We start from the raw sequence: 57,671 nt of genomic DNA, 5'->3' as shown, positions 1-57,671 counted from the left end.
AAACTGAATTTCTGCTTCAAAAATTTGGCCGGCGAAGTACTCAGATTCTGCAACCACTGCTCATCCGAAGCTGCCTGCTCGGTCTCGACCGCTTTGCTCTGTCCCTTGCCCGGTGCCTTGTCCATTTTGATTTCGTCCGGTTTGACCTCGGGCGTATTCTGCTCAGCGCTTTCGGTGTCCTTCTGCAAGGCAATTGCCAGCGCCAGATTGGCCGTGGCTTCCGGGAATTGCGGCTGCAACTTCAACGCTTGCTGATACGCCGCGATGGCCTGGTCAAACTTGAAGCGGCGCACGTAAATATTGCCCAGATAGAAGTACGCCTGTGGGGTTTCCAGTCGCGCAAAACTGGCCAGCGCCAGGTCGAAATCGGCCGCGTTGTAAGCGGCGATGCCTTTCCAGTACGGGTCGACAAAATGCGCAGCGGCCTCGGGGAAGTGCTCGTGCTCGAAGGCCCAGCGACCTTGCTGGTCGGGGGTAAAAAACGCATCGGTCAATGCGTTGGCCTCGGCCGGTGCCGGATGGAATCCAATGCCCAGTGCCAGCAACAACCCGGCCATCCAGTTCAGGCTCCAGCCCTTGCGCACGCCAAGGAAGGCGAGCAGCAGCAACGGCCAGCACAACCAATACCCGGCGTCTTTCCAGTGCAATTCGCGCTGTTCATCGCTGGCACTCTGGAAATGCTGCTGGGCGTGCAATTCGACCCATTGCAGATCGTCGTCATTGAGGGTCAGGCTGCCCAGTGGCGCATCCACTGCTGAAGCAAGCTGCTTGAGCGCGGCCTGGTCGAAGCTGCCGAGCGCCGGGCGACCGTTGCTGTCGGTGCGCGGCTGGCCATTGGCGTCGCGGATGATCCCGCCGTCCTCGCTGCCGACGGCCAGTATCAGCACTTGTAGTGCGCTGTCGTCGAGTTGCTTGTCGAGTTCGGTGAGTTGTGAGGTGTCGGCGCCGTCGGTGATCAACAACAGCGTCCCTGGGGTTTTCTCGGCGACCAGCAGACGTTTGGCTTGTTCGATCACCGCACCGACGTTTTTCCCCTGCTTGGCGATCAGGTCGGTGCTCAACGCCTGGATGAAGGTGTCGAGCAGGGCCGGGTCGTCGGTCGGCGGCAACACCAGATGCGCGCTGCCGGCGTAGGCGATCAAGCCGCTGCGGGCACCGGCGCGGCGCTGGATCAGGTCGTGCAGTTTGTGTTTGGCCGCCTCTAGCCGACTCGGTGGCACGTCACTGGCGTCCATCGAAGGCGAGAGGTCGATGGCGATGATCAGCGGCGCACGGTTCTCCAGGAAGTCCGGGCGGTCCTGCTCCCAAGTCGGGCCGGCCGCCGCGAGGGCGCCCAGAATCAACATCGCGTACACCAGATGCACGGGCCGGAAGCGCTGTTGATCCTGCGGCGTGATCAGCAAATGCGGCAGCAGGTGCTCGGCGATATTGCTGCGCAAGCGCCGTTGCAGGTCGCGGCTGCGCCGCCAAAGCATCGGCAGCAACGCGGCGAAGGGCACCAGCAACAGCCACAGTGGACGCAGGAAATGGAAGTCACTGAGATTGATCTCCATCTCACGCCTCCTGCCGCTGACGCGCGAGTGTCAGGTGCGGACGGAGCAGGGCGCCCAAATGGTAGAGCGCAAGCACGCCGATTGCGGCCCCCAGCGGCCACCAGAACAGGTCCTTCTTTGGCTGATGGCTGAGGGTTTTCACCTGATGCGGGGTGAGTTTGTCGAGCGTGCTGTAGACCTGATCCAGCGCCGTACGGTCTTCAGCGCGGAAGAACTGGCCGCCGGTGGCTTCGGCGATCTGCTGCAAGCCCTGCAGGTTGACCTTGGCTTCACCCTCCGCAGTCGGGTCGCCGATACCGATGGTGTGAATCACCACGCCTTTGGCGGCGGCCATGGTCGCCGCGTGATCCGGGGTGATCGCGCTGCTGGTGTCATTGCCATCGGTGAGCAGGATCAGCACTTTTTCTTGCTCGTGGGCCTGATCGAGCAGCTTCAGGCTCAGGCCAATGGCATCGCCAATCGCCGTGTTGGGGCCGGCCATACCGATACCGGTGTCGTCGAGCAACAGCGAGAGACTGGCGTGATCCAGCGTCAGCGGCGCCTGGGGATACGCCCCGCTGCCAAACACGATCAGCCCCAGGCGATCTTCTTTGCGTTTGTCGATAAAGCCATGCACCACTTCCTTGACCGCCGCCAGACGATTGATCTTCTGGCCATTGGCGTCGGTGAAATCGGTGGTTTCCATGGATTGGGAAATGTCGATGGCCAGCATCAGGTCGCGCACCGGCTGCTGGCGTTCGATCGGTTTTTCGACGAATACCGGGCGCGCGGCGGCCAGCAGCACCAGCGCCCACACCAGCAGATTCAGCGCCAGTTGCCAGCGATTGCTTCGGGTCCCCGCCTGGCTTGGCGCCTGACCGACCGCGCGGCTCATGGCGCCGAAAAACGGCACACGCACGGCGCTGCGGGCTTCGCGGTAAGCGGGCAGGTAGCGGTAGCCCAACCACGGCAGCGGCAAAAAGATCAGCAGCCAGGGGTAATCAAGCTGCCACATGATGATGCTCCACCCAGTGTTTGCAGGTGTCGAACAGTTGCTGGCGTTTATCGCCGGGCAAGGCCAGCAATGCCGCATCGGGCGCATAGGCCAGTTGCGCCAGTTGCTGACTGAAATCAGCGGGCAATGGCTGTGAACTGTGCCGCACCAGAAACGCCTGCCAATCATCCCCCCCAAGCGCCGCTACCCCCTGTAGGAGCGTGGCTTGCCCGCGAAGAACGATAACGCGGTCTGTCTGTGGGACCGTGGCGTCCGGTTCGCGGGCAAGCCTCGCTCCTACAGGATTGGGGAGCGACAGGGCCACGCGTTTGAGCAATTCCGGGAGTTCTCGCAAAGCGCCAAGTTGATCGCTGCTGCTTTGCAATTCAGCCAACCGCACCAACGCCTCCCGCCGATACCGATCCCGCCGCCATTGCCAATACCGCCGTGCACCGACCAGCAAAACGGCAGTCACCAACACCCCAAGCAACACCCACCACCCCCACGTCTGCGGCGCATAACTGACCGGCGTCGGCAAACCGATCTCTTTAAGCTGCTCGATACTGGGGATGTTCGGGTTCATCGCCGACCTCTGCCGAGTTCGGTGCGCAATTGTTCCTGGGCATCGGTCGCGGTACTGAACATCATCAGCGGCACCTGACTGCGCCGCAGCAGGGTGGCGACATCCTTGAGCCGACCGCTGAGAAAATCCCCCAACGGCTGATGAACGCTGCGTTGCTCGACGGCCAGTTCCACCTGCAATTGGCCCTGGGTGATCAGCAAACGCCCGTTTTTCGGCAGGTTCAGCGCCAACGGGTCATACACCTGCATGGCGACCACATCGTTGTGCGCGGCCAATTGGCGCATCAACTGCAAGGTGCGCTCACCGGCGCCGGCAAAGTCGCTGATGATGCAAATCAGATGATCGTGCCCGGCCACGGCCAGGCAATGCTGCAGCACCTTATTGAGCTGGTCTTCGCCCTCAGCGTCCGGGTTGGCGGCGTTGAGCTGCTGGTTCTGCTCGGCAATCCGGCTGCACAACGCTTCAATGCGTTTACGGCTGCGCAGCGGGGCGATGCTGTCGATGCGTTGATCGTTGAACACCAGGCCGCCGACCCGATCCCCGGCGTTGAACACCATCCACGCCGCCAGCGCGCCAAGCTCTGCGGCGATGGCCGATTTGAAGCTGCGTTGCGAGCCGAAGAACATCGATATGCGCTGGTCCACCAGGATCAAGGCCGGGCGGTCGCGCTCTTCGGTAAACGTGCGCACCACCGGTTTGCCGGTGCGCAACGATGCGCGCCAGTCCAGGTGACGCAGATCGTCCCCCGGCTGATAACGACGCAGCTCATCAAAGTTCAAACCACGGCCGCGCAGGCGCGAAGCATGATTGCCAGCCAGAATGCTGCCCTGGGGCTGACGCGCCACAAAACTCAGGTCACGGGCCTTGAACTCCAGGGCCATCAACTGCGCCAGAGAGACATAGACCAGACCGTCGCCATTCATGCGGGAATCGCCACTTTATCGAGCAGGCGATCAAGCACCTGATCCGCCGTCACACCGTCCGCCACCGCGTCGTAACTCAGCTGCAAACGATGCCGCAGCACCGGATGCACCACGGCGCGGACGTTATCGGGCGAAACGAAATCCTGTCCCTGCAACCAGGCATCGGCCCGGGCGCAACGGTCCAGGCCGATGCCCCCCCGAGGACTGGCGCCAATGGCGATCCAGCGGCCCAGATCGGCGTCGTAGTCAGCGGGATGGCGGGTGGCATTGATCAGGTCGATCAGGTAACGGTCGATGGCCGGGGACACGTGAATGGCACTGACCTCTCGACGCGCCGCGAAGATCACGTCTTGAGACAGCGCGAAGCCCTGCACCGCAGCCGTCTTGGCGCCCAGCGCAAATTCTTCTTCGCGCAACAGCCGCAGCACCTGGCTCTCGTTTTCAGCACTCGGATAATCGAGCAACACCTTCATCAGAAAGCGGTCCATCTGCGCTTCCGGCAGCGGATAGGTGCCTTCCTGTTCAATCGGGTTTTGCGTCGCCACCACAATAAACAGCTCCGGCAGCACGTGGCTGTTGCCGGCCACAGTGATCTGCCGTTCTTCCATCGCCTCCAGCAATGCCGCCTGAACCTTGGCCGGGGCGCGGTTGATTTCATCCGCCAGAATCAGGTTGCCGAACAGCGGGCCGGGCTGGAACTGGATCTCGTTCTTGCCATCGATCTGGTGCAGAACCTCGGCACCGGTGATGTCTGACGGCAGCAAATCGGGGGTGAACTGGATACGGCTCATCTTCGCGTCCAGGTGTTTGGCCAGCGCCTTGACCGTGCGGGTCTTGGCCAGCCCCGGAAGGCTTTCGAGCAACAAGTGCCCATTAGCCAGCAAGCCGAGGAGGATCTGCCGGATTACTTGGTCCTGGCCGAGCACGGCTTCGGCGATGCTGGCTTGGAGGGCGTTGAGGTCTTGGAGTGCAGTCATGGGTGGAGTCCCTTTCTCAAAGGCATGTTCAAAATTTCTGGTACCTGGCTAAACCGTCACTCCTAGAAAAACGCCAACGTCAGGTTGATGGATACACCGTTGCCTTCGGGGCGGTTCTTGGTGTCGAACTCGGGCACCCAACGCGCGCTGACGCTGGCCTGGGCATCGTTGAACTTGCCGGCCCAGCCGATTACCGGGCCTGCGCCCACGGAGCGCCCGCGAAAGCCATTGAGCGAGTCAGCCGTCTGGCCTTTGTCGTCGGTGATCTGCTGGACATAGCCGCCGACCAGACCGGCGCTCCAGCCATTGCCGAAGCCATGCGTCCACATCGCATCGAGGGTGAAAATGTTGCCGTTGCGATAATCCGTGGCGTCGTTCTCGGTGTAGAACTCCAGGCCGCCCGACAGGGTGAATTCGCCGCCCTTGCCGTCCAGGTGGGTGAACGCCACGGTGGGCATGAAGGTGTACGTGTTCTGCCCGGGGTTGGCCAGGCGATCAACGTTGTAGGCGCCGGTCGGCACGTAGATCGGCAGGGAAAACGAGATATGGTTGACCTCGTCGAAGTGATAACCGGCGGCGATCGGGGTGATCAGCATGTCGGCGAACTGCGTGCCGGAATCGCCAGTGCCCAGCGTCCGCCCACGCGGCCCCGTAATCGAGATGTCGATGTCGGTGTATTGCACCGGCACGCCGATTGCCGAGGCATAGTTCCAGCGCCCCTTGCCGGTGTCCCATACATGGGTGAAGTTGGCCATGGTGTAGGAGACTTTCATGTCGAGGTCGGCACCGACCTCACCAACAATCGGCACACCCTTGCTGCCCTTGAGATCGCCGTCATACCAGATGCTGGTAAGGGACATGACCCAGCCCGGTGCCGGCGGCACGATCCCGGCGTTGGAAAACACCTGTTGCCCGGTGATAGGGCGCCCGACACCACCCTCGGCCGCGAAGCCCAAGGGGCTTGCACCGATCACGCACAGGGCCAGTAATGGACGCACTGCAAAAGACCTGACCATGACTGACTCCGCTTACTGTTTTTGTGAGTTAACGGGGGTCAGCAGCGGCATTTTCCACTGGCCGCTGGTGACTTCCGGTTTTGGCAGGTAGAGGCGCAAGACTCCATAGAACGGGCCGTCCGGTGCTGGCAGCCAGTTGCTTTGCAAGTCCTTGGCCGGTGCCTTGTTCTGGACGTAAAGGGTCAGGCCACCGTCGGCGTCGAGCTTGAGATCGGGCAGCATCCGCGAGTTGATCAGGTAGCGATTCAGCGGGTTGGCCACCAGCAGCTTGTTCTTGCCGTCGTACATCGTCAGCGACCAGAACGCATCGGCCGGGGGCAGGGCGCCTTTGGCGAAGTGCAGGGTGTAATCGTGTTTCGAGGCGTCGACCGGCTGACCGTCCTTGTCGACGAAATAGCCGATGTAATTCGCCTCTTCGGCCGAGTTGCCGAAAATCCCCATGTTGGCGCCAGCGTAGCGGTAGAGGTAATTGCCCTTCAGGTGATCGCGGGTGCCGAAGAAGTCGCCGCTGGTGATCTGGTGAGTATCGACTTTGTCTTTTTTGAACTGGGCAAATTCGGCCTTGGCATCGCTGATACCGTCTTCCAGGGCCTGGCGCTGTTCAGGCGTGAAGTCGTGCAGCTTGAAAGGCTTGCCGGCTTCGATGCCGATGGTCTTGAAGCGCGCGAGCAGGTCCTTTTCCGCGTCTTGGGCCGGGGCGAAGGCCAGCATGAAATTCAGGTAGCGAAACAGGTCAGGGGTATCGCTCATGGTCGGTGTGGGTTTCGGCCAGGCGATCTTCGGCGCCTTTGGCGGGGCCTTCTGTTTGACGTAGTGGCTCAGCGTCTCGACCTTGTAGCCTTTCTGGATTTTCTTGACCTTCGCCAGGTCCTTTTCATCGAATAGCTGCGTGCGATACAGGGCGTAGGCGATGTTGGTTTCACTGCGCAACAGGCGATCCATTTTTACGGGTTGCTGCCCCTGCCAGTTGGGGCCTGCGACCATGAAATGCCCGCCGTTGTTGCCCGTGCTGCGGGTGCCCAGGTACGCAAAATTCTGCGTGTAGGCGTCGATCAATTGCACGGAGTAGTAACGGTGCTCATCGATGGGCGGCAAGGTCAGCACCACCGGTTCGGCGCGCAGGTCCATCCAGACGAACGAGTAAGGCGTGTCGGCGTTCGGCGTGACGAACGCGGTGTCCTTGGCCGTGAAAGCCTTCGCGGTGTTGCCGATCCGGTTGAACGGCGCCTTGAAGTTCGCGCTCTTTTTGTCCACGGCCTGGGTATAGAGGGTTTTGTACATTTCCACCACGGGGAAGCCGTACAGGTAGGCCTCCTTGGCAATGCCTCGGGCTTCCTCGGGTGTGGCGGTGAAGTCGGCCCAGGCGCTGGTGCTCAGGGTGAGGGCGAGAACGGTGAGCAACAAGCGATTATTCATAGAACTTCCTTATTGAACCCTGGGCGTCATTCCACGGCCGTGATGTCGTCGAGTTTCCAGCTTTTGTCGAAATAGGCTTCGGTGGGCGCGTACAAGCGGAAATAACTGAACCAGTGCTTGCCCGGTACGGTTTGCACCCAGTTGTTCTCGAAGCCTGCGGGCGCGGTCGGGCCGAAGTACAAGTCCACCGAGCCGTCGGCGTTCTTCTTCAGGTCCTGACGGGACGACAGATCGGCCTTGCGCTGAGGGTTGTCGATCAGGCAACGGCTATCGATGTCGTAAACGGTCATCGACCAGAACTGCTTGGCCGGCGGATTGGCGCCGACGTGCAGGCGATAGTTTTTGCCGCCGTCGAGCCAGTTGCCCTTGGCGTCGGTATAGGCACCGAGGTAGGTCTGGCCCAGGCCCGGGGTTTTGGACACCATGCCTTTGGTGTTGGTGACCGCTTCGTAGAACCAGGCACTGCGTTCCCATAACTGGTCGTAGTAAGCGACGCGCTGGGACGGCTCGGCGATGTTCAGTACCGTGTCCCATTGCCGGTCCTTCCAGTACTGGGCGTCCGGGAAACGTTTGGCAAAGGTGTTGGCCTTGGCGATCAGCTCGCCGACTTGTGCGCCTTGCTCCAGAGCCTTGCGCTGGTTGTCGTTGGGGTTGAAGGGTTTGTCCTTCTCGATACCGAGGCTGGCGAGCATGGCCATGTAGAACCGATCACGTTCGTTGACCGGCTCTTTCTGGATGATCTGGTGCAAGCGCTCCCAATAGGCCAGGCCACGCGGCTGGGTACCGGACCAGGCTTTGCCGCCGGGGGAGAGCAGTCTGGTTTTGGCAGGCGTGGTGCGTTGGTCGTACGGGTACATCTTGAACTGCTCGACCAACGCCTTGCCTTTGGCCGGGTCCGGATCCAGTACACGAAAACCCACCAGCACGTTCATGGTTTCCGATTTGGCCAGGTAGTACTTGCCCGCATCGGCCGGAGGCTCGGCGCCGGGTGGCAGGACCAGGTATTTGCCACCCTTGCCCTTGTCGGGGCCGGTCTGGCCCATGTCGATAATTGCGCGCTGCCAGAAATCACCCACGCCGCCCGCAGTGGGGCCGGGCGGCAGTTCGATCACCAGCGGACCGGTTTCATTCAGGTCGACGAAGCCGAGGATGTACGGTGTGGTCGCATTGGCAGTGATCACGCCCAACTTGTCTTCGTAACTGTTGAGCACCATCAGGTCGCCGCTGTGGGCGCCGAGCTTGTCACGAAACTCTTCCTGCCACTGGGCGTAGGACACCAATGGCAAGGCCCACAGATAACTCTGGGTCGCTTGTTGGAAATCCAGTTCGGCATAGAGCTTGGGGATCGAATCATGGGCCGGCAGCTCGCCTTCCATCGCAATCTTGCCGATCCGCGTCTCAACGTCCTGTGCGCCAACGCCGCAACTGACGAACATGGTCATCAGGCTGTAGCCGGCTATGCGAATTGCACTGTGCATACGGAGTTCCTTATTTGCCGAACGTGACGTTGATCCCGGCGAACAGCGTGAACTGCGGCAGGCCATCGCCTTTGCGCTCCACGGTCCACTGCGGTTCGATAAAAGCGTTGAGGATATTGGACCCGGATTTCCAGACCTTGCCGCCACCCAATCCGAGTGGGATGTAATGGGTGTCGTTCTTCAGGTCGAAGGTCCAGGTACCGGTCGAGCGCAGGTACCAGCCCTTGTCCAGGTTATGCATGATGAAGGGCTGCAGCGTCGCGGTTTCGACGTGGGCACGGTCATGGTCGCCGGCGAAGGAACTTTGATACTGCACCAGTGCGCCGAGCAAACCCCGTGGCGATGCATCAATCGCGATGGCGGCCAGGCCAGCCTGCCATTTGCCGGTGCCCAGTTCGTCCTGATCGGCGGTGGGTGCAGTGATTTGCGGGCCGATGCCCAACTGCACACCCTCGGTCTTGAGCAAGAAAATATCGAAGACGTTCAGATCACCTTCGCCGGTGCTGTAGCCGCCATGCGGGTCGGGGCGCGTGCTGATCGGCACGGTGGCGCGCAGCAATTGCGGCACACCAATGAAGTCACCGGGGGCAATCGGCAGCGTGCCGCGCATCAAGAGATCGTTGGTGTGGGCACCGCTGCCGTAAAGCTTGGGCGTGTAGTAGTCCTGAAGGTTGGCACCGGGTGCCAGGTTCAGCGGGTTGTTACTTTTGTTGGCCGTATCGGCGTTGTCCGCCAGGGCACAAACGACAGGCGCAAACCATGCCGCCATCAACACGGCGTGTGTTCCTGTTCTTATCGACATGACTCCCCCGTTCCTTCGTGGCTCATTGGACGACTCGGCACTTGACGGCCGTTACTGCGTAAGCCCTTTCCTATCAAGCCTGTAGGACGCGTCTGTTGAAGTTAGCAGCTAACGTCGGGTTCGCCAGTCGGAAGGGGGATCCTTGGACTTTTGTACAAGTTTTAGATGTTTTTTTTGTGTACTAGAAAGTTAATACGAATCAGAGGTTTGGGGTATTTGCGGAAGAAAAGCTATCGCGGACATGCTTCACTTCTGTAGGTGCGAGGCTTGCCCGCGAAGAACGATAATGAGGTGGTTCTGGACGGTTACGTGCCTAAAATGTTCAGCGATTTTTCATCTGCTCGCGAAGTCGCTCTTCCTGCTCCCGCATTTCCGGAGTCAATAGCTCCGCAAAATCTTCCGCGCTGTAAATCGGGCGGATCTCGATCTCCGCGTCGTTGCCCGGCATCGGATTGGGACAGCGTTTGACCCATTCGATCGCTTCCTCTTTCGACTTCACTTCCCACAGCCAGAAACCGGCGATCAGCTCCTTGGTTTCGGCGAACGGGCCGTCGATGACTGTGCGTTTCTCACCGGAGAAACGCACCCGGGCGCCTTTGCTGCTGGGGTGCAGGCCGTCGCAGTCGATGAGGATGCCGGCCTTGATCAGTTCCTCGTTGTAATTGCCCATCGCAGCCATCAGTTCTTCGCTGGGCATCACGCCGGCCTCGGATTCCTGGCTGGCTTTTACAATGATCATGAATCGCATGGTCTTGTCTCCGCTGGATTGTGGGTGATTCACTGTCTAGTCGAATAACCATGGCCCGAATCGACAGGCGATGGGTGAAATGTAGTGGCGATGGCTGCCTTTCGTCATGAATGCCGGGTGGGGGCGGGAGAGGGCGGTACGCTGTATTTCGACTGTGTGACGAATTCGGTGATCGGTGGTGCATTAACAGAGGCGCTGCTGGTGAATGCGTATATGCGCCGGATCATCTAGGCGCGGCACCGCAATATGCTGCGATTGCTGGCCTGAACCCGACCCGTAGGAGCGAGGCTTGCCCGCGAAGGGAGCGCCTCGTTGCAACAAGCTGACCGCGTTACCGTTCTTCGCGGGCAAGCCTCGCTCCTACACCGGATTTGGTTTGTATCCAATGTGTGCGACGAGACATCACAATTTGTATCCGGGCATAGGTCGTCGGACCATTTCGTGGTTAACTTCGGCCTCTTCAAAATTCTCCACAACAACGTCAGAAGGACTCCGTTCATGGCTCAAGTCACTCTTAAAGGCTCCCCGGTTCAAGTCAACGGCCAACTGCCACAAGCCGGTTCCAAGGCGCCAGCCTTTTCCCTGGTTGCCGGCAATCTGTCCGACGTGACCCTGGCGAACTTCGCCGGCAAGCGCAAAGTGCTGAACATCTTCCCAAGCGTCGACACCCCGACCTGCGCCACTTCGGTACGCAAGTTCAACGCCCAGGCCAACGACATCGCCAACACTGTCGTGCTGTGCATCTCCGCTGACCTGCCGTTCGCTCAAGCACGCTTCTGCGGCGCTGAAGGCCTGGACAACGTACAGAACCTGTCGACCCTGCGCGGTGCCGAGTTCATCGAGAACTACGGCGTCGCCATCGCTGACGGTCCACTCAAAGGCCTGACTGCCCGTGCGGTCGTGGTGCTGGACGAAAACGACAACGTTCTGCACAGCGAACTGGTCAAGGAAATCGCAGAAGAACCGAACTACGAAGCGGCACTTGCCGTTCTGAAATAAGTAAAGCATTACAATTGTTAACGGCCTGAGGGGGCGTTCTCAGTTAATTTCCCCGCCGCGTTGTCGCCTTAAAGCGGGCCAGGCAAGGCGCAGGCCGCTGGGAATGGTTGTTCCCTTTCCAAGGCCTGCAACGCAGGCTGGCCCGCTTTAAGGCACAACCCTAAGGGCCGGGCCTGCTGTTGTGCAGGGCTGCGTTGCTCGAAGCTTATTTGGAATGACCAAACCACGCTTCTCGCGCCTTGCCCTGCACAACAGCAGACCCGGCGCGACGGGGCAATTAACTGAGAACGCCCCCTCTGTCCAGGCCGTTTTCATTTGTGCTTCAGTGTCTTAGATAAATCTCCTGTTACGTAAGCCGAAGGTAAATTGCCGGTAAAGGCGCTTTGCTTAATACCCACCAGTGCTTATCGTTCAGCCTCCTGTAGAAAGAAGCTCACGCGCCCAATGGTTGATCATTCCATGCAATCCTCCGCTTCCCGTAATCCTCGTCGCTGGCTGTTCGGCCTGCTTGTCCTGTTGGTCATCGCTGGCCTGTGCTGGAAATTCTGGCCCGCCGGCACTGCCCATAAGGACGGTGCTGCGCCCAAAGCCGTGGCCGGCCATACCGGCAAGTCAGGGGGGATGCGTCCAGGTTTCGGCGGTGCGACCGGGCCGATCCCGGTGCGCGTGGCGCCGGCGGTCAAGGGGGATTTCCCGCTGTACTACAAGGCGTTGGGCACGGTGACCGCGCTGAACACCATTAATGTGCGCAGCCGCGTTGGCGGCGAACTGATGAAGATCTCTTTCGAAGAAGGGCAGATGGTCAAGGCTGGCGACCTGCTGGCTGAAATCGACCCGCGCCCTTACCAGAACGCCTTGCTTCAGGCCGAAGGCACCTTGCTGCAGAACCAGGCACAGCTGAAAAACGCTCAGGTCGACGTCGAGCGTTATCGCGGCCTGTTCAAGGAAGACAGTATCGCCAAGCAAACCCTGGACACCGCCGAAGCACTGGTCGGTCAGTACCAGGGCACGGTCAAGACCAATCAGGCGGCGGTCAACGACGCCAAGCTCAATCTCGAATTCACCAAGATCCGCGCCCCGATTGCCGGGCGTGTGGGCCTGCGGCAGCTGGACGTCGGCAACCTGGTGGCGGCCAACGACACCACGGCGTTGGCGATCATTACCCAGACCCAGCCGATCAGCGTCGCTTTCACCTTGCCGGAAAACAGCCTCGACCTGGTGCTGGCCCGCTATCGCACCGGCGCCAAACTGCCCGCCGAAGCCTGGGACCGTGGCGACACCAAGTTGCAAGCCACCGGCGTGTTGCAGAGCCTGGACAACCAGATTGACGTGACCACCGGCACCCTGAAATTCAAGGCGCGCTACGAGAATCGTGATCAGGCGTTGTTCCCCAATCAGTTCGTCAACGTCCACTTGCTGGCCGACACCCTCAAGGATGTGGTGCTCGCACCTTCCGCAGCGATTCAGTTCGGCACCAACGGCACCTTCGTCTATGCCTTGGACGGCGACAAGAAAGTCGCGATCCGCCAGCTGAAAGTCGGCGCCAGTGACGGCGAAAACACCGTGATTACCGAAGGCCTGGCCCCCGGAGATCGCGTTGTCCTTGAAGGCACCGACCGCCTGAAGGAAGGCAGCGAAGTGGAAGTGGTCAATGACACCAAGGACGTACCGACCACCCCGACCGGCCACCTGCAAGGTAAATCGGCGGCCAGCTCGACTGAGCCGGCCGCCGCCGACAAGGCGAAAAAGGGCGGCGCATGAACATCTCGCGGCTGTTCATCCTCCGCCCGGTCGCCACCACGCTGAGCATGCTGGCCATTATCCTGGCCGGCGTGATCGCCTATCGGCTGCTGCCGGTGTCGGCATTGCCTCAGGTGGATTACCCGACCATCCGCGTCATGACGCTGTATCCCGGCGCCAGCCCGGATGTCATGACCAGCGCCGTGACTGCGCCGCTGGAGCGTCAGTTCGGGCAGATGCCCGGCCTGACCCAGATGGCGTCGACCAGCTCCGGCGGCGCTTCGGTGCTGACCCTGCGGTTCAGCCTCGACATCAACATGGACGTCGCCGAGCAGCAGGTGCAGGCCGCGATCAACGCCGCGACCAATCTGCTGCCCAAGGACCTGCCGGCGCCGCCGGTGTACAACAAGGTCAACCCGGCGGACACCCCGGTGCTGACCCTGGCCATCACTTCCAAGACCATGCTGTTGCCCAAGCTCAATGACCTGGTCGACACGCGCATGGCGCAGAAAATCGCCCAGATCAGCGGCGTCGGTATGGTTAGCATTGCTGGCGGCCAGCGTCAGGCGGTGCGGATCAAGGTCAATCCTGAAGCCCTGGCGGCCAATGGTTTGAACCTGTCGGACGTGCGCACCTTGATTGGCGCGTCGAACGTAAACCAGCCAAAGGGCAACTTCGACGGTCCGACCCGGGTGTCGATGCTCGATGCAAACGATCAACTGACCTCGCCCAAGGATTACGCCAACCTGATCCTGGCCTACGCCAACGGCGCGCCGTTGCGCCTCAAGGACGTGGCCGAGATTGTCGACGGCGCCGAGAACGAGCGGCTGGCAGCGTGGGCCAATGAAAACCAGGCGGTACTGCTGAACATCCAGCGTCAGCCCGGTGCCAACGTCATCGAAGTGGTCGACCGGATCAAGGCCTTGTTGCCAAGCATCACCGACAACCTGCCGGCCGGCCTCGACGTCACGGTCCTCACCGACCGCACCCAGACCATCCGCGCCTCGGTCACCGACGTGCAACACGAATTGCTGATCGCCATTGCCCTGGTGGTCATGGTGACGTTCCTGTTCCTGCGTAGGGCCAGCGCCACGATCATTCCGTCTGTGGCCGTGCCGCTGTCGCTGATCGGCACCTTCGGCGTGATGTACCTTGCCGGTTTCTCGGTCAATAACCTGACCTTGATGGCCCTGACCATCGCCACCGGTTTCGTGGTGGACGATGCGATCGTGATGCTGGAGAACATTTCCCGGTTTATCGAAGAAGGGGACAGTCCCCTTAATGCCGCGCTCAAGGGCGCCAAGCAGATCGGCTTCACGCTGATTTCCCTGACCCTGTCGCTGATTGCGGTACTGATTCCGCTGCTGTTCATGGCGGACGTGGTGGGGCGCCTGTTCCGCGAATTCGCCATCACCCTTGCGGTGGCGATCCTGATTTCCCTGGTCGTGTCCCTGACCCTGACACCGATGATGTGCGCACGGTTGCTCAAGCGTGAGCCCAAGGAAGAAGAGCAGGGCCGTTTCTATCGGGCCAGCGGCGCAACAATTGATTGGATGATCGCGGCTTACGGGCGCAAGTTAAAGTGGGTTCTCAAGCATCAACCGCTGACGTTGCTGGTGGCTATCGGCACGTTGGCGCTGACGGTGGTCCTTTACATGGTCGTGCCCAAGGGCTTCTTCCCGGTACAGGACACGGGCGTTATCCAGGGCATTTCCGAAGCACCGCAGTCGATTTCCTTTGCGGCGATGAGCGAGCGTCAGCAAGAACTGGCCAAGGTGATCCTGGCCGATCCGGCGGTGGAAAGCCTGTCGTCCTACATCGGCGTCGACGGCGACAACTCGACGCTGAACAGCGGTCGTCTGCTGATCAACCTCAAGTCCCACAGTAACCGTGACCTGAGCGCCACCGAGGTGATTGCGCGCCTGCAACCGGAACTGGACAAGCTGGTCGGCATTCGCCTGTTCATGCAGCCGGTGCAGGATCTGACCATCGAAGACCGGGTCAGCCGCACGCAATACCAGTTCAGCATGTCGTCGCCGGATTCCGAATTGCTCAGCCTGTGGAGCGGGCGTCTGGTGGAAGCCCTGGCGCAACGGCCGGAGTTGACCGACGTCGCCAGCGACCTGCAGGACAAAGGTTTGCAGGTCTATCTGGTGATCGACCGCGATGCTGCGTCGCGGGTCGGTGTGTCGGTGTCGAACATCACCGATGCGTTGTACGACGCCTTCGGCCAGCGGCAGATTTCAACCATTTACACCCAGGCCAGCCAGTACCGCGTGGTGCTGCAATCGCAGTCCGGCGAGAAGATCGGCCCCGATGCGTTGAACCAGATTCACGTAAAGACCACCGACGGCGGGCAAGTGCGACTGTCCAGCCTGGCGCACATCGAGGAACGCCAGGCGCAACTGGCGATCACCCACATCGGCCAGTTCCCGGCGGTGATGATGTCCTTCAACCTGGCCCCCGGCGTGGCGCTGGGGCATGCAGTGGAAATCATCGATCAGGTGCAGAAAGACATCGGTATGCCGATTGGCGTGCAGACTCAGTTCCAGGGCGCGGCGGAGGCGTTCCAGGCCTCGTTGTCGAGCACCTTGCTGCTGATTCTGGCGGCGGTGGTGACCATGTACATCGTGCTTGGCGTGCTCTACGAGAGTTACATCCATCCAATCACCATCCTCTCGACCTTGCCCTCGGCAGCGGTCGGTGCCTTGCTGGCGCTGCTGTTGAGCGGTAATGACCTGGGAATGATCGCCATCATTGGCATCATTTTGCTGATCGGCATCGTGAAAAAGAACGCGATCATGATGATCGACTTCGCCCTCGACGCTGAACGCAATCAGGGCATGGACCCGGAAACAGCAATCTATCAAGCGGCGTTGCTGCGTTTCCGACCGATTCTGATGACCACGCTGGCTGCCTTGTTTGGTGCGGTGCCGCTGATGCTGGCGACCGGTTCCGGCGCTGAATTGCGCCAGCCGTTGGGCCTGGTGATGGTCGGCGGTTTGCTGGTGAGTCAGGTGCTGACACTGTTCACCACGCCAGTGATCTATCTGTATTTCGACCGTCTCGGTCGGCGCTGGGGCCGCAAGTCTGAAGCCGCGGAAGCGGTCGAGCAGCCATGAACCTGTCCGGACCTTTCATCAAGCGCCCGGTCGCGACCATGTTGCTCAGTCTGGCGATCATGCTGCTCGGCGGCGTGAGCTTCGGCCTGTTGCCGGTGGCGCCGTTGCCGCAGATGGACTTCCCGGTGATCGTGGTGCAGGCCAGCCTGCCCGGCGCCAGCCCTGAAGTGATGGCCTCGACCGTCGCCACGCCGCTGGAGCGCTCCTTCGGCGCCATCGCTGGCGTCAACACCATGAGCAGCCGCTCCAGCCAGGGCTCGACCCGGGTGATTTTGCAGTTCGACCTGGACCGCGACATCAACGGCGCGGCGCGGGAAGTGCAAGCGGCGATCAACGCCTCGCGCAACTTGCTGCCGAGCGGGATGCGCAGCATGCCGACCTACAAGAAGGTCAACCCGTCCCAGGCGCCGATCATGGTGCTGTCGCTGACCTCCGACGTACTGGAAAAAGGCCAGCTCTATGATTTGGCCTCGACGATTCTGTCCCAGAGCCTGTCCCAGGTGCAGGGCGTGGGCGAAGTGCAGATTGGCGGCAGCTCCTTGCCGGCGGTGCGCATCGAGCTTGAACCCCAGGCGCTCAACCAGTACGGCGTGGCCCTGGACGATGTGCGCAACACCATTGCCAACGCCAACGTGCGCCGGCCGAAAGGCTCGGTCGAAGACGGCCAGCGGTTGTGGCAGGTGCAGGCCAACGATCAACTGGAAAAAGCCAAGGATTACGAGTCGCTGATCATTCACTACGCGGACGGCGCGGCGCTGCGCCTGAAGGATGTGGCCAAGGTCAGCGACGGGGTAGAGGACCGCTACAACAGCGGTTTCTTCAACAATGACGCGGCGGTGCTGCTGGTGATCAACCGCCAGGCCGGCGCCAACATCATCGAGACGGTCAACGAAATCAAGGCGCAGCTGCCGGCGTTACAGGCTGTGCTACCGGCCAGCGTCAAGCTGAACCTGGCGATGGACCGTTCGCCGGTGATCAAGGCGACGCTGCACGAAGCGGAAATGACCCTGCTGATCGCCGTGGCACTGGTGATTCTGGTGGTGTTCCTGTTTCTCGGTAACTTCCGCGCCTCGCTGATTCCGACCCTGGCGGTGCCGGTGTCGCTGGTCGGCACGTTTGCGGTGATGTACCTCTACGGCTTCTCCCTGAACAACCTGTCGTTGATGGCGTTGATTCTGGCTACCGGGCTAGTGGTGGACGACGCCATCGTGGTGCTGGAGAACATTTCCCGGCACATCGACAAAGGCGTGCCGCCGATGAAGGCCGCCTACCTCGGGGCTCAGGAAGTCGGCTTCACGTTGCTGTCGATGAACGTCTCGCTGGTGGCGGTGTTCCTGTCGATCCTGTTTATGGGTGGGATTGTCGAAAGCCTGTTTCGCGAGTTTTCCATCACGTTGGCGGCGTCCATCGTGGTCTCGCTGGTGGTTTCGCTGACGCTGACGCCGATGCTCTGCGCCCGCTGGCTCAAGCCGCACACACCGGGGCAGGAAAACCGTTTGCAGCGCTGGAGTCAGCGGGCCAACGAGTGGATGGTCGGCAAATACGCGACCAGCCTCGATTGGGTGTTGCGTCACCGCCGTTTGACCTTGCTCAGTCTGTTCGTGACGGTTGGCGTTAACATTGCATTGTATGTCGTTGTTCCTAAAACCTTTATGCCACAGCAGGACACCGGCCAGCTGATCGGTTTCGTGCGTGGCGACGACGGGCTGTCGTTCAGCGTCATGCAGCCGAAAATGGAAATCTTCCGCCGTGCCGTGCTCAAGGACGATGCGGTGCAAAGCGTCGCCGGTTTCATCGGCGGCACCAACGGCACCAATAACGCGTTCATGCTGGTGCGGTTGAAGCCGATCAAGGAACGCAATATTTCCGCGCAGAAAGTCATCGAACGGCTGCGCAAGGAAATGCCCAAAGTCCCTGGCGCTCAACTGATGCTGATGGCCGATCAGGACCTGCAATTCGGTGGCGGTCGCGAACAGACCACGTCGCAGTATTCCTACATCCTGCAAAGCGGCGACCTGGGTGATTTGCGCGAGTGGTACCCGAAAGTCGTCACCGCTCTGAAAGCGTTGCCGGAGCTGACGGCGATCGATGCTCGTGAAGGTCGGGGCGCGCAACAGGTGACCCTGATCGTCGACCGCGATCAAGCCAAGCGCCTGGGTGTCGATATGGACATGGTCACCTCGGTGTTGAACAACGCCTACAGCCAGCGGCAGATTTCGACGATTTACGACAGCCTCAACCAGTACCAGGTGGTGATGGAGGTCAATCCGAAATACGCCCAGGACCCGATCACGCTCAAGCAGGTTCAGGTAATTACCGCTGACGGCGCACGGATTCCGCTGTCGACCATTGCCCACTACGAAAACAGCCTGGAAGACGACCGGGTCAGCCATGAAGGCCAGTTCGCCTCGGAAAGCCTGTCTTTCGACATGGCCGACGGGGTGACGGTGGAGCAGGGCACGGCGGCGATCGAGCGGGCCATCGCCAAGGTCGGCCTGCCGGAAAGCGTGATTGCGAAAATGGCCGGCACTGCCGACGCATTCGCTGCCACCCAGAAGAGCCAGCCGTGGATGATTCTCGGCGCGCTGGTGGCGGTGTACCTGGTGTTGGGTGTGTTGTATGAAAGCTACATCCATCCGCTGACCATTTTGTCGACGTTGCCGTCGGCCGGGGTCGGCGCGCTGCTGTCGATCTATGCGTTGGGCGGTGAGTTCAGCCTGATTTCGTTGCTCGGGTTGTTCCTGCTGATCGGCGTGGTGAAGAAAAACGCCATTCTGATGATCGACTTGGCGCTGCAACTGGAGCGCCATCAGGGCCTGGAGCCGCTGGAGTCGATTCGCAGCGCCTGCCTGCAACGCCTGCGACCGATTCTGATGACCACCCTGGCGGCCATCCTCGGTGCCTTGCCGCTGCTGCTGAGCCGCGCCGAAGGTGCGGAAATGCGTCAGCCGTTGGGCCTGACCATCATCGGCGGGCTGATCTTCAGCCAGGTGCTGACCCTTTACACCACCCCGGTGGTTTACCTCTATCTCGATAAACTGCGCCATCGCTTCAACAAATGGCGTGGAGTGCGTACCGATGCTGCTCTGGAAACTCCGCTATGACTGACCGTTCGCTTATCAATCTGGCCACGCCGTTGGCGGCGGCCCGGGGCTCGCGTTTGCTGAGCCTGGCGCTGTGCGTGGCGATGCTCAGCGCCTGCGCTGTCGGCCCGGACTACCAGCGCCCGCAAGCCGCTGCGCCGATGCAATACAAGGAAGCGGCCGGCTGGCGTCAGGCCAGCCCGAGTGATGCCCTGGCCCGCGGCGCCTGGTGGGAGTTGTATGGCGATCAGCAGCTCAATGGCCTGATCGAAAAACTCAACAGCTCCAACCAGACCGTCGCCCAGTCCGAAGCCCAGTATCGTCAGGCTCAGGCCTTGGTGCGCAGCGCCCGGGGCGCGTTTTTTCCGACGGTGGACCTGACCGTCGGAAAAAACCGCTCCAGCCAAGGCACGGGCAGCAGCAGTTCGAGCCTTACCAGTTCCTCCAGCGGTATTCGCGACACCTACACCGCGCAGGCCGGTGTCAGTTGGGAAGCGGACATCTGGGGCAAGTTGCGTCGCGGCCTTGAAGCCGATACCGCCAACGCCGAGGCCAGCTTTGCCGATCTGGCAGCGATGCGCCTCAGCCAGCAATCGGAACTGGTACAGAACTACCTGCAACTGCGGGTGATCGATGAACAGAAACGCTTGCTGGAAGCGACTGTCGAGGCCTATCAGCGCTCGCTGAAAATGACCGAAAACCAATACCGCGCCGGTGTCTCGGGCAAGGATGCGGTGGCCCAGGCGCAGACCCAGCTCAAAAGCACCCAGGCGGACATGGTCGACCTGATCTGGCAACGCGCCCAGTTCGAGAATGCCATCGCCGTATTGATCGGTCTGCCGCCAGCCGAGTTCAGCCTGGCTGAATCCAAGAACATCCCGGCATTGCCCGAAATACCGCTGAGCCTGCCTTCGCAGCTGCTCGAGCGCCGCCCGGACATTGCGTCTGCTGAACGTTCGGTGATGGCGGCCAACGCCAACATCGGCGTGGCCAAGGCCGCTTACTACCCGGACCTGACCCTGAGCCTGAACGGTGGTTACAGCAGCAGCACCTATGCCAACTGGATCAGCGTGCCGAACCGCTTCTGGTCGGTGGGGCCACAACTGGCCATGACCCTGTTTGATGGCGGCCAGCGTTCTGCCGAGGTCGATCGCAGCGAAGCGGCCTACGACGAAACCGTCGCCAAGTACCGCCAGACCGTGCTCGATGGGTTCCGCGAGGTGGAAAACTATCTGGTACAGCTCAAGGTGCTGGAAGACGAAGCCGGTGTGCGCCAGGAAGCACTGGACGCGGCGCGTGAATCCCTTCGCCTGACGCAAAACCAATACAAGGCCGGGGTGATTGCTTACCTTGGCGTGGTGGTGGTCCAGGCCACCGCATTGAATAACGAACGCAGCGTGTTGAGCCTGTTGCAGAGCCGGTTGATCGCCAGTGTGCAGCTGATTGCGGCGCTGGGCGGGGGCTGGGACGGAGCGCTTCAGGTGAGCGAAAACAAATAGCGCGGCTGTTGTAGCAGCTGTCGAGCCCGCGAGGCTGCGTTCGGCGACGCAGTCGTCGTAAACCTGCGCACGCGGATCTCCTGAAACGCCGCGTCGCCTGATTTCACGACGACTTCGTCGCCGAACGCAGCCTCGCGCTGCTCGACAGCTGCTACGAGCGGATGCGTACACCATCGGGAAGTCAAACAAGCGTTTCATCGGGTTGATGGCCATCTGATTACTTTTGTCAGTGCGTTCTTTTGTGCAATCAGTACAATCGCCCGATTTGCCCTCCCGAGAACGGAAGCAGTACGGTGGGGCGATCGCGAGAAGTCACATGCTCATTGGTAGCTATTCACCCACGCTGGTTATCATTTCGCTCTGCGTAGCGATTCTCGCCTCCTATACCGCGCTTGACCTGACCGAACGCATTTCCACGGCCAAAGGCCGTGCCGTGTTTTTATGGACGGCGGGCGGTGCTTTTGCCATGGGCGTGGGCGTGTGGTCGATGCATTTCATCGGCATGCTCGCGTTCGCACTGCCGATCGATCTGGGTTACGACTTCACCCTCACGGCACTCTCGCTGCTGACCGCGATCCTGTCCTGCGGCTTTGCCCTGTGGCTGGTCAGCCAGCCACGGCTGCCGACCTGGCAACTGGCGTTCGGCGCGTTGATCATGGGGGCCGGGATCAGTGCCATGCACTACACCGGCATGGCCGCCATGCGCATGCAGCCGGGCATCGATTACGACCCGACGCTGTTCGGAGCGTCACTGCTCATCGCCGTTGGCGCTTCCGGCGCAGCGTTATGGATCGCCTTCCGTCTGCGTCAGCACACGCCGTATGTGGGCCTGTTTCGCGCCGGTGCTGCGGTGATCATGGGCCTCGCCATCGTCGGCATGCACTACACCGCCATGGCTGCGGCGCGATTCCCGGATGGCAGTTTCTGTGGCGCCGCCATCAGCGGTTTGAATGGCAAAGGCCTTGACAACCTGGTGCTGATCACCACGCTCGCGGTATTGAGCATCGCCTTGTTGACCTCGGTGCTCGATGCACGTCTTGAGGCGCGCACCGCTGACCTGGCGCGCTCGCTGACGGAAGCCAACCGCGAACTGACCCAACTGGCCCTGCACGACACCCTGACCGGTCTGCCCAATCGTATGCTGCTGGCGGACCGCATCGAACAGGCCATGTCCAAGGTTCAGGAGCAGGGCGGTTGTTTTGCGCTGATGTTCATCGACCTGGACGGTTTCAAACCGGTCAACGACGCCTTCGGTCACCACATGGGCGATCAGTTATTGCGTGAGGTCGGTTTGCGCCTGCGCGAGGACATGCGCAGTCAGGACACGTTGGCGCGAATCGGTGGCGATGAGTTCGTGTTGCTGGTGCGACTCAGCGAGCCAAACGACGCGTTGAGCCTGGCGGCACGTCAGGTCGGGCTGATCGGCAGTTCGTTCCGTGTCGCCGAACATGAGCTGCAGATATCCGCCAGCCTCGGCATCGCGCTGTACCCAGGCAACGGCCAGACTGCCCAGGAATTGCTGATGAACGCCGACGCAGCGATGTACCACGCCAAGGGCGCCGGGAAAAACGGCTACAGCTTCTTCGACGCCTCGATGAACAGCAACGCGCGCAAACAACTGCAATTGCTGCAGGACTTGCGCAACGCTCTCGATCAGCAGCAGTTCAGCCTCTATTACCAGCCCAAGTTCGACGCCGGCAATGGCCGCCCGGTGGGCGCCGAGGCGCTGCTGCGCTGGGAGCACCCGACCCAGGGCATGCTGCTGCCGGACAAGTTTATCGACCTTGCGGAAAGGACCGGGCTGATCATTCCCATTGGTGAATGGGTGCTGAACGAAGCCTGCCGCCAGATGCGCGAGTGGTACGTGCTCGGCTACACCGACTGGCGCATTGCGGTGAACCTATCGGCGTTGCAGTTCTGCCATGCGGGCCTGGTCAAGAGCGTCTCCAAAGCCTTGGCCACGCATCAGCTTCCGGCCAATAGCCTGACCCTGGAAATCACCGAAACCACCGCCATGAGCGATGCCGATGCGAGCATGACGGTGCTTCAGGAACTCTCTGAAATGGGCGTCGACTTGTCCATCGATGACTTCGGCACCGGCTATTCGAGCTTGATGTACCTCAAGCGTCTACCGGCCAACGAACTGAAAATCGACCGCGGTTTCGTCCGCGATCTGGAACACGACAGTGACGACGCGGCCATCGTGTCAGCCATCGTCGCCCTCGGCCAGGCGTTGGGCTTGCGCATCGTCGCCGAAGGCGTGGAGACCGGTGTCCAGCAAGACTTCCTGACCAAATTGGGCTGCGATTCATTGCAGGGCTACCTGCTCGGGCACCCGCTGCCGGCGGATCGCTTCATGGCCGACATTGTTCGGGGGCAACAATTGGAGGTCGGCGTTATGCCTGTAGCAGCTGTCGAGCCTGCAAGGCTGCGTCCGGCAGCGAAGCTGTCGTGAAATCAGGCGACGCGGTGTTTCAGTAAGATTTCATGCGCGAGTTTTACGACGACTGCGTCGCCGAACGCAGCCTCGCGGGCTCGACAGCTGCTACAGAAGATCGCAGCTAGCCTCTACAGGGAAGGCCAATGCACACAGCGTTGGCGGGATCTGTTGATGTGAGTCCATGCAAAAACCGGCAATGGCGGGTATTCTTGGCCCCGACTGCTTACGCGTGGAGGGGGAAAGTCAGCATGGACAAGGTCATTGTCATCACCGGCGGCGGCCGTGGCATCGGCGCTGCAACCGCGCTGTTGGCCGCAGGGCTTGGCTATCGGATCTGTATCAACTATCAGTCCGACGAGTCGGCTGCGCATAGCGTCCTGGCGCAAGTTCGCGAACTGGGCGCTCAAGCCATTGCAGTGCGCGCTGACGTCAGCATCGAAGACGAAGTGATCAGTCTGTTCCACCGTGTCGACACCGAACTGGGTCGGGTCACGGCGCTGGTGAACAACGCCGGCACCGTCGGACATAAATCCCGCGTCGATGAAATGTCCGAGTTCCGCATTCTCAAAACCCTCAAGACCAACGTCCTGGCACCGATCCTCTGCGCCAAGCACGCGATCATGCGCATGTCGCCCAAACACGGCGGGCAGGGCGGCAGCATCGTCAATGTCTCCTCGGTAGCCTCGCGCTTGGGCTCGCCCAATGAGTATGTGGACTACGCCGCCTCTAAAGGCGCGCTGGACAGCTTCACCATCGGCCTGTCCAAGGAAGTGGCGGGCGAGGGCATTCGCGTCAACGCGGTGCGGCCAGGATTCATCTACACCGACTTCCATGCACTGAGCGGTGATCCGGATCGGGTCAGCAAGCTGGAATCAGCGATTCCGATGGCCCGGGGTGGCCGGCCGGATGAAGTGGCGGAGGCGATTATCTGGTTGCTGTCGGACAAGGCTTCGTATGCGACGGGGACTTTTGTTGATCTGGGTGGTGGGCGCTAAGCCCCAAGATTCTTGTTGCCGGATCTGGCCTCATCGCGAGCAGGCTCGCTCCCACAGGGTGTGGTGGTGTTCACAAATAATGTGTTCACATCAATCCACTGTGGGAGCGAGCCTGCTCGCGATAGCAATCTCTCAAACGACAAAGCAGTGTCAGAACGACCGCACAATCCGCCCCAACGTCTCCATCGCCTTCTCCGAATCCTCATTCCACGGACTGCCGTAATTCAGCCGAATACAATTCCTGAACCGCTGTGTCGGTGAAAAGATCGGCCCCGGCGCGATGCTGATGCCTTGCGCCAATGCCATCTGGAACAACTTCAACGAATCCATCTGCGGTGGCAGTTCCAGCCATAGAAAGTAGCCCCCGGCCGGTTGGCTGACGCGTGTCTGCGCCGGGAAGTAGCGGGCGATGGCGGCGAGCATGGCGCTTTGCTGTTCTTCCAGGGCGTAGCGCAGTTTACGCAGGTGCCGGTCGTAGCCGCCGTGTTGCAGGTAGTCGGCGATGGCGGCCTGGGCCGGCATCGAGGCACACAGCGAGGTCATGAGTTTCAGGCGCTCGATCTTCTGCGCGTAACGCCCGGCGGCGACCCAGCCGATCCGGTAGCCCGGGGCCAGGCTCTTGGCGAAGGAACCGCAATGCATCACCAGCCCTTCGGTATCAAACGCCTTGGCCGGTTTCGGCGCCTGTTGGCCGTAGTAAAGTTCGGCGTAGACGTCGTCCTCGATCAGAGGCACCTGGTGGCTGCGCAATAATTCGACCAGCTCCTGTTTCTTCGCTTCGGGCATGGTGGCGCCCATCGGGTTCTGGAAACTGGTCATGCACCAGCAGGCCTTGATCGGGTGGCGTTCCAGGGTTTGCGCGAGCACGCCCAGGTCGATCCCGTCGCGCGGGTGCACCGGAATCTCAACGGCTTTGAGCTTCAGCCGTTCCAGTATTTGCAGGCAGGCATAGAACGCCGGCGCTTCGATGGCCACCAGGTCGCCGGGTTCGGTAACCGCTTGCAGGCACAGGTTCAGCGCTTCCAGCGCGCCGTTGGTGATCAGCAATTCTTCCATCGGCAGCATCAGCCCGCCGACCATGTAGCGCAGGGCAATCTGGCGACGCAGCTGTGGGTTGCCCGGCGACATGTCGGTGACGACCATGCGCGGGTCCATGTCCCGGGCGGCGCTGGCCAGGGAGCGGGACAGGCGCTGCAACGGGAACAGGGTCGGACTGGGGAAGGCTGAGCCGAAGGGCACGGTGGTCGGGTCCTTGATCGAGTCGAGGACTGAGAACACCAGTTCGCTGACGTCGACTTCGGTGGATTCGTTGACCTGGCTGCTGATCACCGGCTCTGAGAACGGGCTCGGCGCGTGCGCGTTGACGAAGTAGCCGGAGCGAGGCCGGGCGCGGATCAGGCCACGGCGTTCGAGAAGGTAATAGGCCTGGAACACGGTGGACGGGCTGACCCCGTACGTCTGGCTGGCGTAGCGCACCGACGGCACGCGCTGGCCGGGGCCGAGAACGCCGGAGCGGATCAGTTCAGCGATGTCGTCGGCGAATTTTTCGTAGCGTTTCATCTAAGTCCCGCAATCGAATGGGTTCAATTAGCTGTTGTGGCGAGGGGGCTTGCCCCCGTTGGGCTGCGCAGCGGCCCCAAAATTTTACGACTGCTGCGCAGCCGAACGGGGGCAAGCTCCCTCGCCACAGGCACCGCAGTCTAAGGGATCAACGGTTCATCGGCGCAACAAACCGGCTTTTGGCCACGCTGTAGATGTCCGGCTCGTCACTGTCGACAATCTTGAAACTGATCGTCTGCGAGCTGCTGCTCGGCCGGTCCGCCAGCATTGCCACCGACACCGGCACATCGACAATCTCGCCCGGCGCCAGGCTCAGTTCGGTCTTGCCTTGCAGCTGGAAGCCTTCGCCATCCACCAGGCTCAGCTGGTAATCCTGACGCAGCTGGGTCTTGTTGATGACCTTCAGGCTGTAGATGTTTTCGATCTGCCCCTGACTGTTCTCGCGGAACAGCCCACGGTCTTTGCTCACGTCCAGCGACACCATCGGCCGTTCGACCAGGGCGAGGGCGAGGGCACCGATCATCACCAGCAGCACCGCGGTGTAACCGATCAGCCGCGGCCGCAGCAGGTGGGTCTTGCCACCCTGCAACTCATGCTCCGAGGTATAGCTGATCAGGCCACGGGCATAGCCCATTTTGTCCATGATCGAATCGCAGGCGTCGATACACGCCGCGCAGCCGATGCACTCCATCTGCAAACCGTCGCGAATGTCGATCCCGGTCGGGCAGACCTGCACGCACACATGGCAATCGATGCAATCACCCAAACCGGCCTCGGCCGGTTTCACGTCACGTTTGCGCGGGCCACGGTTTTCACCACGGGCCACGTCGTAGGAAATGGTCAGGGTGTCCTTGTCGAACATCACGCTCTGGAACCGCGCATACGGGCACATGTGCATGCACACCGCTTCACGCAGCCAACCGGCGTTTATGTACGTCGCGCCGGTGAAGAACAGCACCCAGAACAGGCTGACACCGCCCATTTGCAAGGTCAGCAGTTCTTCGGCCAGCGGCCGGATCGGCGTGAAGTAACCGACAAAGGTCAGCCCGGTGAGCAGGCTGATGGCCAGCCACAGGGTGTGCTTCGCCGAGCGGCGGAACAGTTTGTTCAGGCCCCACGGCGCGGCTTGCAGCTTGATCCGCTGGTTGCGTTCGCCTTCGGTGATCTTCTCGCACCACATGAAGATCCAGGTCCAGGAGCTCTGCGGGCAGGTGTAACCGCACCAGACTCGACCGGCAAAAACGGTGATCGCAAAAAGGCCGAACGCGGCGATGATCAGCAGCGCCGAGAGCAGGATGAAGTCCTGTGGCCAGAAAGTCGCGCCGAAGATGTGGAATTTGCTTTCGGAAAGGTCCCAGAGCACCGCCTGACGGTCGCCCCAGTTGAGCCACACGGTGCCGAAGAACAGCAAAAACAGAAATCCCGCACCGCTCAATCGCAAGGTACGGAACAGGCCGGTGAAGCTGCGGGTGTGGATCAGGTTGTCGCTGGACTTGGCCTTTATCTTTGGACGTAAAGGCTCGCTTTTTATAAATGAGGCAGGTTCTACGATTCGGACGGGGATTCTTTCGCTCATGGTCTTTCGCTCATCAGCCTCCATCAGGCATGAGCACTATGACCAGCGATCTGTTTGCATAACAGACTCAGGTATTGCAATAAAAAGCGGATCAGATGGGGGCTGATCCGCTGCCTGCGACAACTTGATGCACCCCGTCACGGCTGGGCGCAGTCGCCTATATCAGGCGCCTGCTGGCGTTGTTGATCCGGGTCAGTCAAATCACCGAATCACTGTCGGTGGCCTTCAAATGCCTGCGACCGTCCACTGCGCCTGCTACGGTCAATGCGTCGGCTTCTGCTTCGGTAATGTAGACACGCTGGCCGTTGATCAACACCGCCGACATGGCTTTTTCCGAGTCGGTGATGATCGTGACATCGGGACACAGGCGAATTTCTTCGCCGTTCTCGGTGATGAAAAAGCAGGTCTGGTTTTCGATGCGCACAGTCATGGCAGTGTCCTTTTTTTTGCGGGTTCTAAACTGTTAGGGCGCATCCGACGGTCATCGTTCTGTGCAACCGATTAATGGTCGGCGCGGTCCATCCTTCCAATAACAATCAATCACAAGGATTGCACCATGGACGCCTGGTGGCATGAGGTTTGGGTAACGCTGCAAGCGGAGTTCGCCGACATCGGCGATGCGTCACAACTGACAGGTATAACCGTGAGATTGCTGATCGCGGCGATTTTGGGCGGGATTCTCGGCTTCGAGCGTGAGCAAAAAGGCAAGGCTGCCGGGGTGCGCACGCACATGCTGGTGGCGCTGGGCGCGGCGCTGTTTGTGCTGGTGCCGCAGATGTCCGGCTCCCAGGCCGATGCCATGAGCCGGGTGGTGCAAGGCGTGATTGCCGGGATCGGCTTCCTCTGTGCCGGCACCATCCTGAAAAACCAGGGAGGCGATGATGGCCATGTCAAAGGCCTGACCACCGCCGCCGGGTTGTGGATGACCGCCGCCATCGGTGTCTCGGCCGGACTGGGTCGCGAGGCGACGGCGGTGTTCAGTACGCTGCTGGCATTGGCGATTTTCAGCGTGATGCCGAGGATCGTGAGAATGTTCGACAGGGAAACAGACGAGCAAGAGCGACCGTAGCCATCACTCTGGCGTCAGGATCACCGGCGGCATGGTGGCTGGCGGCTCTTCCCTAGGCGGTGGAGTGGTTCCCGGCGGCTCTTGCTCGGGTACCGGTTCCGGCTCGGTCGGCGGAATGGTCGGGTTGTCGATGTTCGGATCGGGTGTTTCGGCCGGGATTGGAATACTCATCGTTGAAGCCTCCAGTGGCACATGGCGTAAGTCGTGCTTAAGTTGATTGACCGTCGCGCAAGGGATTTGATTCCCCGGCAAATGGGCGTGAACTTTTCCCCGCGCTTGTCGCTCGGAACCTAAGTGAGTTCATTTCGGGACCGACGGTTCCGCGTGAACGACGACCAGACACATGAGCGTCCATGGGGCGTTAAGGAGAGATGCTCGATGACTGCTGAAAAACCGACAGAGCTGAACTACAACCCTCATATGCCGCTGTCGCAGGCTCTGCTGCTGCCGCGCATCGCCATCGAAAACATCATGCCGACCCTGGACGGCGGGCAGTTTGCTGCCAAGGCCGTGGTGGGGCAGGACGTGGTGGTCACCGCCAAAGTATTCGCCGATGGTCACGACAAACTGGCCGTGCGCATACGCTGGCGTGACGACGGCGACGAAGCCTGGCAGAGCGAGGTCATGACCGACCTTGGCAACAACGGCTGGCAGGGCCAGTTCCGTGTCGAGCAGCAGGGCCGCTACGTCTTCTGTGTCGAGGCCTGGATCGATCAGTTCGCCAGCTTCTGTTATGAGATTGAGAAAAAGAACATCGCGGGTGTGCCCGTCAGCCTGGAATTGCAGGAAGGGCGCAACCAGGTGCAACAAGCGGCCGAACGCTCGGAAGGGCCGTTGAGCGAAGAGCTGGCGGCGTTGCACCATGAGCTGTCCGGTCTGCTCGAAACCGAGCAGGTCGCCCTGTTTCTGCACCAACGTAGCGCCGACCTGATGGCTCAGGCCGATCACCGCGCTTACTTGAGTCTCAGCCCCGAGTTTGCGCTGGACGTCGAGCGGGAGCTGGCGCAGTTCGCCAGTTGGTACGAGTTGTTTCCGCGCTCGATCACCGACGATCCCGCCCGTCACGGCACGTTTAACGATGTGCACTCGCGTCTGGCGACGATTCAGGACATGGGTTTCGATGTGCTGTACTTCCCGCCGATCCACCCGATCGGCCGCAGCTTCCGTAAAGGCCCGAACAATTCACTGACCGCCGGCCCCGACGATCCGGGCAGCCCGTATGCCATCGGCAGCGAAGAGGGCGGGCACGAGGCGATTCATTCCGAACTCGGCACGCGCGAAGACTTCCGTCGACTGGTTTCAGCGGCGGCGGATCACGGACTGGAAATTGCCCTCGATTTCGCGATCCAGTGTTCCCAGGATCACCCGTGGCTCAAACAGCACCCGGGCTGGTTCAACTGGCGCCCTGACGGCACGATCAAATACGCAGAGAACCCGCCGAAAAAATACCAGGACATCGTCAACGTCGATTTCTATGCCAGCGATGCGATCCCCAGTCTGTGGGTCGAACTGCGGGACATCGTGGTCGGTTGGGTCGAGGAGGGCGTGAAGATCTTTCGCGTCGACAACCCTCACACCAAGCCGCTGCCGTTCTGGCAATGGCTGATCGCCGATGTGCGGGCGTTGTACCCCGAGGTGATGTTCCTCGCGGAAGCCTTTACCACCCCGGCGATGATGGCGCGGCTGGGCAAGGTCGGTTACTCCCAGAGCTACACCTACTTCACCTGGCGCAATACCAAAACGGAACTGGCGACCTATTTCACCGAGCTCAATGAGTCGCCGTGGCGCGAATGCTACCGGCCGAATTTCTTCGTCAATACGCCGGACATCAATCCCGCGTTTTTGCATGAGTCCGGGCGCGCCGGTTTTCTGATCCGCGCGGCGTTGGCAACTATGGGTTCAGGGCTGTGGGGCATGTATTCGGGTTTCGAACTGTGTGAAGCCGCGCCGGTGCCGGGCAAGGAGGAGTACCTCAATTCCGAGAAGTACGAAATCCGCCCACGGGACTTCAATGCGCCGGGCAACATCATCGCCGAGATTGCCCAGCTCAACCGCATCCGCCGGCAAAATCCGGCGCTGCACACGCACCTGGGCTTGACGGTCTACAACGCGTGGAACGACAACATTCTGTATTTCGGCAAACGCAGCGCGGATGGCAGCAACTTCATTCTGGTGGCCGTCAGCCTCGACCCGCATAACGTCCAGGAAGCGAACTTCGAATTGCCGCTGTGGGAAATGGGCTTGCCCGACGACGCCAGCACCCAGGGCGAAGACTTGATGAGCGGCCATCGCTGGACCTGGCACGGCAAGTACCAGTTCATGCGGATCGACCCGGCGCATCAACCGTTCAGCATCTGGCGAATCACCGCTTCCTGACTGTCGTGGGGGCTTTTGTGGCGAGGGGACTTGTCCCCGTTGGGTCGCGAAGCGGCCCCCCAATCAGCCCAAACACAGCATTAACCAGATCAATCGCATGCGACTGCTTCGCAGCCGAACGGGGACAAGTCCCTTCGCCACTAACGCCTTATTCCAAAGCGAATGGCTCGGTGGTGGCTATTTCGAATTCAACAGGAGTTTCAAATGGCGAAGAAACCCAAGGCAGCCACCTTCATCAAGGACCCGCTCTGGTACAAGGATGCGGTGATCTACCAGGTACACGTTAAGTCTTTTTTCGACTCCAACAATGACGGCATCGGCGACTTTCCCGGCCTTATCGCCAAACTCGATTACATTGCCGACCTCGGCGTCAACACCATCTGGCTCTTGCCCTTCTATCCGTCGCCACGGCGTGACGATGGCTATGACATTGCCGAGTACCGTGGCGTCCACCCCGATTACGGCACCATGGCCGACGCCAAGCGTTTCATCTCCGAGGCCCATAAACGTGGCCTGCGGGTGATTACCGAGCTGGTCATCAACCACACCTCCGACCAGCACGCCTGGTTCCAGCGCGCGCGTAAAGCCAAACCCGGTTCGGCGGCGCGAGACTTCTACGTCTGGTCCGATGACGATCACAAATACGACGGCACCCGCATCATCTTTCTCGACACCGAGAAGTCCAACTGGACCTGGGACCCGGTCGCCGGCCAGTATTTCTGGCACCGGTTCTATTCGCACCAGCCAGACCTGAACTTCGACAACCCGCAAGTCATGAAAGCGGTGCTGTCGGTGATGCGCTACTGGCTCGACATGGGCATCGACGGCCTGCGGCTGGACGCGATTCCGTACCTGATCGAGCGCGACGGCACCAACAACGAAAACCTGCCCGAGACCCACGACGTCCTCAAGCAGATCCGTGCCGAAATCGACGCCAATTACCCGGACCGCATGCTGCTGGCCGAGGCCAACCAATGGCCGGAAGACACCCAGTTGTACTTCGGTGACACCGATAAAAAAGGCCTCAACGGCGACGAATGCCACATGGCCTTCCATTTCCCGTTGATGCCGCGCATGTACATGGCGCTGGCCCAGGAAGATCGCTTTCCGATCACCGACATCCTACGTCAGACCCCGGAGATCCCGGCCAACTGTCAATGGGCGATTTTTCTGCGCAACCACGATGAGCTGACCCTGGAAATGGTCACCGACAAAGAGCGCGATTACCTGTGGAATTACTACGCGGCCGACCGTCGGGCGCGGATCAACCTGGGCATTCGCCGCCGTCTGGCGCCATTGATGGAGCGTGATCGTCGTCGCGTGGAACTGCTCAACAGTCTGCTGCTGTCGATGCCGGGCACGCCGACGATGTATTACGGCGATGAAATCGGCATGGGCGACAACATCTACCTCGGCGACCGTGACGGCGTGCGCACGCCGATGCAGTGGTCGATCGACCGTAACGGCGGTTTCTCCCGCGCCGACCCGGCGAGCCTGGTGCTGCCACCGATCATGGACCCGCAATACGGTTACCTGTCGGTCAACGTTGAAACCCAGGCCGGCGACCCGCATTCGCTGCTGAACTGGACCCGCCGGATGCTCGCCGTGCGCAAGCAGTCCAAGGCCTTTGGTCGCGGCACGCTGAAAATGCTCTCGCCGAGCAATCGACGGATTCTGGCCTACACCCGTGAATACACCGGGCCGGATGGCAAATACGAAACCATCCTGTGCGTCGCCAACGTATCGCGCAGTGCGCAAGCGGCCGAGCTGGACCTGTCGGCCTACGTCGGCATGGTGCCGGTGGAGATGCTCGGCGGTAACGCCTTTCCGCCGATCGGCCAGTTGAATTTCCTCCTGACACTGGCGCCGTACGGCTTTTACTGGTTCGGACTCGCCGCGGAGAATCAAATGCCTAGCTGGCACGTAGAACCGGCGCAAAGCCTGCCGGACTTCACCACCCTGGTGCTGAAAAAACGCCTGGAAGAACTGCTCGAGGCGCCGTCCCGCGGCACGCTGGAGCAGGGCATCCTGCCCAATTGGTTGCAGAACCGCCGCTGGTTCGCCGGCAAGGACGCGGCCATCGAGAAGGTCAACCTGGCCTACGGCGTGCGCTTCGGTGACGCGCAGCATCCGGTGCTTTTGAGCGAAATCGAAGTCACCAGCGGCGGCCAGACCAGCCGTTACCAGTTGCCGTTCGGCTTCATTGCCGATGATCAGGTCGGCCCGGCGTTGCCGCAGCAACTGGCATTGTCCAGGGTGCGACGTGGCCCACAGGTGGGTTTGATCACCGATGCGTTCAGCCTGGAAAACTTTATCCGCGCGGTATTGCATGGCATGCAGGAAAGCACCGTGTTGCCTTCGGACGGCGGCGAGATTCGTTTCGAACCGACCGCTGAGTTGGCCAAATTGGGCCTGACCGCGGAATCGGAGGTGCGCTACCTGTCCGCCGAACAGTCCAACAGTTCGGTGGTGATCGGCAGCAGCCTGGTGCTGAAGCTGATCCGCAAGGTCGCCTCGGGCGTGCACCCAGAGCTGGAAATGAGCGCGTACCTGACCCATGCCGGTTTCAGCAATATTTCGCCGCTGTTGGGTTCGGTGGTTCGCCGCGATGCCAAGGGCGAAGACAATCTGCTGATGATTGCCCAAGGCTATTTGAGCAATCAGGGCGACGCCTGGGAATGGACCCAGAACAACCTCGAACGGGCGATACGCGACGAACTGGCCGACGCCATGTCCGAGCAGGAGCAGCACTACAACGCCTTGGGTGAACTGAGGGACTTCGCCGGCATGCTCGGCCAGCGGTTGGGTGAAATGCACCAGGTGCTGGCGGCCCCGACCGATGACCCGGACTTCGCCCCGCAGGCCACCACACAGAAAGATGCCCTGGCCTCGGCCAAGGATGTCGCGGCGCAACTCGAGCACTCGCTGAAGTTGCTCAAACAGCATCAAAGCGAACTGAACCCGGCAGACAAAGCGCTGGTCACTCGTTTACTGGACAACAAAAAAGCCATCCTCAGCCATGTCCAGGACCTGGGCAAAAAAGCCGTCGGCGGTTTACGCATTCGCGTCCACGGCGACTTGCACCTGGGGCAGGTGCTGGTGATCAAGGGCGATGCTTATCTGATCGACTTCGAGGGTGAGCCGGCGCGGCCGCTGAGCGAACGACGCGGCAAGCACAGCCCGTACAAAGATGTCAGTGGCGTACTGCGCTCCTTCGATTACGCCGCAGCGATGGCGATCAACGTGCACAACGTCGACAACACTGCCGAGGCCCGCGCGGCACGGCAACGGGTAGCCGACCGTTATCTGAATGAAGCAAAACAGGCATTTGTCGACGCTTATCGGCTGGCGGCAGCTAGTCTTGCTCATGCGTGGCAAGATCCGGAAGGCGAGGACGCCGCGTTGGCGTTGTTCGGGCTGGAGAAGGCGGCGTATGAGGTGGCCTATGAGGCGGAAAATCGCCCCACCTGGTTGCCGGTGCCATTGCACGGTTTGTTTGGATTATTGAGTGGGCTTAAACCCTTTTCCGATCTTGGTGGAGAGTAGTCATGAGTTTCTCGAACAAGGAACAGGGTCACGCTAAAGAAGCGCTGCTGCCCAGATCGCGGGATATCGACGCGCTGGTACGCGCCGAACATCACGACCCTTTTGCAATTCTCGGCCCCCATGGCGATGACGCCGGTGGGCAATTCATTCGGGCTTATCTGCCGGACGCGCTGAGCGTTCAGGTACTGGCCAAGGACTCCGGGGAGGAACTCGGCAACCTTGAAGCCACCCAGACGCCAGGGTTGTTTGTCGGGCACTTCGATCGGGCGCAACCGTATCTGCTGCGCACCCGGTGGGCCGGCGGCGAACAAGTGTCCGAGGACCCTTACAGCTTCGGCCCGTTGCTTGGCGAGATGGACTTGTACCTGTTCGCCGAAGGCAATCACCGCGACCTCAGCGCCTGCCTCGGTGCGCAGCTGAAGTCGGTCGACGGTGTCGACGGCGTGCGTTTCGCCGTGTGGGCACCGAACGCCAAACGGGTGTCAGTGGTCGGTGACTTCAACAATTGGGACGGTCGTCGGCACCCGATGCGTCTGCGCCATCCGACCGGGGTCTGGGAGCTGTTTGTCCCGCGCCTGCAGGCGGGGGAAACGTACAAATACGAAATCCTCGGCGCCCAAGGCATTCTGCCACTCAAGGCTGACCCGATGGCCTTGGCCACTTCGCTACCGCCGGACACAGCGTCTAAAGTCGCTTCGCCGCTGAACATCAATTGGCAGGATCAGGCCTGGATGGAATCCCGTGCCGAGCGTCATTTGCCGAGCGCGCCGCTGTCGATCTACGAACTGCACGCCGGCTCGTGGCAATGCGAGCTGGATGATCTGGGTGAAGTGGCGCGTCAGTACACCTGGCATGAACTGGGCGAGCGGCTGATTCCTTATGTGAAGGAGCTGGGGTTTACCCACATTGAACTGATGCCGATCATGGAACACCCGTTCGGCGGTTCCTGGGGTTATCAGCTGCTGTCGCAATTCGCCCCGAGCGCTCGCTATGGTTCGCCGGAAGACTTCGCGGCCTTCGTCAATGCCTGCCACCAGGCTGACATCGGCGTGATCCTCGATTGGGTGCCGGCGCATTTCCCCACCGATACCCACGGCCTGGCGCAGTTCGATGGCACCGCGCTGTACGAATATGGCAATCCGCAGGAAGGTTTCCATCAGGACTGGGACACGCTGATCTACAACCTCGGCCGCACTGAAGTGCACGGCTACATGCTGGCCTCGGCGCTGCACTGGCTCAAGCATTTCCATGTCGATGGCCTGCGGGTCGATGCCGTGGCGTCGATGCTCTATCGCGATTACTCGCGCAAGGCCGGGGAATGGGTGCCGAACCGTCACGGTGGGCGCGAGAACCTCGAAGCCATCGACTTCCTGCGCCACCTCAACGACGTGGTCAACCTCGAAGCGCCGGGTGCGCTGGTGATCGCCGAGGAATCCACCGCGTGGCCGGGTGTCAGCCAGAGTACGCAACAGGGCGGACTGGGCTTCGACTACAAGTGGAACATGGGCTGGATGCACGATTCGCTGCATTACATTCAGCAGGATCCGGTGTACCGCGCGCATCACCACAACGAACTGAGTTTCGGCCTGGTGTATGCCTGGTCCGAGCGTTTCATTTTGCCGATCTCCCACGATGAAGTGGTGCACGGCAAACACTCGCTGATCGACAAGATGCCCGGGGATCGCTGGCAGAAATTTGCCAACCTGCGGGCCTATCTGAGTTTCATGTGGGCGCATCCCGGCAAGAAGCTGTTGTTCATGGGCTGCGAATTCGGCCAATGGCGCGAGTGGAATCACGATCAGCAACTGGACTGGTACCTGCTGCAATACTCGGAACACAAGGGTGTGCAGAAACTCGTTGGCGACCTTAACCGGCTGTACCGCGAAGAGCCGGCGATGCATGACCAGGACGACGCGCCACAGGGCTTCCAGTGGTTGATCGGCGATGATGCGATCAACAGCGTTTACGCGTTCTTGCGCTGGAGCAAGGACGGGCGGCCGGCGCTGGTGGTGGCGAACTTCACGCCGGTGCCGCGTCAGGCTTATCGCATTGGCGTACCGGTCGCCGGGCGCTGGAGCGAGTCGATCAACAGCGATGCTGCGATGTATGCCGGGTCCAACTACGGCAACAGTGGCGGGGCGTTTACCGAGGAAGAGCCGAGCCATGGCCAGGCGCTTTCGCTGGTGTTGAACCTGCCACCGCTGGCGGTGTTGATCCTGCGGCCGGAGGGTTGATCTAAAACCGCTTTCGCGGGCAAGTCGGATCGCCGCACCGCTCGCTCCTACAGAACGGTGATAACCCGTAGGAGCGAGGCTTGCCCGCGAAGGCGTCAGCTCAAACAATACAAATCTTGAAGTCACCACCGCATCCGCACACCCAGACTCCCAATCAACCCGTTCAAATCATTGTCATCCACATCACTGCTGTAATCGGCACTGACGTAAAAACTCACCGCCGGCGTGACTCTCGCCACCAGCCCCAAACCCACTTCGACCGTCGATGAATTGCGACTGCTGCTGATCTTGTCGACCTGATCGAGGGTCACGGTATTGCCGGTGTACACGGTGTGCCACAAGTTGGTCCGCACATAGGGTTCGACCCCCAGTCCGTTGATGTCGTAACTACCTTTCAACCGTGCGCCGACCCGGCCGCTCCAGGACGTCAGGTCGCTGGACGACGCATTGCCTGAACCGGCATACGGCGTATCCAGGGTGATGCGCTGATTGATCAACTGCGCTTGCGGTTCGACCACCCAGTTGTCGCTCAGGCCAATCGGGAAACCGCCTTCCACCGACAACGTAACCGCGCTGCCTTCGGTCGCTTGTCGTGCGCCCTGGTCGTTACGGCTGAAGCCGTTGACCCGACCGCCGCTGGCCGACAAATCCACGTGCCAGCCTTGGGGGCCAGTCAGGCTCCAGTAGGCGCCGAGGCTCTCGCCTTGAAGGTTGAGGGTGTCAGTGGCAGGGTCGGCGAGGGCGCGACTGGTCAGCAGACCGTTGCTGTTGCCTTGTAACTGGGTTGTCCCGCCGATCAGGCCGACCCGCTGGGTATGGCCGCTACCGCTCTGCAGGGTCAGGATCGCCGGGCCTTTGAATTCGGAGCTGCCAGGGCTGGTGAAACCCTGCGCCATTACATCGGTTTGTGCTTGTCGCGAAGCCTGCCCGTACAGTTGATCCCAGGCCGACGGCGCGGCGTCTTCGATGGTCAGGCGTGAACTTCGGGTATCGGAGGCGGCACTGAAGTGGCCGGGGTAGGGGGCGGTGATATTGACCGTGGGCAAGGTCATTACCGGAATATCCTGGCGATACCAGGGGGCGGTTTCATCCTCTGCGGGCCCTGCCTGCACCTCCATGGAAGAACACAGCAGCAGCGAACTTGAGACAGTGCAAAAAGTGATTTTGATCTCTTGTTGGGTGAATGAAGTTTTCATGGGGGTCTACCTTGCAATCGCATGCCGAATCTCGCTTTGGCGTCTCTCCTACCCCGAATGAGGGGCGACCGAATGGATTGAGGCAAGCCGCTGGCCGCCCGATTTCGCGGGTGTCCTGGAGGTTTGCCCCTGGTGGAATTTCCGGGGGTAGTACGTGTAGCTAAGAAGACCCTTGACATCGCGTCAAGAAAATGGCCGATAAGTGGTAGTGGTATTTTAGTGCTTGCAAGTGACTGATTTACGGCGCGCATCTAAGTTCTTGTTTGTACGAAAAATCGTCAAAAAACCCGCGAGCCAGAGCCTTTGGATAGTGGGCTATCGGTGTGTCGGGGTGTGCTTCCCGGTAAGGTCTGTGCGCTGATAATGTGTCTCGATAGTGTCAGTAATGCTGCGCCGGGATGAACGCAAGGTGATCGACATCCCCGCACCGATTTGTCTGTCTGGCGAACAGGGTAGGCAGCGACTAGGCTGAACAATCAGCCATGAGTTGCGGGCCTCATGCCCGCCGCAGGGACAGGAGCGAAATTAATGAAAACTCAACCCGGTGTTTTCTGCCTGATGTTCACTCTGGCTCTTGCCTCGGGAGCTCGCGCCGAAGATGCCCCTGCGGCGGACGCTGCCCCGACCATCAACCCGCAAGTGGTCGATAAACTGATTGATATGGGCAACTACCTGCGCAGCCTGTCGAAGTTTCAGGTAGATGCCGAAGTGTCCCGGGATACCGTTCTGGAGACCGGCCAGAAGATTAAGTCCGAGGCTTCCACGACCCTGAAGGTGCAGGGGCATGATCGAATGTACGCCAAGACAGAAGGCGATGTTCGAACGCGGGAGTTCTTCTACAACGGCAAGAAACTGACTCAGTACTCACCGTACCTCAATTACTACACCACGGTGGATGCCCCACCCAAGGTGTCCGAAGCCCTGCACATGATCGAAAACCATTACGGTATTCAGATCCCCATGGAAGACCTGTTTCTGTTCGGCAGCGATCAGGCGCAGATCGATGCGTTGAAAGAAGCCCTGTACGTTGGCCCATCGACGATCAAGGGCCAACTCTGTGATCACCTGGCCTTTCGGCAAGAGGGCGTTGACTGGCAGTTGTGGGTCACCCGCTCCGAGAAGCCGTTGCCGTGCAAACTGGTGATCACCACCACCGATGAGAAGAGCTATCCGGAATACAGCGCGGTGTATCACTGGAACCTGAAGCCTGGCCTCCAGGAGTCGATGTTCACCTTCAAGCCGGCCAAGGGCGACGTAGCGATTCCGCTGAAGAAAGCTGCTGAGCAGGGAGGGGAATGACATGAACCGGACAATGTCGTGGAGCCTGTTGTTATCGCTCGCCACCGCCACCGTGCTGACCGTTGGCCTGATCGCTGAAGCGGATGCCCGGCCACGGGGCCAAGGGCAGGCACGGGCGTCGGTCAATCGCGCACCCGCGCCAAATGCTCAACGGGCGCAGCGGATGAACACGTCGCAACGAGCGACCAACGTCAATGCGGGCAATCGGGTGAACTCAGGCAACCGGGTGAACGCCGGCAACAACGTCGGCAACCGTACCAACATCAACAACAGCACCCGTAACGTCAACATCAACAACAATCGCGATGTCGACATTGATGTCGACGGGCGTGGCCGCTATGGCTACGACAATCACTACCATCCGATCGCCACGGCAGCAGCCGTTACTGCAACGGTCGCGGTGACGGCGGCGGTGGTCGGCTCGATCCTCACGCCGGCACAAATGCCCACCAGTTGCGTGCAGGTCATGCAGTACAACACGGTGTACATGCAGTGTGGATCGACCTGGTATCAACCGCAGTATCAGGGCAGCAATGTGACCTACGTCGTGGTCAACGCGCCTTGATGCGATGACTGCTCAGAGGTGCACTTCAACCGCCAGCGGCAAGTGATCCGACAGGTGTGTCCAGGGTTTATTGCCCAGAATGCGCGGGTTATGACTGCTGGCGTTGCGCAGGTAGATCCGGTCCAGGCGCAGCAGCGGAAAGCGCGCCGGGTAGGTTTTTGCGGGTCGGCCATTGTGGCGTTCGAAGGCTTCATGCAAGTAATCGCGACGGGCGAGGGCGGTGTTGCCGTGCAGCTGCCAGTCGTTGAAGTCACCGGCGATAATCACCGGCGCATCGTCAGGCAGGGATTCGAGCAGTTGGCAGAGCAGCTGGAGCTGCAACTGGCGATGGCTTTCCAGCAGACTCAAATGCACGCAGATCGCGTGGACTTCAGCGTGCCCCGGCACGTCCAGTACGCAGTGCAGCAATCCGCGCCGTTCGGGGCCGGTGATCGAGACGTCGAGGTTGCGGTGTTCGCGAATCGGGTATTTCGACAATAAGGCGTTGCCGTGATGGCCGTCGGGGTAGACGGCGTTGCGACCGTAGGCGAAATCGCTCCACATACTGTCGGCCAGGAACTCGTATTGCGAGGTCTGCGGCCAGTCGTTGTAACGGGAAGAATGGCGATCGTGCTCACCGACCACTTCTTGCAGGAAGACGAGGTCGGCCGATGTACTGCGCACCGCTTCGCGCAGCTCCGGGAGGATGAACCGCCGGTTCAGGGCGGTGAACCCCTTGTGGGTGTTGACCGTCAGTACCCTTAATCGATGAATCGCCAGGGGCGTGTTCAAGGGCACTGATTCGACGGCTCGCTGCTCGGCATCGCTGGTCACGTTCACTCCTCTGAATCTGGGCTGCTTATGTATGCGACTGACGCAGCGGCGGGCAGTTCAGAGTGATTCGTCGCCAGCAGCTCCACACAAAAATGTAGCAGCTGTCGAGCTTGCGAGGCTGCGTCCGGCTGCGCAGCAGTCGTAAATCCTGAATGCACGGTTTATCTGATAATCCGCGTTGCCTGATTTTACGACTGCTTCGCAGCCGGACGCAGCCTCGCAGGCTCGACAGCTGCTACAGGGCGTGGGCAGTTAGACGAAGACAACTTCATAGGGCAAGCGCATGCGTTCCAGAATCACCCGGGGCAGCAGCGGTGCGATGCCGATGGAGGGTTCGCCGTCGAGCTGGCTGGCGTAGGCGTGGGTGGCGTGGCTTTTGCGGGCGACGGTCCAGGTGTCGAGGCGTATCTTGCGCGCACGATGCCAGGGAAAGAGTCCTTGATCCCGGCTCGGCCAATGCCAGGCCCAGACCGGCAGTTCGTTGAACGTTGCCCCGACCATGCTCGCCGCATTGGCGCTGGCGCGGCCGACGGCGTCATGATCGGAGGTGCCGTCCTCGCGCCAGGTACTGAACACCACGTCCCCGGGGCGCAGATAACGGGCGATGAATTGGGTCATTTGGGTTTCACGCTCGGCCAGGGCGTTGTCGGTGAAGCCGCCGCGAATCCACTTCAGGCTGTGCATCGGCAATCCCAGCCGGCGCAAGGCTTCGACGCTTTCCTGGCCGCGAAACACACTCAGGCGCTTCTCTGACCATTGTTGTGAACCCGGATGGCTGGCGCTGCCATCGGTCATCGAGATGATTTGCAGGGGATGACCGAGGGTGGACAGCAGCTGCAGCAAACCGCCGCAGGTGACCACTTCGTCGCCGGGATGCGGCGCGATCACCACGGCGCGTGCGCCAGCGGGGACCAGGGTCTCGGTGTTGATGACGGGAATGTTGTCCAGCTGCCGGGCGCTGTTCCAGATTTGTCCTGGCAGGCTGCTTTCGATGATGGAAACGGATTTCATCGGCGCTACGTCCTTGTTCAGTTTGATAGCAATGTGCAGCGCTCCGTACCCTGGATTGCCGCGAGCAGAGTATTGCTCAAGTAAGACTATTCGTCGCGTAGTGGTAACCTCTGAGATGGTTTTTTTTAACCAACCTGTGCCAGGCCTCGCAAATAATCGCCGAAACCACCGCGCGCCCGACTGTCCAGTCGAGCGCTGGTGAGTACTTGCGGGCGATGGCTCCAGGCAATATTGGCGCCGCAGCGTTCGAGTTGTCGCACCAGTTGCACGTCTTCATCACAGGCCAGCGGTTCGAAACCGCCGGCGCGCTGATAGGCGTCAGCACTGATGCCAAGATTGGCGCCGTGAATGTGCCGATGACCATCGCGGGCCTGATAGCTCTGGTGATAGCGAATCTGTGCCGACTCATCGATCGACGCGTGCCATTCGTCCACTGTGACCGTGCCGCACACCGCATCGACGTCGAGGGCCAATTGCGCCACCAGCCAATCCTGCGCAACGCGGCTGTCGGCATCGGAACAGGAAATCCAGCGCACCCCGCGATCCAGCAGAAACCGCGCACCGGCCGCGCGGGCCTGGCCGACGTTACGCGCCTCGATCGCCAGACTGTGCACGGGGTAAGCACTGACGATCTCCGAGGATCGGTCGGTGCAACTGTCGAGCACCACGAGCACCTCGACGGTTTCACCGCCCAGCAGGTCGTGTTGTGAGGCGATCAGGGCCGCCTCAAGGCAATCTGCGAGCAAGTCTTCTTCGTTGTGCGCGGGGATCAGAATACCAATCATCGCAAGCCCTCCAGAGCGGCCACGGAGCGTGGTTCACGACTCCAGAGTTCCAGCAGAAAATCCGCTTCCTGATGCAGGACCAGGCGCGGCAAATGCAAATGTTCGTTGAGCAAGTCATGGACCTGCCGGGCATTCAACGGGCAGCCGTCGATGGGCGGGCGCCAGTGGCAGGCCAGGAGCTGGCCGTTGGCGGTCAGCGAGTTTTCGGCCCGTTCGATCAGGCGTTTCAGGTCGTCGGCATCGAGGTAATAGCCGACTTCGCTGAGCACGATCAGGTCGAATTTTTCTTCCGGCCAATCGGCAGGCAATCGGCTGTGGCGGACTTCGGCGTGGTCGAACGGGCCGAGCCGGGTGCGGGCCAGCGTGACGGCCGCCGCAGCGGTGTCGCAACACAGCAGGCGATCGCAACGGCTGGCCAGCTCAAAGCTCAGCTCGCCGTTGGCACAGCCGGGTTCAAAGATCGCCCGGTAGTGCGGGCGCGGCAATGCGGCGAGGGTGATGGCGCGTTTGCGCTGTTCATACCAGCGCTGACGAAAGGACCAGGGATCATCGTTGCCGGCAAACAAACCGTCGAAATAGCGATCCTCGACGCTCATAAGAACACCACCTCGAACGGTTGCAGCAGCCGCTCCAACACATAGGGCGCCAACACGGGTGGCAAGCCGATTTGCGGGTCGCCTTCCAACTGGCTGGCGAAGGCGTGGATAGCGTGGCGTTTGCGGGCTACCAGATGCGGGGCCAGGAGGATTTTCCGCGCCCGATGCCACGGCACGAAACTGTCTTCGGGCGTGGCCCAGTGCCAGGTCCACACGGGCAGCTCATGCACGGTCGCACCGGCGCGTTTCGCCGCAGTGGCGCTGGCCCGGCCGACGGCTTCGTGATCGCAATGGCCGTCTTCGCACCACGTGGTGAACACCACGTCTTTGGGGCGCAAATGACGTTCGATGAATTCGCTCAATTCGGTTTCCCGAGCCGCAACCTGGCTGTCCTTGAAACCGCCGCGCAGCCATTTCAGGCTGTGCAGTGGCAGGCCAAGTCGGCGCAAGGCTTCGACCGATTCCTGAGGCCGGACCGCGCTCAGGCGCTCCACCGGCCAGCGCTCGGAGCCGGGGTGGCTGGCGCTGCCATCGGTGACCGAGATCAGTTGTAAGGGGCGGCCGGCGGCGGCGAGCAATTGCAGGAAACCGCCGCAGCCGAGCACTTCGTCATCCGGATGCGGAGCGATGATCACCGCGCGGGCACCTTCCGGCACCAGGCTCAGGATGTCGATGACCGGCAACTGCGCCAGGTGACTGGAGGTCTGCCACATATGAAGCGGCGTGCCCTGGCCGACGATTGGATTGGCTTTCATAACGTCCATGTCCCGGTAATGACTTGCTGGCCGAGGGCGGCGAGGTCCCGCTCGGCGTGGCTTTGGCGCAGGAATACCGGCAGGTCGGCGATCAATCGGGCGAATTGCCGATCCCTGCAATAGGGACCTGCACCGAGAGCGTGGCCGACGTGCAACATCACCTGTTCGGCAGCGTGTTCTACCACCGCCCGGGCACGCCGGGCCAGCAGTTCGGCGTCGTCCAGCGGTGCGGCGTCGATCATCAATGCGCTGACCCGCAACACCTCGGCCGCGCCATGCAACGCACTGTCTACAGCACCGAGGTGGGCGAGGGCGTGGGGTTCTTCACGTTGGGCGCAATGGCTGCGCAAGCGTTCGGCGATGCTCTGTGCCGCGCCGTACCAGCACGCGGCAATGCCGATTCCGCCTTGCCAGAAACCCGGCCGATTGAGGTAATCGCTGCGGTAGCCGATGGCTTGGGCTTCGGCGCCTTCGAACAGCACTTCGACACTGCCGGTGGCGCCCATGCCGACTGCTCGCCAGCCCTCATCGGTCACGGTCACGCCGGGTTGATCCAGCGCCACCGCGACCAATTGCTGGCAATCCTGATGATCCCAGGCCGTGAGCAACGCATGACTCAATACCGCCGCGCCCGAGCACCAGGCCTTGCGCCCGTTCAGCACGACCATATGGCCTTGCGGACGGACGCGCACCCGCGCTTGGGGCGGTTCGGCCGCCCACATCCCCCACGTGCTGCCGGGGGTTGGCGAGCCACCGAGTTGCTGGATGATCGCCAGCGCATCGGTATGGCCTTCGTACAATTTGCACAACCCGAGGTCATGGCCGCCGACCTCGGCCAGCCGCTGGAATCGCTCCAGCGTCTGGCCGCTACCCGGCAGCGGAAGCTGATCGAGTCCAGCCTCCACCAACGCCCGCAGGCACCGGCCTAGCGCCTGAGTATCGGCGTAGTCCGGTGGCTGGCGAGAGAGAAACGCCTGAAGGTCCATTTCACTCTTCTTCCTCATGCTGCAATTCGAACAGCAGCAGCGAACGACCGGTGACGGAATATTCGTGACCGAATTCGAAAAGCTCCTGCCCGCGAATCTTCGGTTGATTGGTGTCGATCATGCACGTCCAGTGATAGCCGTCCGGCACTTCCGGCAAGGTAAAGTTGACGATGTCGTGGTGGGCGTTGACCACCAGCAACAGGGTCGCGTCACCACCCTTACGGCGGATACCGGTTTCCTGTGCGCGACCATCGAGCAGCATGCCGAGGCAGCGGCCATGGGCTTCTTCCCATTGCTCGGTGGACATTTCACTGCCATCCGGGGCGAGCCAGGTCACGTCCTTGACGCCGATGTCCTCATTGTAATTGCCCACCAGGAAGCGTCCGCGACGCAGGATGGGATAGGCCAGGCGCAACTTGATCAGGCGTTTGACGAACTTGAGCAGGGCCTTGCCGTCTTCGCTCAGGTCCCAATTGACCCAGCCGATCTCGCTGTCCTGGCAATAGGCGTTGTTGTTGCCTTCCTGGGTGCGGGCGAATTCGTCGCCGGCCACCAGCATTGGCGTGCCTTGGGACAGCAACAGCGTGGCGAAGAAATTGCGCATTTGCCGCTGACGCAGCTCGTTGATTTCCGGGTCGTCGGTCGGGCCTTCGACGCCGTGGTTCCAGGACAGGTTGTTGTTGCTGCCGTCCTGATTGTTTTCGTCGTTGGCTTCGTTGTGCTTGTCGTTGTACGACACCAGGTCATTGAGGGTGAAACCGTCATGCGCCGTGATGAAGTTCAACGAAGCATAGGGCCGCCGGCCGCGCTGGTTGAACATCTCACCGGAAGCGGTCATGCGACTGGCGAAGTCCGCCAGTTGGCCGTCATCGCCTTTCCAGAACGCACGCACGGTGTCGCGGAATTTGTCGTTCCACTCGACCCAGCCCGGCGGAAAACCACCGACCTGATAACCACCGGGGCCGCAATCCCAAGGTTCGGAAATCATCTTCACCTGACGTAGCACCGGGTCCTGACGGCAGGCCACGAGGAAGCTGTGACGCTCGTCGAAGCCGTGGTGGTAGCGGCCGAGAATGGTCGCCAAGTCGAAGCGGAAACCGTCCACGTGCATTTCCGTGGCCCAGTAACGCAGGGAGTCGGTGACCATTTGCAGCACGCACGGGTGGCTCAGGTCGAGGGTGTTGCCGGTGCCGGAATCGTTGATGTAGTAGCGTTTGTCATCGGGCATCAAGCGGTAGTACGAAGCGTTGTCGATGCCGCGCATGGACAGGGTCGGGCCTTGTTCATTGCCCTCGGCGGTGTGGTTGTAGACCACGTCGAGGATCACTTCCAGATTGGCCTCGTGCAGGTGCGCGACCATCTCCTTGAACTCGGCGATCTTGCCGCTGGCCAGGTAACGCGGGTCCGGGGCGAAGAAGGCGATGCTGTTGTAGCCCCAGTAATTGGTCATGCCTTTGTGCAGCAGGTGCTGGTCGTTGACGAAGGCGTGGATCGGCAGCAACTCCACCGACGACACCCCCAGCTTGCGAATGTGTTCCAGCACGTCATCGACCATCAACCCGGCGCAGGTGCCACGCAGGTTCTCGGGGACGGAAGGGTGACGCATGCTGATGCCGCGCAGGTGGGTTTCATAAATGATCGTCTTGTCCCACGGGATGCTGACCCGTTGATCATTGCCCCAGGTGTGAGCCGGGTCGATGACTTTGCACTTCGGTACGAAAGGCGCACTGTCGCGCTCATCGAAACTCAGGTCGGCGTCGGGGTGGCCGATGGTGTAGCCGAACAACGCTTCAGACCATTTCAACTGGCCGACCAATTGCTTGGCGTAGGGGTCGATCAGCAGTTTGTTGTGGTTGAAGCGATGACCGTTGGCCGGGTCGTACGCGCCATAGACGCGGTAGCCGTAGATCAGCCCTGGATGGGCGTCGGGCAAGTAGCCGTGGTAGATCTCGTCGGTGTATTCCGGCAGTTCTATACGTTCGAGTTCGACCTCGCCGGCATCGTCGAAGATGCACAGTTCGACTTTGGTGGCGTTGGCGGAAAACAAGGCAAAGTTGACCCCCAGGCCATCCCAGGTCGCGCCCAGCGGGAAGGGCAGGCCTTCACGGATTCGCGAGGCCTCGGCGTGAGGTTCTGGCGCGGCTTTCTTTGGATTGGTCATAGATGCTCCTGCAAAAAAGGGGATTCTTTGTAGGAGCGAGGCTTGCCCGCGAAGGCGGTGTTTCAGTCACATTTGAATCGACTGACATGCCGCCTTCGCGGGCAAGCCTCGCTCCTACAGGTTTTTCGTGGACGAGCGAGCCCACGGTGTCCAGGGGGCTGGCCACGAGGTCAATCAGGAAGCGATATTGAAGCTTCAGACCGCAGGCGGTTTCTTCGCGGCGCGAGGCTTCTTCTCAGCCGCTTTTTCGCCAGGCGGAATCACCTTCGACGCCGCAGCAGGCTTGGATTTGGTTTTCGGCTCGGGGACCTTTCCATTGGCGGCTTTGGGCACAGCTGGCTTGGCAGCCGTTTTACTGCCGGCAGCTTTCGGCGATTTACTCGGTGCCAGCGCTTCGGCTTCAGCCAGTTTGCGAGCCATCTCCCAATGCCGGGCTTCCTGGCCTTCGGGCTTCCCTTCCGACTCCCAGATCTGATAGGCAAATTCGCGAACGCGTTTATCGTCGGTACTCATCGCAATACTCCTGAACTGAACTCAAGCTTGGGTAAACGTTTGAATAAAGAGATTGACCGGGAAATCCCCCAGCGCGGCGCTGATGTTCAGCTCCCTGTGGGGTGTGACTGCTGTGCTCGAGAAAAGTCCCTTCAGATTTTCCTCAGAGGCGGTGAACGGCAGTTTGACCCGCGTATCGCCCCAACGCAGCGCGTCAACCCGGGGTTCGGCACTGTTTTCCAGCAGTGGGGCACAACGTATCGGTACGATCACGATGGCCCATGTTCCTTCATGCTCGCGAGCAAAGGCCAGTACCCGGTGAGCCTGGCTGCCGACGACCTCAAGGGCTTGATACGTCCCGCGTCGAAACAGATCGGCGTGATCGGCCCGCAGGTTCAACACCCGCTTGATCAGGGTTTGCTTGATCCGCCCGTCACGCCAGTTGGCCAAGAGGTCGGGCAGATTCAACGGCACCTGCATCGCCTGTTGGCGGTTGGCGTAATCCACCGGTCGGCGGTTGTCCGGATCCACCAGCGAAAAGTCCCAGTACTCGTTGCCCTGATAGAGGTCCGGGATCCCCGGTACGGTCATGCGCAGCAAGGTTTGCGCCAAACCGTTAATCGCGCCGGGGGCGGTAATGGTTTGCACCGCTTTGCCGAGGGCAGCGCGTAACAGTTCACCCTCCGGACTCAGCAGCAGGCGTTCGATAAACACCTGCATGGCTCTTTCGTAAGGCTCGTTCGCCGCGCTCCAACTGCTTTGCAGCTTGGCTTCACGCAAGGCTTTCTGTTGCCACTGCCACAGACGTTTAGCGTAGTCCTCCAGCGCCGATTGATCATCACTGCGCAAATCCAGCGGCCAACTGCCAAGGATCGCTTGATACAGGATCAATTCATCGCCCGCCGAGGGCATCTGGTCGTCGTCACGCAGGGGCCGGGCGAGGGTCCTCCACAGCGGGACCTGTTCGGCGTACCAGGCACTGCGTTCGCTCAACACCGCCAATCGCGCGCGAGTGTCTTCGCCGCGTTTATGGTCGTGGGTGGCGGTGGCCAGCAGGTTGTCTGGAAACTGCTCCAGTCGTTGGAGGCAGACGGCATGGAAATCGGCAACCGGCGCACTGAATTGCTCGGTGCTGAACCCCACGTCATTGCGTGACAGCAAAACCGCCGAGCGATAGAACGCGGTGTCTTCCACCGCCTTGGCGGCGGCCGGTGACGTCAGTTGCTGGAAACGTACGCAGGCATGTTTGAGGATCTTGCGCTGACGACCCACAGGGCGTTTGCGCCACGGCTCACCGCCGAGCCAACCGGCCAGGCAGTCCAGCACCGGCCAATCGGCCTCGCTGAGGGTTTGCCGGGCACCGTCCATGGCTTGCTGGAAAAACACATCGTCTTCGGCAGAACGGCCGCGCGGACTGATATAGGTGCGGTACACCGGGAAGTGCACGATCAGTTCCTGCAACGCCCGACGGATCGCGCCCAGGGTCAGGTCGCGGGTCATCAAGTCGTCCCGGGCCACTTGCAGCAGCGCTTTGGCCACACTCTCGAAATCACCGGCCAATGAGCCGTTGAGAATCTGTTGACGTGCCATCTGCGCTTCCTGACGGAAGTCGGCGGGCCGTTCGCTGTAGCGATTCCACAGCTCGCCCAAAGTTTGGGCGCCGTCGGGGTCGTGCTGCAGCAACGACAACTGGTTCATGAATTCGTAACCGGTGGTGCCGTCCACCGACCAGTCGCGGTGCAGGGTTTCGCCTTCGCCGAGGATCTTTTCGACGAAGATCGGCAAGTGCCGGTCCGGCGACAGCGTATCGACCCGACGCCGCAGTTTGCGGCAGTAGCCACGCGGGTCGGCGAGGCCGTCGATATGGTCGATGCGCAGACCGTCGACCAAACCCTCAGCCACCAGCTCGAAGATTTTCGCGTGGGTCGCTTCGAACACCGCCGGCCGTTCGACCCGCAGGCCGCCCAGTTCGTTGATATCGAAAAAACGCCGCCAGTTGATGTCATCCGCCGCCGTGCGCCAACTGGCCAAGCGATAACTCTGGCGTTCGAGCAGGTGGTGCAGGCGTTGGAAACCCTCGGGCGTGAGCGAGTCGTAGGCGACGAGATTTTGCTCAATGCACTGGAGGAGCGCAGGGTCGCTGGCCAGTTCACGCAGCTCTGCCTTCAGCGGTTGCGCCAGGCTGTGCGCATCGGTCTGGTAGCTCAAGGCACTGAAACGGTCGGCGAGAAACTTCAGCGGTTCATCGTCGGTCCGCAGCAGTTCACCGTAGCTCGACGGGCAGATCGGGAAATGATGCTCGTAGTGCTCGACATAAAACGCGCCGCGCTGGGCATCGAAGCGCAAGGGCAGGGTGCCGTCTTGCAGCGCGACGCCGTAATCGCTGCCGAGGAAAGGCAGTAGCAACTGTCCCTCCATCAGTGGGTCTGGCGAGTGCCATTGAATGTCGAAGAACTCGCCGTAAGGGCTCAGGCGTCCCCATTCCAGCAAGTCCAGCCACCACGGGTTATCACTGCCACCGACGGCCATGTGGTTGGAGACGATGTCGAGGATCAGCCCCATGTTGTGTTCGCGCAGGGCATCGACCAATCGACGCAAGGCCGCTTCACCACCCAACTCAGGGTTGACCGTGGTCGGGTCCACCACGTCGTAGCCGTGCATGGAGCCGGATCGGGCCGCGAGCAGTGGCGAGGCATAGACATGGCTGATGCCGAGGCTGGCAAAGTACGGCACCAGCGGCACGGCTTGATCCAGCGTGAAGCCTTTATGAAATTGCAGCCGCAGGGTTGCGCGAAGCGGCAGCGGTTGTATTAACGGGTGATTCATTGGTCACGCTCGCCAGCCTGAAGTCGCGCGCAGGCGAGCAATTCCAGGCGCCGGGCGGCGTCCGGGTCATCGAGCAGCGCTTCGCTGCCGCCGGGCAGGCGCCGCGACCAGTTGGGGTGCGTGTCGATGGTGCCCGGCAGGTTGGCCTGCTGTTCGATGCCCAAGGCATCTTCCAGCGGCAACAACACCAGCGGCGCTCGGGTATGCCCGAGAAAACGGACCGCGGCGTCCAGCACCTGATCGGTTTCATGGGACTCTTCGCGAAAGTTCTGCGGGTCCTCGCTCAACACACGACGCAAGCCTTCGCGCTCGCGTTCACGGTGGTGGCGCCATTCGATTTCACTCGTCGCGTCGACCAGGCCCAGTCGGGCATTCCAGTCGATATCGCGGCCATGCCACCAGCCATTGAGCGTCGGCAGGTCATGGGTGCTGGTGGTCGCGAGGGCGTTGTCCGGCCAGTCGAGAATCGATTTGAAGTGCGCGTTGTCCTGTTCAAACAACAACACCCGCATGCCGAGGATCGAGCGGGCGATGAGTTTTTCCCGCAGGCCGTCGGCCACTGTCCCGAGGTCTTCGCCGAGGACGATCGCCTGATGGCGATGGGATTCAAGGCTCAGCAAACGCAGCAGGTCGTCCACCGGATAATAGAGGTAGGCGCCGTCGGCGGGCGGCGAACCATTAGGGATCACCCACAACCGTTGCAGACCCATGACGTGGTCAATGCGCAAGCCGCCAGCGTGGGCGAAATTGGCCCGGAGCATCTCGATGAATGCGCGAAAGCCGTTGCGCACCAGGCCTTCAGGGGAAAACGCGGAAATGCCCCAGCCTTGGCCGGTGCGGTTAAGAATGTCCGGCGGCGCACCTACCGTCAGTGAGGCGAGCAGTTCATCCTGGCGGCTCCAGGCCTGACTGCCACCGCCGTCGGCACCCACGGCCAAATCAGCGATCAGTCCGATGCTCATCCCCGCGCTGCGGGCGGCGGTTTGTGCACGCTCCAGGCAGCGGGTGATCAGCCATTGGCTGAAGGCGAAGAAGCCAATGCGCCCGGCGTTCTCTTCGGCAAATTCGGCGAGGGCGGCACTGCGCGGGTCGCGCCATTGTTCCGGCCACTCGCGCCAGTCGAGGGTTTCACCCTTGGCGGCGCGGGCTTCTTGAATGGCTTCGAAGCGGCAGTGATTTTCCAACGCCTCGCCCTGCGCATGGCGAAAGCTGCTGAAGTCGGCATGCAACGGGTGTTCGCCCTGGACGAAACCTTCGTACAAGGCTTGCAGCAAGCGATGTTTGGCTTCGGCTGCCACGGGCCAGTTAATCAGCGGCTGTTCTTCCAGTTGTTGCAGTTCGGCGGCCAGACCGGTGGCGTCAATCGCGGCACGCCACGCGCGTTCGCCGAGAATCGCGCCCGGTGCGGCGTAGAGGCTGTTGAGGAATAAACGGCTGGACGGGGAATACGGGCTGTAGCGCTGGGTGTCGCTGCCGAACATCGCATGCAGCGGACTGATCGCCAGCGCCTCGGCGCCGCGTTCGCCGGCCACGCGAGCGAGGTCTTCCAGCGCCTGGGTATCGCCGAACCCGCCATCGCCGGGGCGACGCAGCGAGTACAACTGCACACTGAGGCCCCAAGTACGCGGAATCGGACTGTCTACGGCATCGCCGACGCTGTAGCAGCGCGTCGGTGCCACGGCCAGAGTGAATGATTGTCCATCGATGCTGACGTGTTGATAACCGACCGGGACCAGGCCCGGCAGCATCGCCTCGGCATCCAGTTTCAGGTTGAGCCGTGAGCCATCTTCAAGGTGGATCTCGCACGGTGTTTCCGGCTCGAAGAAATGCGCCAGATCAAGGCTGACGCCGAAGTCGGCGGTGATCAGTGGCGGTAGATGACGGGTCTGCTGCACCTCCTGCAATTGCAGGAGGCTGGCGTCGATTTCCTGCGCGGTGCTGGCAGGGTGGCCGAGTCCGATCAGGACGTTACGCAATACCGATGGGGCGACTTTCTGCGGGCGGCCGTTGGCGTCGATCCAGTCGACTGCCAATCCGGCTCGGCTGGCCAGTATTTCCAGTTGCGCATCACTCATTGGCGCTCTCCATCCGGGGGTAGCAAGGGGGCTGCGGCCGTGAGGCTGACTAGCGCGCAATACGGGGCAAGGGTGCCCTGTTCCAACAGGCCGGCTGACTGAGGCGGGGTTTCGAACAACAACCTGGCGTCGGCCTGTGGGGAGTGGACCACTGGCTTGTCGCTGAGGTTCAGGTCAATGCGCAGCTGACGGCCATTACCCAGCAGCCAGCGCGCCGTCACCGCACCTTCGGCCAGCACCTCGGCACCCAGGGCCTGAGCACCCGGCAGATGCGGGATGATGTGGTCATGGCGAATCTGCAACAGCTGGTGATACAGGCCCTGCATGGCCGATTGCCGAGTAGTGGTCAGGTTCGGCCGCGATGCTTCAAAGGTCTGTTGTGCGTTGGGATCGGGGATCAGTTCGCGTTTATGCGGATCAGTAAACGCGCTGAACGCTGCAAATTCGTTACGTCGACCTTCGCGGACCAGCTCCGCCAATTCACCGTGGTGGCTGGTAAAGAACAGGAACGGCTCCTCGGCGGCGAACTCATCGCCCATGAACATCAGCGGGATCATCGGTGACAGCAGCAACAGCGCGGTCGCGGCTTTCAAGGCATCGAGGTGGGTCAGTTGATGCAGCCGTTCGCCAAAGGCACGGTTGCCGATCTGGTCATGGTTCTGCAAAAACAGCACAAACGCGCTGGGTGGCAAGTGACCGCTGGGCTCGCCCCGGGTTGTACCGTGGCGGGTCACGTGGCCCTGAAACACGAAACCCTGGCTCAGGCAGCGCGCCAGTTGTCCGGTCGGGTTATCGGCGTAGTCGGCGTAATAGGCGTCGGTTTCACCGGTCAGCAAAACGTGCAAGGCGTTGTGCCCGTCATCATTCCACTGCGCGTCGAAACCTTCTTCCAGCAGGCTGGCCTGGTTGTGTTCGTTCTCGACCGTCAGCCAGACATGCCGCGCCGGATCGGTCTGTTGCCGAACCCGCTGCGCCAGTTCCTGGAGAAAGTCCGGGCTCTCAATGGCGTGCACCGCATCCAGGCGCAAGCCATCGAAGCGGTATTCCAGCAACCACATCAGTGCGTTGTCGATGAAAAAGTCGCGAACTTCGCGCCGCCGGAAGTCGATGGCTGCGCCCCACGGCGTGTGCTTGTCTTCGCGAAAGAAGCCCTTGGCGTAGTGATGCAGGTAATTGCCGTCCGGGCCGAAGTGGTTGTAGACCACGTCGAGAATCACCGCCAGGCCATGGCCGTGGGCGGTGTCGATCAGGTGTTTGAGTTGTTCGGGAGTACCGTAGGAGGCTTGGGGCGCATAAGGCAGAACCCCGTCGTAGCCCCAGTTGCGATCACCGGGGAACTGCGCCAGCGGCATCAGTTCGATCGCGGTGATGCCCAAGTCAACGAGGCGCGCCAAATGCTGTTCGACTTCACTGAAGCCGCCGAGCGCACCGACGTGCAATTCGTAGATCACGGCCTCGTTCCAGGGGCGGCCGGTCCAGGCGCTGTTTTGCCATTGATAGGCGAGGGGATCGACCACCACGCTGTGGTCGCCGATATCGCCGGCCTGCGCGCGGGAGGCCGGGTCCGGCACCTCCAGCTCGCCATCAATGTTGTAGCGGTAACGCATACCCGCCGGGCAGCGGGTCTTGATCACGAACCAGCCATCTGCCTGAGGCAGGAGTGGCAAGGATTGTCCATCTTCCAGTTCGACACTGACGTAAAACGCATCTGGCGCCCACAAGGCAAAACGCGTGTGTTCTGCGTCCAGCATGATTGCGCCGTGGGGCCAGGTCTCAAGGGTCCGTAACGGCATCTTTGAAAACCTCTTTTTACTGTTTGCCCGATTTACCCAGGGCTTTGGCGACAAGTTGTTCGTAGAGTTCGGCGTAGGGTTCTACCGCCTTGCACCAGTTGAAAGGTGCGGCCATGGCGCGGCAACGCATGGCGTTGAGCAGGCCAGGGAAAGCAAACACCTTGAACGCGCGGCTCAGGGCTTCCTGGTAACTCTCGACTGTGGATTCGTCGAACAGGAAACCGGTCACGCCGTTTTCAATAGTGTCGGCCAGACCGCCGGTGTTGCGTGCCACCGGCAACGAACCGAAGCGCTGGGCGTACATCTGGCTCAGGCCGCAAGGCTCGTAACGCGACGGCATCAACAGGAAATCACTGCCGGCGAACATGCGACGGGCGTCGGTTTCATTGAAGCCGATGCGCACACCGATTTGCCCGGGGAAGCGCAAGGCCAGCTCACGCATGGCTTGTTCTTCTTCAGGCTCGCCGCGACCGATGATCGCGATCTGGCCGCCGTTGTTGACGATGTATTCGGAAACCCCTTCGGTCAGGTCCAGACCTTTCTGATAGACCAGGCGCGAGACCACGGCGAACAGCGGGCCTTCGGAGTCGTCCAGGCCGAACAATTCACGGACATGGGCAGCGTTGACCGCTTTGCCTTCCCAGTCGCCGATGCTGAACGGACGGAACAGGTGAGTGTCGGTGGCGGCGTCCCAGCTTTCATCAATGCCGTTGGGAATACCGCTGAGCAGACCTTGCTGGGTCTTGGCGGCAAGAAAGCCGTCGAGACCACAGCCGAAGGCCGGCGTGGTGATTTCCTGAGCGTAAGTGGCGCTGACGGTGGTTATGTGGCTCGAGTAGGCCATGCCGGCCTTGAGGAACGACATCTTGCCGTAGAACTCCATGCCTTCCTGTTGCAAGGCATGGTTTGGAATACCGAGTTCCGGGCAAGAGCCAAGGCTGGTGACACCTTGGTAGGCCAGGTTATGAATGGTGAACAGCGTTGGGGTGCGCTGACCACGCCAGTGCATGTAGGCAGGCGCCAGTCCGGCTGGCCAGTCATGGGCATGCACCAGATCCGGGCACCAGTGAATTTGTGCAAGATTGGCGGCAATATCGGCGGCGGCGAGGCCCAGGCGGGCGAAACGAATGTGGTTGTCCGGCCAGTCGCGGCCGTTGTTGGCACCGTAAGGCGAACCTTCGCGCTCGTAGAGCTCGGGGCAGATCAACACGTAAATGACCAGACCGTCCGGCATGTCCATGCGCCCGATCTTGCAGGGCGGCAATGCGGCGTGCCCACCGAGTTCACCGATGATATGGATCGGATTTTCACTGTGCAGCACTTGCGGGTAACCGGGGATCAGCACCCGCACATCGTGCAGTTGCGCCATCGCCCGGGGCAGTGCAGCGGAAACGTCACCCAAACCGCCGGTCTTGACCAGGTCGGCGATCTCGGAGGTGACGAACAACACTTTCTTTCTGTTCGGATTCTGACTGGCAGCCGGTGTCAGCGTCTTGGTGCCCGGTACGCTGATCGATTGGGCGCTCGGAGCATTCACGACGCTCGATTCGCCGACCTGCTGATGAGCACGCTCTCCCTGAATATCTAAAGCCGCACTAATCATATGAATCTCCCGTGTTGTTGATCTAATTCCAGGTCAGGCACAAACGGTGTTCGTGGCCAAATCCTGTGGCCGGGCGCAAACGCGCTTCGCATCGGTGAGCAATGCTGCCCAATGCGCTAAATGCAGAAAGGGTGGAGGGGCCGTTGCAAGGAATGCACCAGTCGCTGTGGCCCTACCTTTAACCTGACCCCCTGTCAGGACCAAAAGTTTCGAGTTTCTTACCACCAGATGACTGACCGGTTTCACCTCGCGAAAATGAGTCTAGGCCAGATCCTAGAGCGGGACAGGTCAAGTGGCGAAATTGTTCGACAATCAGTGGGAAGAGGGTAAAGGCACAGCGCTTTCAGGGGGAAACGCACCGACGAAGGGCAGGTTTATTTTTTAGGGTGGGTCAAAACGGGACTAGGGAGTCACGGAAACGGGCGGAATTTGAAGGCTGATGCACCATTGCGGTGCGGGATGTGTTGGGTTTGAGGGCCTCATCGCGAGCAAGCTCGCTCCCACAATGGACCGCGCTTCAATGTGGGAGCGAGCCTGCATGAAAAATATCCCACAGTGACCGCAATCCTGTGGGAGCGAGCTTGCTCGCGATGGGTCCTTCAAGCCGTACGCGGTTTACGCCCAGACACAAAAGACTCAAGTCATCCTTAACCGCGGTCCACTGTGGGAGCGAGCCTGCTCGCGAAAGATCTCAAGCCGTACGCGGTTTACGTCCTGACACAAAATGACTCACATCATTGAACCCAGGTGTCGAGGAATGCCCCGGCGTGACCAGCGAATCAATGAACGCCTCATCTTCAGCCGTGATCTTCACCGCCTGCGCCTTGGTGTAGGCATCCCACTGTTCCTCGGTACGCGGCCCGACAATCGCCGACGTCACGGCGCCGTTGTTCAGTACCCAGGCAATCGCGAACTCGACAATGCCCACGCCACGTTCCTGGGTGTACCGCTGAATCTGCTGGGCAATCCGCAACGACTCCACCCGCCACTCGGTTTCCAGAATGCGTTTGTCAGCACGACCGGCACGGCTGTTGGCGTCCGGTTTCACGTCGGGTGCGTACTTGCCGCTGAGCACACCACGCGCCAACGGACTGTAAGGCACCACGCCCAAGCCATAGTTTTGCGCAGCGGTGATCTGCTCGGTCTCAGCCTGACGGTTAACGATGTTGTACAGCGGCTGACTGATCACCGGGCGGTCGACGCCCAACTGATCGGCCACACGAATCACCTCGGCAATCCGCCAGCCACGGTAGTTCGACAAACCCCAATAACGAATCTTGCCCTGGCGAATCAGATCGCCAATCGCCGACACGGTGACTTCCAGCGGCGTGTTGTGGTCTTCGCGGTGCAGGTAATAGATGTCGAGATAGTCAGTGCCCAGGCGCGTCAGGCTGGCGTCGAGGCCATTGAAGATATGCTTGCGGCTCAACCCGCTGCGGTTCGGCACACCGTCTACCGGGCCGAAACCGACCTTGGTCGCCAGCACCCATTCGTGGCGGTTGCCGGCAATGGCTTCGCCGACAATCTCTTCTGAACGGCCAGCGGTGTAGACGTCCGCGGTGTCGATGAAATTGATGCCCTGGTCCCAGGCCTTATCGATGATCCGCAGGGAATCTTCGGTGCTGGTCTGTTCGCCGAACATCATGGTGCCCAGTGTCAGGGTCGACACCTGTAAACCGGAACGACCCAGCGTGCGATAGCTCATGACGAAATCCTTTTACCGGTGGGAGAAAGCCTCAATCAAATACCAGAACGGCTGTGCGCAGAAAAGTGAAATTATCGACACAGTGCATGACAACGTTCTTGCAAAAACGCCTGCAACACCTTGACCCGCTCCGAGACCTGCACCCGGTGCGGGCACAGCAAATTGAACGGCACGCTTCGCCTTGCCAGTCATCGAACAGCGTCACCAGCCGCCCGGCCTCAACATCGGCGGCGACGTCCAGCCAGGCTTTGTAAGCGATGCCATGCCCGGCCAACGCCCAGCGGCGCGCGACTTCGCCGTCG

42 protein-coding genes and 1 pseudogene (2 of these 43 running past the window's edge) are annotated in these 57,671 nt (G+C 60.9%); 14 read left to right on the top strand and 29 right to left on the bottom strand.

Going from position 1 to position 57,671, the window contains the following annotated elements:
* From ACYZT6_RS13555 to ACYZT6_RS13510, 10 genes are all read right to left on the bottom strand, one after another.
* On the bottom strand, nt 1-1,553 hold the 5' portion of the coding sequence (locus tag ACYZT6_RS13555; protein ID WP_462027330.1) for a VWA domain-containing protein. The gene continues 28 nt to the left of window position 1, outside the view; only the first 1,553 of its 1,581 coding nucleotides appear in the window; its start codon is at nt 1,551-1,553; its stop codon lies beyond the left edge, outside the window.
* Nucleotide 1,554: 1 nt separating this feature from the next.
* Nucleotides 1,555-2,547: a vWA domain-containing protein gene (locus tag ACYZT6_RS13550; RefSeq protein WP_462027329.1), complete on the bottom strand. Its 993-nt coding sequence runs from the start codon at nt 2,545-2,547 to the stop codon at nt 1,555-1,557.
* Nucleotides 2,534-3,109, bottom strand: coding sequence for a DUF4381 domain-containing protein (locus ACYZT6_RS13545; RefSeq protein WP_462027328.1), 576 nt, complete (start codon nt 3,107-3,109; stop codon nt 2,534-2,536). Before ACYZT6_RS13545 ends, ACYZT6_RS13550 begins: the two co-directional genes overlap by 14 nt.
* Nucleotides 3,106-4,032, bottom strand: a complete 927-nt coding sequence (locus ACYZT6_RS13540; RefSeq protein WP_462027327.1) for a DUF58 domain-containing protein — start codon at nt 4,030-4,032, stop codon at nt 3,106-3,108. Before ACYZT6_RS13540 ends, ACYZT6_RS13545 begins: the two co-directional genes overlap by 4 nt.
* Nucleotides 4,029-5,009, bottom strand: a complete 981-nt coding sequence (locus tag ACYZT6_RS13535) for an AAA family ATPase (RefSeq protein ID WP_462027326.1) — start codon at nt 5,007-5,009, stop codon at nt 4,029-4,031. Before ACYZT6_RS13535 ends, ACYZT6_RS13540 begins: the two co-directional genes overlap by 4 nt.
* A 62-nt stretch (nt 5,010-5,071) precedes the next feature.
* Nucleotides 5,072-6,025: a SphA family protein gene (locus ACYZT6_RS13530; RefSeq protein ID WP_462027325.1), complete on the bottom strand. Its 954-nt coding sequence runs from the start codon at nt 6,023-6,025 to the stop codon at nt 5,072-5,074.
* A gap of 12 nt (nt 6,026-6,037) precedes the next feature.
* Entirely contained in the window at nt 6,038-7,441 is a 1,404-nt protein-coding gene (locus ACYZT6_RS13525; protein WP_462027324.1) for a DUF1254 domain-containing protein, read from the bottom strand.
* Nucleotides 7,442-7,467: 26 nt separating this feature from the next.
* Entirely contained in the window at nt 7,468-8,919 is a 1,452-nt protein-coding gene (locus ACYZT6_RS13520; RefSeq protein ID WP_462027323.1) for a DUF1254 domain-containing protein, read from the bottom strand.
* A gap of 10 nt (nt 8,920-8,929) precedes the next feature.
* Nucleotides 8,930-9,688 carry a hypothetical protein gene (locus tag ACYZT6_RS13515; RefSeq protein WP_462029949.1) on the bottom strand — a complete coding sequence of 253 codons (759 nt, stop codon included), beginning with the start codon at nt 9,686-9,688 and terminating at the stop codon, nt 8,930-8,932.
* A 355-nt stretch (nt 9,689-10,043) separates the two neighbouring features.
* Nucleotides 10,044-10,469 (bottom strand): YciI family protein, encoded by a 426-nt coding sequence (locus ACYZT6_RS13510; protein WP_462027322.1) that lies wholly within the window; start codon nt 10,467-10,469, stop codon nt 10,044-10,046.
* 90 nt (nt 10,470-10,559) lie between these two features.
* Here ACYZT6_RS13510 and ACYZT6_RS13505 point away from each other — a divergent pair.
* The 8 genes and pseudogenes from ACYZT6_RS13505 to ACYZT6_RS13470 all read left to right on the top strand — a co-directional run.
* Nucleotides 10,560-10,700: pseudogene (locus ACYZT6_RS13505) on the top strand (polyketide cyclase); the annotation flags it as partial.
* A gap of 267 nt (nt 10,701-10,967) precedes the next feature.
* On the top strand, nt 10,968-11,468 hold the full coding sequence (gene tpx, locus ACYZT6_RS13500; protein WP_438659180.1) for a thiol peroxidase: 501 nt from the start codon (nt 10,968-10,970) through the stop codon (nt 11,466-11,468).
* Nucleotides 11,469-11,912: 444 nt separating this feature from the next.
* Complete coding sequence (locus ACYZT6_RS13495; RefSeq protein ID WP_462027321.1) at nt 11,913-13,229, top strand: MdtA/MuxA family multidrug efflux RND transporter periplasmic adaptor subunit; 1,317 nt, start codon at nt 11,913-11,915, stop codon at nt 13,227-13,229.
* Entirely contained in the window at nt 13,226-16,330 is a 3,105-nt protein-coding gene (locus tag ACYZT6_RS13490; protein ID WP_462027320.1) for an MdtB/MuxB family multidrug efflux RND transporter permease subunit, read from the top strand. Before ACYZT6_RS13495 ends, ACYZT6_RS13490 begins: the two co-directional genes overlap by 4 nt.
* Nucleotides 16,327-19,434 (top strand): efflux RND transporter permease subunit, encoded by a 3,108-nt coding sequence (locus tag ACYZT6_RS13485; protein ID WP_462027319.1) that lies wholly within the window; start codon nt 16,327-16,329, stop codon nt 19,432-19,434. The genes ACYZT6_RS13490 and ACYZT6_RS13485 overlap by 4 nt, the downstream gene beginning before the upstream one ends.
* Nucleotides 19,431-20,912: an efflux transporter outer membrane subunit gene (locus ACYZT6_RS13480; RefSeq protein ID WP_462027318.1), complete on the top strand. Its 1,482-nt coding sequence runs from the start codon at nt 19,431-19,433 to the stop codon at nt 20,910-20,912. Before ACYZT6_RS13485 ends, ACYZT6_RS13480 begins: the two co-directional genes overlap by 4 nt.
* A 316-nt stretch (nt 20,913-21,228) precedes the next feature.
* Nucleotides 21,229-23,367 carry a putative bifunctional diguanylate cyclase/phosphodiesterase gene (locus ACYZT6_RS13475; RefSeq protein ID WP_462027317.1) on the top strand — a complete coding sequence of 713 codons (2,139 nt, stop codon included), beginning with the start codon at nt 21,229-21,231 and terminating at the stop codon, nt 23,365-23,367.
* Nucleotides 23,368-23,600: 233 nt separating this feature from the next.
* Nucleotides 23,601-24,347 carry an SDR family oxidoreductase gene (locus ACYZT6_RS13470; RefSeq protein WP_462027316.1) on the top strand — a complete coding sequence of 249 codons (747 nt, stop codon included), beginning with the start codon at nt 23,601-23,603 and terminating at the stop codon, nt 24,345-24,347.
* 150 nt (nt 24,348-24,497) lie between these two features.
* On the opposite strand, the gene mapR is transcribed toward ACYZT6_RS13470, so the two are convergent.
* From mapR to ACYZT6_RS13455, 3 genes are all read right to left on the bottom strand, one after another.
* Nucleotides 24,498-25,907, bottom strand: a complete 1,410-nt coding sequence (gene mapR / locus ACYZT6_RS13465) for a GntR family transcriptional regulator MpaR (protein WP_462027315.1) — start codon at nt 25,905-25,907, stop codon at nt 24,498-24,500.
* A 148-nt stretch (nt 25,908-26,055) separates the two neighbouring features.
* Nucleotides 26,056-27,483, bottom strand: coding sequence for a cytochrome c oxidase accessory protein CcoG (ccoG, locus tag ACYZT6_RS13460; RefSeq protein ID WP_462027314.1), 1,428 nt, complete (start codon nt 27,481-27,483; stop codon nt 26,056-26,058).
* Between the two features lie 196 nt (nt 27,484-27,679).
* Nucleotides 27,680-27,913 carry a DUF3203 family protein gene (locus tag ACYZT6_RS13455; protein ID WP_462027313.1) on the bottom strand — a complete coding sequence of 78 codons (234 nt, stop codon included), beginning with the start codon at nt 27,911-27,913 and terminating at the stop codon, nt 27,680-27,682.
* 126 nt (nt 27,914-28,039) lie between these two features.
* Here ACYZT6_RS13455 and ACYZT6_RS13450 point away from each other — a divergent pair, with 126 nt between their 5' ends.
* Nucleotides 28,040-28,552, top strand: coding sequence for an MgtC/SapB family protein (locus ACYZT6_RS13450; RefSeq protein WP_462027312.1), 513 nt, complete (start codon nt 28,040-28,042; stop codon nt 28,550-28,552).
* Between the two features lie 3 nt (nt 28,553-28,555).
* Here the strand turns inward: ACYZT6_RS13450 and ACYZT6_RS13445 are convergent, their stop codons facing one another.
* Entirely contained in the window at nt 28,556-28,723 is a 168-nt protein-coding gene (locus ACYZT6_RS13445) for a hypothetical protein (protein WP_462027311.1), read from the bottom strand.
* Nucleotides 28,724-28,930: 207 nt separating this feature from the next.
* Here ACYZT6_RS13445 and ACYZT6_RS13440 point away from each other — a divergent pair, with 207 nt between their 5' ends.
* The 3 genes from ACYZT6_RS13440 (at nt 28,931) to glgB (ending at nt 36,708) form a co-directional block, all read left to right on the top strand.
* Nucleotides 28,931-30,928 carry an alpha-1,4-glucan--maltose-1-phosphate maltosyltransferase gene (locus ACYZT6_RS13440; RefSeq protein WP_462027310.1) on the top strand — a complete coding sequence of 666 codons (1,998 nt, stop codon included), beginning with the start codon at nt 28,931-28,933 and terminating at the stop codon, nt 30,926-30,928.
* Nucleotides 30,929-31,132: 204 nt separating this feature from the next.
* Nucleotides 31,133-34,474 (top strand): maltose alpha-D-glucosyltransferase, encoded by a 3,342-nt coding sequence (treS, locus tag ACYZT6_RS13435; protein ID WP_462027309.1) that lies wholly within the window; start codon nt 31,133-31,135, stop codon nt 34,472-34,474.
* A 2-nt stretch (nt 34,475-34,476) separates the two neighbouring features.
* Nucleotides 34,477-36,708, top strand: a complete 2,232-nt coding sequence (gene glgB, locus ACYZT6_RS13430; protein WP_462027308.1) for a 1,4-alpha-glucan branching protein GlgB — start codon at nt 34,477-34,479, stop codon at nt 36,706-36,708.
* A gap of 122 nt (nt 36,709-36,830) precedes the next feature.
* Here the strand turns inward: glgB and ACYZT6_RS13425 are convergent, their stop codons facing one another.
* Nucleotides 36,831-37,904: an autotransporter domain-containing protein gene (locus tag ACYZT6_RS13425; protein ID WP_462027307.1), complete on the bottom strand. Its 1,074-nt coding sequence runs from the start codon at nt 37,902-37,904 to the stop codon at nt 36,831-36,833.
* A gap of 528 nt (nt 37,905-38,432) precedes the next feature.
* Here ACYZT6_RS13425 and ACYZT6_RS13420 point away from each other — a divergent pair.
* Nucleotides 38,433-39,203 carry a DUF2092 domain-containing protein gene (locus tag ACYZT6_RS13420; RefSeq protein ID WP_462027306.1) on the top strand — a complete coding sequence of 257 codons (771 nt, stop codon included), beginning with the start codon at nt 38,433-38,435 and terminating at the stop codon, nt 39,201-39,203.
* A gap of 1 nt (nt 39,204) precedes the next feature.
* Entirely contained in the window at nt 39,205-39,768 is a 564-nt protein-coding gene (locus ACYZT6_RS13415) for a hypothetical protein (RefSeq protein ID WP_462027305.1), read from the top strand.
* Nucleotides 39,769-39,780: 12 nt separating this feature from the next.
* Here ACYZT6_RS13415 and ACYZT6_RS13410 read toward each other — a convergent pair whose 3' ends face one another.
* The 14 genes from ACYZT6_RS13410 to ACYZT6_RS13345 all read right to left on the bottom strand — a co-directional run.
* Complete coding sequence (locus tag ACYZT6_RS13410) at nt 39,781-40,581, bottom strand: endonuclease/exonuclease/phosphatase family protein (protein ID WP_462027304.1); 801 nt, start codon at nt 40,579-40,581, stop codon at nt 39,781-39,783.
* Between the two features lie 252 nt (nt 40,582-40,833).
* Nucleotides 40,834-41,592 carry a PIG-L deacetylase family protein gene (locus ACYZT6_RS13405; protein WP_462027303.1) on the bottom strand — a complete coding sequence of 253 codons (759 nt, stop codon included), beginning with the start codon at nt 41,590-41,592 and terminating at the stop codon, nt 40,834-40,836.
* Between the two features lie 125 nt (nt 41,593-41,717).
* On the bottom strand, nt 41,718-42,377 hold the full coding sequence (locus ACYZT6_RS13400) for a glycosyltransferase family 2 protein (protein ID WP_462027302.1): 660 nt from the start codon (nt 42,375-42,377) through the stop codon (nt 41,718-41,720).
* Entirely contained in the window at nt 42,374-42,973 is a 600-nt protein-coding gene (locus tag ACYZT6_RS13395) for an SAM-dependent methyltransferase (protein WP_462027301.1), read from the bottom strand. The genes ACYZT6_RS13400 and ACYZT6_RS13395 overlap by 4 nt, the downstream gene beginning before the upstream one ends.
* Nucleotides 42,970-43,728 carry a PIG-L deacetylase family protein gene (locus ACYZT6_RS13390; protein WP_462027300.1) on the bottom strand — a complete coding sequence of 253 codons (759 nt, stop codon included), beginning with the start codon at nt 43,726-43,728 and terminating at the stop codon, nt 42,970-42,972. The genes ACYZT6_RS13395 and ACYZT6_RS13390 overlap by 4 nt, the downstream gene beginning before the upstream one ends.
* Nucleotides 43,725-44,714: an acyl-CoA dehydrogenase gene (locus ACYZT6_RS13385; protein ID WP_462029948.1), complete on the bottom strand. Its 990-nt coding sequence runs from the start codon at nt 44,712-44,714 to the stop codon at nt 43,725-43,727. Before ACYZT6_RS13385 ends, ACYZT6_RS13390 begins: the two co-directional genes overlap by 4 nt.
* A 1-nt stretch (nt 44,715) precedes the next feature.
* Nucleotides 44,716-46,875 (bottom strand): glycogen debranching protein GlgX, encoded by a 2,160-nt coding sequence (gene glgX, locus ACYZT6_RS13380; RefSeq protein WP_462027299.1) that lies wholly within the window; start codon nt 46,873-46,875, stop codon nt 44,716-44,718.
* Between the two features lie 195 nt (nt 46,876-47,070).
* Nucleotides 47,071-47,388 carry a DUF2934 domain-containing protein gene (locus ACYZT6_RS13375; protein WP_462027298.1) on the bottom strand — a complete coding sequence of 106 codons (318 nt, stop codon included), beginning with the start codon at nt 47,386-47,388 and terminating at the stop codon, nt 47,071-47,073.
* 21 nt (nt 47,389-47,409) lie between these two features.
* Nucleotides 47,410-50,193, bottom strand: coding sequence for a malto-oligosyltrehalose synthase (locus ACYZT6_RS13370; protein WP_462027297.1), 2,784 nt, complete (start codon nt 50,191-50,193; stop codon nt 47,410-47,412).
* Nucleotides 50,190-52,268, bottom strand: coding sequence for a 4-alpha-glucanotransferase (malQ, locus tag ACYZT6_RS13365; protein ID WP_462027296.1), 2,079 nt, complete (start codon nt 52,266-52,268; stop codon nt 50,190-50,192). Before malQ ends, ACYZT6_RS13370 begins: the two co-directional genes overlap by 4 nt.
* Nucleotides 52,265-54,061: a malto-oligosyltrehalose trehalohydrolase gene (treZ, locus tag ACYZT6_RS13360; RefSeq protein WP_462027295.1), complete on the bottom strand. Its 1,797-nt coding sequence runs from the start codon at nt 54,059-54,061 to the stop codon at nt 52,265-52,267. Before treZ ends, malQ begins: the two co-directional genes overlap by 4 nt.
* 16 nt (nt 54,062-54,077) lie before the next feature.
* Nucleotides 54,078-55,664 carry a glycogen synthase GlgA gene (gene glgA, locus ACYZT6_RS13355; protein WP_462027294.1) on the bottom strand — a complete coding sequence of 529 codons (1,587 nt, stop codon included), beginning with the start codon at nt 55,662-55,664 and terminating at the stop codon, nt 54,078-54,080.
* A gap of 691 nt (nt 55,665-56,355) precedes the next feature.
* Nucleotides 56,356-57,369 (bottom strand): aldo/keto reductase, encoded by a 1,014-nt coding sequence (locus ACYZT6_RS13350; protein WP_462027293.1) that lies wholly within the window; start codon nt 57,367-57,369, stop codon nt 56,356-56,358.
* Nucleotides 57,370-57,400: 31 nt separating this feature from the next.
* A protein-coding gene (locus ACYZT6_RS13345; RefSeq protein WP_462027292.1) for a substrate binding domain-containing protein crosses the window boundary here: on the bottom strand, nt 57,401-57,671 show its 3' portion. It continues 203 nt past the right edge of the window; only the last 271 of its 474 coding nucleotides appear in the window; the start codon falls outside the window, past its right edge; the stop codon is at nt 57,401-57,403.

Source organism: Pseudomonas sp. RT6P73 (assembly GCF_054897715.1).
This window is presented reverse-complemented; position numbering and strand designations above follow the sequence as displayed.

Bases quoted from the DNA above. Each gene is read 5' to 3' on its own strand.
- ACYZT6_RS13550 (WP_462027329.1), bottom strand. From the start codon at position 2,547: ATGTGGCAGCTTGATTACCCCTGGCTGCTGATCTTTTTGCCGCTGCCG.
- ACYZT6_RS13545 (WP_462027328.1), bottom strand. From the start codon at position 3,109: ATGAACCCGAACATCCCCAGTATCGAGCAGCTTAAAGAGATCGGTTTG.
- ACYZT6_RS13540 (WP_462027327.1), bottom strand. From the start codon at position 4,032: ATGAATGGCGACGGTCTGGTCTATGTCTCTCTGGCGCAGTTGATGGCC.
- ACYZT6_RS13535 (WP_462027326.1), bottom strand. From the start codon at position 5,009: ATGACTGCACTCCAAGACCTCAACGCCCTCCAAGCCAGCATCGCCGAA.
- ACYZT6_RS13530 (WP_462027325.1), bottom strand. From the start codon at position 6,025: ATGGTCAGGTCTTTTGCAGTGCGTCCATTACTGGCCCTGTGCGTGATC.
- ACYZT6_RS13525 (WP_462027324.1), bottom strand. From the start codon at position 7,441: ATGAATAATCGCTTGTTGCTCACCGTTCTCGCCCTCACCCTGAGCACC.
- ACYZT6_RS13520 (WP_462027323.1), bottom strand. From the start codon at position 8,919: ATGCACAGTGCAATTCGCATAGCCGGCTACAGCCTGATGACCATGTTC.
- ACYZT6_RS13515 (WP_462029949.1), bottom strand. From the start codon at position 9,688: ATGGCGGCATGGTTTGCGCCTGTCGTTTGTGCCCTGGCGGACAACGCC.
- ACYZT6_RS13510 (WP_462027322.1), bottom strand. From the start codon at position 10,469: ATGCGATTCATGATCATTGTAAAAGCCAGCCAGGAATCCGAGGCCGGC.
- tpx (WP_438659180.1), top strand. From the start codon at position 10,968: ATGGCTCAAGTCACTCTTAAAGGCTCCCCGGTTCAAGTCAACGGCCAA.
- ACYZT6_RS13495 (WP_462027321.1), top strand. From the start codon at position 11,913: ATGGTTGATCATTCCATGCAATCCTCCGCTTCCCGTAATCCTCGTCGC.
- ACYZT6_RS13490 (WP_462027320.1), top strand. From the start codon at position 13,226: ATGAACATCTCGCGGCTGTTCATCCTCCGCCCGGTCGCCACCACGCTG.
- ACYZT6_RS13485 (WP_462027319.1), top strand. From the start codon at position 16,327: ATGAACCTGTCCGGACCTTTCATCAAGCGCCCGGTCGCGACCATGTTG.
- ACYZT6_RS13480 (WP_462027318.1), top strand. From the start codon at position 19,431: ATGACTGACCGTTCGCTTATCAATCTGGCCACGCCGTTGGCGGCGGCC.
- ACYZT6_RS13475 (WP_462027317.1), top strand. From the start codon at position 21,229: ATGCTCATTGGTAGCTATTCACCCACGCTGGTTATCATTTCGCTCTGC.
- ACYZT6_RS13470 (WP_462027316.1), top strand. From the start codon at position 23,601: ATGGACAAGGTCATTGTCATCACCGGCGGCGGCCGTGGCATCGGCGCT.
- mapR (WP_462027315.1), bottom strand. From the start codon at position 25,907: ATGAAACGCTACGAAAAATTCGCCGACGACATCGCTGAACTGATCCGC.
- ccoG (WP_462027314.1), bottom strand. From the start codon at position 27,483: ATGAGCGAAAGAATCCCCGTCCGAATCGTAGAACCTGCCTCATTTATA.
- ACYZT6_RS13455 (WP_462027313.1), bottom strand. From the start codon at position 27,913: ATGACTGTGCGCATCGAAAACCAGACCTGCTTTTTCATCACCGAGAAC.
- ACYZT6_RS13450 (WP_462027312.1), top strand. From the start codon at position 28,040: ATGGACGCCTGGTGGCATGAGGTTTGGGTAACGCTGCAAGCGGAGTTC.
- ACYZT6_RS13445 (WP_462027311.1), bottom strand. From the start codon at position 28,723: ATGAGTATTCCAATCCCGGCCGAAACACCCGATCCGAACATCGACAAC.
- ACYZT6_RS13440 (WP_462027310.1), top strand. From the start codon at position 28,931: ATGACTGCTGAAAAACCGACAGAGCTGAACTACAACCCTCATATGCCG.
- treS (WP_462027309.1), top strand. From the start codon at position 31,133: ATGGCGAAGAAACCCAAGGCAGCCACCTTCATCAAGGACCCGCTCTGG.
- glgB (WP_462027308.1), top strand. From the start codon at position 34,477: ATGAGTTTCTCGAACAAGGAACAGGGTCACGCTAAAGAAGCGCTGCTG.
- ACYZT6_RS13425 (WP_462027307.1), bottom strand. From the start codon at position 37,904: ATGAAAACTTCATTCACCCAACAAGAGATCAAAATCACTTTTTGCACT.
- ACYZT6_RS13420 (WP_462027306.1), top strand. From the start codon at position 38,433: ATGAAAACTCAACCCGGTGTTTTCTGCCTGATGTTCACTCTGGCTCTT.
- ACYZT6_RS13415 (WP_462027305.1), top strand. From the start codon at position 39,205: ATGAACCGGACAATGTCGTGGAGCCTGTTGTTATCGCTCGCCACCGCC.
- ACYZT6_RS13405 (WP_462027303.1), bottom strand. From the start codon at position 41,592: ATGAAATCCGTTTCCATCATCGAAAGCAGCCTGCCAGGACAAATCTGG.
- ACYZT6_RS13400 (WP_462027302.1), bottom strand. From the start codon at position 42,377: ATGATTGGTATTCTGATCCCCGCGCACAACGAAGAAGACTTGCTCGCA.
- ACYZT6_RS13395 (WP_462027301.1), bottom strand. From the start codon at position 42,973: ATGAGCGTCGAGGATCGCTATTTCGACGGTTTGTTTGCCGGCAACGAT.
- ACYZT6_RS13390 (WP_462027300.1), bottom strand. From the start codon at position 43,728: ATGAAAGCCAATCCAATCGTCGGCCAGGGCACGCCGCTTCATATGTGG.
- ACYZT6_RS13385 (WP_462029948.1), bottom strand. From the start codon at position 44,714: ATGGACCTTCAGGCGTTTCTCTCTCGCCAGCCACCGGACTACGCCGAT.
- glgX (WP_462027299.1), bottom strand. From the start codon at position 46,875: ATGACCAATCCAAAGAAAGCCGCGCCAGAACCTCACGCCGAGGCCTCG.
- ACYZT6_RS13375 (WP_462027298.1), bottom strand. From the start codon at position 47,388: ATGAGTACCGACGATAAACGCGTTCGCGAATTTGCCTATCAGATCTGG.
- ACYZT6_RS13370 (WP_462027297.1), bottom strand. From the start codon at position 50,193: ATGAATCACCCGTTAATACAACCGCTGCCGCTTCGCGCAACCCTGCGG.
- malQ (WP_462027296.1), bottom strand. From the start codon at position 52,268: ATGAGTGATGCGCAACTGGAAATACTGGCCAGCCGAGCCGGATTGGCA.
- treZ (WP_462027295.1), bottom strand. From the start codon at position 54,061: ATGCCGTTACGGACCCTTGAGACCTGGCCCCACGGCGCAATCATGCTG.
- glgA (WP_462027294.1), bottom strand. From the start codon at position 55,664: ATGATTAGTGCGGCTTTAGATATTCAGGGAGAGCGTGCTCATCAGCAG.
- ACYZT6_RS13350 (WP_462027293.1), bottom strand. From the start codon at position 57,369: ATGAGCTATCGCACGCTGGGTCGTTCCGGTTTACAGGTGTCGACCCTG.